General features: G+C 50.3%; 53 protein-coding genes (1 of these 53 running past the window's edge). 29 read left to right on the top strand and 24 right to left on the bottom strand.

Going from position 1 to position 57,671, the window contains the following annotated elements; all coding sequences use genetic code 11:
* The 3 genes in view from rfaC to M2403_RS24090 are tightly spaced (at most 2 nt apart) and all read left to right on the top strand, a layout consistent with a single transcriptional unit that may run on beyond the window.
* A protein-coding gene (rfaC, locus tag M2403_RS24100) for a lipopolysaccharide heptosyltransferase RfaC (RefSeq protein WP_165062011.1) crosses the window boundary here: on the top strand, positions 1-159 show its 3' end. 810 nt of this gene lie to the left of the window's left edge; 159 of the gene's 969 nt are visible here — the last part of the coding sequence; its start codon lies off the left edge, out of view; its stop codon occupies positions 157-159.
* Positions 160-161: 2 nt separating this feature from the next.
* Entirely contained in the window at positions 162-1,079 is a 918-nt protein-coding gene (locus M2403_RS24095) for a sugar glycosyltransferase (RefSeq protein WP_152324995.1), read from the top strand.
* The gene (locus M2403_RS24090) at positions 1,054-2,220 is read left to right on the top strand and encodes an O-antigen ligase (RefSeq protein WP_152324994.1); all 1,167 of its coding nucleotides are present in this window, start codon (positions 1,054-1,056) and stop codon (positions 2,218-2,220) included. Before M2403_RS24095 ends, M2403_RS24090 begins: the two co-directional genes overlap by 26 nt.
* A gap of 51 nt (positions 2,221-2,271) precedes the next feature.
* Here M2403_RS24090 and M2403_RS24085 read toward each other — a convergent pair whose 3' ends face one another.
* Both M2403_RS24085 and M2403_RS24080 read right to left on the bottom strand, forming a co-directional pair.
* Positions 2,272-3,366: a glycosyltransferase family 9 protein gene (locus tag M2403_RS24085; RefSeq protein WP_259231191.1), complete on the bottom strand. Its 1,095-nt coding sequence runs from the start codon at positions 3,364-3,366 to the stop codon at positions 2,272-2,274.
* A 1-nt stretch (position 3,367) separates the two neighbouring features.
* Positions 3,368-4,324, bottom strand: coding sequence for a polysaccharide deacetylase family protein (locus M2403_RS24080; protein ID WP_259231190.1), 957 nt, complete (start codon positions 4,322-4,324; stop codon positions 3,368-3,370).
* A gap of 206 nt (positions 4,325-4,530) precedes the next feature.
* Between M2403_RS24080 and rfaQ the strand changes: the two genes are divergently transcribed.
* The 7 genes from rfaQ to coaD all read left to right on the top strand — a co-directional run bounded on the left by rfaQ (position 4,531) and on the right by coaD (position 11,527).
* The gene (rfaQ, locus tag M2403_RS24075; RefSeq protein ID WP_405047856.1) at positions 4,531-5,613 is read left to right on the top strand and encodes a putative lipopolysaccharide heptosyltransferase III; all 1,083 of its coding nucleotides are present in this window, start codon (positions 4,531-4,533) and stop codon (positions 5,611-5,613) included.
* Entirely contained in the window at positions 5,610-6,740 is a 1,131-nt protein-coding gene (locus tag M2403_RS24070) for a glycosyltransferase family 4 protein (protein ID WP_259231188.1), read from the top strand. The genes rfaQ and M2403_RS24070 overlap by 4 nt, the downstream gene beginning before the upstream one ends.
* Complete coding sequence (locus tag M2403_RS24065; protein ID WP_259231222.1) at positions 6,740-7,831, top strand: glycosyltransferase; 1,092 nt, start codon at positions 6,740-6,742, stop codon at positions 7,829-7,831. The genes M2403_RS24070 and M2403_RS24065 overlap by 1 nt, the downstream gene beginning before the upstream one ends.
* Positions 7,832-7,882: 51 nt before the next feature.
* Positions 7,883-8,869 (top strand): glycosyltransferase, encoded by a 987-nt coding sequence (locus M2403_RS24060; RefSeq protein ID WP_165062005.1) that lies wholly within the window; start codon positions 7,883-7,885, stop codon positions 8,867-8,869.
* Between the two features lie 127 nt (positions 8,870-8,996).
* A complete protein-coding gene (gene waaA / locus M2403_RS24055; protein ID WP_193333112.1) occupies positions 8,997-10,271 on the top strand; it encodes a lipid IV(A) 3-deoxy-D-manno-octulosonic acid transferase in 1,275 nt (424 codons plus the stop codon).
* Positions 10,271-11,038 (top strand): glycosyltransferase family 2 protein, encoded by a 768-nt coding sequence (locus tag M2403_RS24050; RefSeq protein WP_165062003.1) that lies wholly within the window; start codon positions 10,271-10,273, stop codon positions 11,036-11,038. Before waaA ends, M2403_RS24050 begins: the two co-directional genes overlap by 1 nt.
* A gap of 6 nt (positions 11,039-11,044) precedes the next feature.
* The gene (coaD, locus tag M2403_RS24045) at positions 11,045-11,527 is read left to right on the top strand and encodes a pantetheine-phosphate adenylyltransferase (RefSeq protein ID WP_152324982.1); all 483 of its coding nucleotides are present in this window, start codon (positions 11,045-11,047) and stop codon (positions 11,525-11,527) included.
* 7 nt (positions 11,528-11,534) lie between these two features.
* On the opposite strand, the gene mutM is transcribed toward coaD, so the two are convergent.
* The 4 genes from mutM to radC all read right to left on the bottom strand — a co-directional run bounded on the left by mutM (position 11,535) and on the right by radC (position 13,845).
* Positions 11,535-12,344: a bifunctional DNA-formamidopyrimidine glycosylase/DNA-(apurinic or apyrimidinic site) lyase gene (gene mutM, locus M2403_RS24040; protein ID WP_259231185.1), complete on the bottom strand. Its 810-nt coding sequence runs from the start codon at positions 12,342-12,344 to the stop codon at positions 11,535-11,537.
* A 140-nt stretch (positions 12,345-12,484) separates the two neighbouring features.
* Positions 12,485-12,652, bottom strand: a complete 168-nt coding sequence (rpmG, locus tag M2403_RS24035; RefSeq protein ID WP_004392084.1) for a 50S ribosomal protein L33 — start codon at positions 12,650-12,652, stop codon at positions 12,485-12,487.
* Between the two features lie 11 nt (positions 12,653-12,663).
* Positions 12,664-12,900 carry a 50S ribosomal protein L28 gene (gene rpmB / locus M2403_RS24030; protein ID WP_101079928.1) on the bottom strand — a complete coding sequence of 79 codons (237 nt, stop codon included), beginning with the start codon at positions 12,898-12,900 and terminating at the stop codon, positions 12,664-12,666.
* A gap of 264 nt (positions 12,901-13,164) precedes the next feature.
* Entirely contained in the window at positions 13,165-13,845 is a 681-nt protein-coding gene (radC, locus tag M2403_RS24025) for a DNA repair protein RadC (protein WP_152324979.1), read from the bottom strand.
* 183 nt (positions 13,846-14,028) lie between these two features.
* On the opposite strand from radC, the gene coaBC reads away from it, so the two are divergent.
* The 3 genes from coaBC to slmA all read left to right on the top strand — a co-directional run bounded on the left by coaBC (position 14,029) and on the right by slmA (position 16,450).
* Positions 14,029-15,246, top strand: coding sequence for a bifunctional phosphopantothenoylcysteine decarboxylase/phosphopantothenate--cysteine ligase CoaBC (coaBC, locus tag M2403_RS24020; protein ID WP_193333111.1), 1,218 nt, complete (start codon positions 14,029-14,031; stop codon positions 15,244-15,246).
* Positions 15,224-15,682: a dUTP diphosphatase gene (dut, locus tag M2403_RS24015; RefSeq protein ID WP_013577627.1), complete on the top strand. Its 459-nt coding sequence runs from the start codon at positions 15,224-15,226 to the stop codon at positions 15,680-15,682. The genes coaBC and dut overlap by 23 nt, the downstream gene beginning before the upstream one ends.
* Before the next feature lie 171 nt (positions 15,683-15,853).
* Positions 15,854-16,450, top strand: coding sequence for a nucleoid occlusion factor SlmA (gene slmA / locus M2403_RS24010; RefSeq protein ID WP_152324977.1), 597 nt, complete (start codon positions 15,854-15,856; stop codon positions 16,448-16,450).
* 63 nt (positions 16,451-16,513) lie between these two features.
* Here slmA and M2403_RS24005 read toward each other — a convergent pair whose 3' ends face one another.
* The 4 genes from M2403_RS24005 to rph form a co-directional block, all read right to left on the bottom strand.
* On the bottom strand, positions 16,514-17,050 hold the full coding sequence (locus M2403_RS24005) for a GDYXXLXY domain-containing protein (protein WP_259231182.1): 537 nt from the start codon (positions 17,048-17,050) through the stop codon (positions 16,514-16,516).
* Positions 17,037-19,244, bottom strand: a complete 2,208-nt coding sequence (locus tag M2403_RS24000; RefSeq protein WP_259231181.1) for a DUF2157 domain-containing protein — start codon at positions 19,242-19,244, stop codon at positions 17,037-17,039. Before M2403_RS24000 ends, M2403_RS24005 begins: the two co-directional genes overlap by 14 nt.
* Positions 19,245-19,276: 32 nt before the next feature.
* Positions 19,277-19,918: an orotate phosphoribosyltransferase gene (gene pyrE / locus M2403_RS23995; protein ID WP_152324973.1), complete on the bottom strand. Its 642-nt coding sequence runs from the start codon at positions 19,916-19,918 to the stop codon at positions 19,277-19,279.
* A gap of 85 nt (positions 19,919-20,003) precedes the next feature.
* Positions 20,004-20,720 carry a ribonuclease PH gene (gene rph, locus M2403_RS23990; RefSeq protein WP_152324971.1) on the bottom strand — a complete coding sequence of 239 codons (717 nt, stop codon included), beginning with the start codon at positions 20,718-20,720 and terminating at the stop codon, positions 20,004-20,006.
* 126 nt (positions 20,721-20,846) lie between these two features.
* Here rph and M2403_RS23985 point away from each other — a divergent pair, with 126 nt between their 5' ends.
* Positions 20,847-21,710 (top strand): YicC/YloC family endoribonuclease, encoded by an 864-nt coding sequence (locus M2403_RS23985; protein ID WP_152324970.1) that lies wholly within the window; start codon positions 20,847-20,849, stop codon positions 21,708-21,710.
* Between the two features lie 89 nt (positions 21,711-21,799).
* Here the strand turns inward: M2403_RS23985 and fabF are convergent, their stop codons facing one another.
* Positions 21,800-23,074, bottom strand: a complete 1,275-nt coding sequence (fabF, locus tag M2403_RS23980) for a beta-ketoacyl-ACP synthase II (protein ID WP_152324968.1) — start codon at positions 23,072-23,074, stop codon at positions 21,800-21,802.
* 139 nt (positions 23,075-23,213) lie between these two features.
* Positions 23,214-23,834, bottom strand: coding sequence for a TetR/AcrR family transcriptional regulator (locus M2403_RS23975; protein ID WP_152324966.1), 621 nt, complete (start codon positions 23,832-23,834; stop codon positions 23,214-23,216).
* A 344-nt stretch (positions 23,835-24,178) separates the two neighbouring features.
* Here M2403_RS23975 and M2403_RS23970 point away from each other — a divergent pair, with 344 nt between their 5' ends.
* Positions 24,179-24,796 carry a trimeric intracellular cation channel family protein gene (locus M2403_RS23970; protein WP_152324964.1) on the top strand — a complete coding sequence of 206 codons (618 nt, stop codon included), beginning with the start codon at positions 24,179-24,181 and terminating at the stop codon, positions 24,794-24,796.
* A gap of 21 nt (positions 24,797-24,817) precedes the next feature.
* Here M2403_RS23970 and ligB read toward each other — a convergent pair whose 3' ends face one another.
* On the bottom strand, positions 24,818-26,572 hold the full coding sequence (gene ligB / locus M2403_RS23965; RefSeq protein WP_259231180.1) for an NAD-dependent DNA ligase LigB: 1,755 nt from the start codon (positions 26,570-26,572) through the stop codon (positions 24,818-24,820).
* Between the two features lie 221 nt (positions 26,573-26,793).
* On the opposite strand from ligB, the gene gmk reads away from it, so the two are divergent.
* The 8 genes from gmk (at position 26,794) to M2403_RS23925 (ending at position 37,733) form a co-directional block, all read left to right on the top strand.
* On the top strand, positions 26,794-27,417 hold the full coding sequence (gene gmk, locus M2403_RS23960) for a guanylate kinase (protein ID WP_217172246.1): 624 nt from the start codon (positions 26,794-26,796) through the stop codon (positions 27,415-27,417).
* Between the two features lie 54 nt (positions 27,418-27,471).
* Complete coding sequence (gene rpoZ / locus M2403_RS23955) at positions 27,472-27,747, top strand: DNA-directed RNA polymerase subunit omega (RefSeq protein WP_015699238.1); 276 nt, start codon at positions 27,472-27,474, stop codon at positions 27,745-27,747.
* A gap of 19 nt (positions 27,748-27,766) precedes the next feature.
* Entirely contained in the window at positions 27,767-29,875 is a 2,109-nt protein-coding gene (spoT, locus tag M2403_RS23950; protein WP_120509389.1) for a bifunctional GTP diphosphokinase/guanosine-3',5'-bis pyrophosphate 3'-pyrophosphohydrolase, read from the top strand.
* A gap of 5 nt (positions 29,876-29,880) precedes the next feature.
* Positions 29,881-30,579, top strand: a complete 699-nt coding sequence (gene trmH, locus M2403_RS23945) for a tRNA (guanosine(18)-2'-O)-methyltransferase TrmH (RefSeq protein WP_165061994.1) — start codon at positions 29,881-29,883, stop codon at positions 30,577-30,579.
* On the top strand, positions 30,576-32,657 hold the full coding sequence (recG, locus tag M2403_RS23940; protein ID WP_259231177.1) for an ATP-dependent DNA helicase RecG: 2,082 nt from the start codon (positions 30,576-30,578) through the stop codon (positions 32,655-32,657). The genes trmH and recG overlap by 4 nt, the downstream gene beginning before the upstream one ends.
* 246 nt (positions 32,658-32,903) lie before the next feature.
* Positions 32,904-34,229 (top strand): PTS sugar transporter subunit IIC, encoded by a 1,326-nt coding sequence (locus M2403_RS23935; protein WP_152324958.1) that lies wholly within the window; start codon positions 32,904-32,906, stop codon positions 34,227-34,229.
* A 266-nt stretch (positions 34,230-34,495) separates the two neighbouring features.
* The gene (locus tag M2403_RS23930) at positions 34,496-35,887 is read left to right on the top strand and encodes a uracil-xanthine permease family protein (protein ID WP_259231175.1); all 1,392 of its coding nucleotides are present in this window, start codon (positions 34,496-34,498) and stop codon (positions 35,885-35,887) included.
* 154 nt (positions 35,888-36,041) lie between these two features.
* Entirely contained in the window at positions 36,042-37,733 is a 1,692-nt protein-coding gene (locus tag M2403_RS23925; protein ID WP_165061988.1) for an AsmA family protein, read from the top strand.
* Positions 37,734-37,801: 68 nt separating this feature from the next.
* Here the strand turns inward: M2403_RS23925 and fabY are convergent, their stop codons facing one another.
* The 5 genes from fabY to typA form a co-directional block, all read right to left on the bottom strand.
* Entirely contained in the window at positions 37,802-38,734 is a 933-nt protein-coding gene (gene fabY / locus M2403_RS23920; protein ID WP_152324954.1) for a fatty acid biosynthesis protein FabY, read from the bottom strand.
* A gap of 33 nt (positions 38,735-38,767) precedes the next feature.
* Positions 38,768-39,205 (bottom strand): D-aminoacyl-tRNA deacylase, encoded by a 438-nt coding sequence (gene dtd / locus M2403_RS23915; RefSeq protein WP_152324953.1) that lies wholly within the window; start codon positions 39,203-39,205, stop codon positions 38,768-38,770.
* Positions 39,206-39,214: 9 nt separating this feature from the next.
* A complete protein-coding gene (locus M2403_RS23910) occupies positions 39,215-40,093 on the bottom strand; it encodes a virulence factor BrkB family protein (RefSeq protein ID WP_152324951.1) in 879 nt (292 codons plus the stop codon).
* A gap of 11 nt (positions 40,094-40,104) precedes the next feature.
* Positions 40,105-40,692 (bottom strand): glucose-1-phosphatase, encoded by a 588-nt coding sequence (gene yihX, locus M2403_RS23905; RefSeq protein WP_259231173.1) that lies wholly within the window; start codon positions 40,690-40,692, stop codon positions 40,105-40,107.
* Positions 40,693-40,856: 164 nt separating this feature from the next.
* The gene (gene typA / locus M2403_RS23900; protein ID WP_152324949.1) at positions 40,857-42,680 is read right to left on the bottom strand and encodes a ribosome-dependent GTPase TypA; all 1,824 of its coding nucleotides are present in this window, start codon (positions 42,678-42,680) and stop codon (positions 40,857-40,859) included.
* Positions 42,681-43,151: 471 nt separating this feature from the next.
* Between typA and glnA the strand changes: the two genes are divergently transcribed.
* From glnA to glnG, 3 genes are all read left to right on the top strand, one after another.
* A complete protein-coding gene (gene glnA, locus M2403_RS23895; RefSeq protein ID WP_152324947.1) occupies positions 43,152-44,561 on the top strand; it encodes a glutamate--ammonia ligase in 1,410 nt (469 codons plus the stop codon).
* Positions 44,562-44,814: 253 nt separating this feature from the next.
* Entirely contained in the window at positions 44,815-45,864 is a 1,050-nt protein-coding gene (gene glnL / locus M2403_RS23890) for a nitrogen regulation protein NR(II) (RefSeq protein WP_152324945.1), read from the top strand.
* A 7-nt stretch (positions 45,865-45,871) separates the two neighbouring features.
* Positions 45,872-47,284, top strand: coding sequence for a nitrogen regulation protein NR(I) (gene glnG, locus M2403_RS23885; protein ID WP_152324944.1), 1,413 nt, complete (start codon positions 45,872-45,874; stop codon positions 47,282-47,284).
* Positions 47,285-47,346: 62 nt separating this feature from the next.
* On the opposite strand, the gene hemN is transcribed toward glnG, so the two are convergent.
* Positions 47,347-48,720, bottom strand: a complete 1,374-nt coding sequence (hemN, locus tag M2403_RS23880; RefSeq protein WP_259231172.1) for an oxygen-independent coproporphyrinogen III oxidase — start codon at positions 48,718-48,720, stop codon at positions 47,347-47,349.
* Positions 48,721-48,907: 187 nt separating this feature from the next.
* Positions 48,908-49,459 (bottom strand): Der GTPase-activating protein YihI, encoded by a 552-nt coding sequence (yihI, locus tag M2403_RS23875; RefSeq protein ID WP_152324940.1) that lies wholly within the window; start codon positions 49,457-49,459, stop codon positions 48,908-48,910.
* 579 nt (positions 49,460-50,038) lie between these two features.
* Between yihI and yihA the strand changes: the two genes are divergently transcribed.
* Positions 50,039-50,683, top strand: a complete 645-nt coding sequence (gene yihA / locus M2403_RS23870; RefSeq protein ID WP_152324939.1) for a ribosome biogenesis GTP-binding protein YihA/YsxC — start codon at positions 50,039-50,041, stop codon at positions 50,681-50,683.
* Between the two features lie 390 nt (positions 50,684-51,073).
* Here yihA and polA read toward each other — a convergent pair whose 3' ends face one another.
* The 4 genes from polA to M2403_RS23850 all read right to left on the bottom strand — a co-directional run bounded on the left by polA (position 51,074) and on the right by M2403_RS23850 (position 56,285).
* Positions 51,074-53,878: a DNA polymerase I gene (polA, locus tag M2403_RS23865; protein ID WP_259231171.1), complete on the bottom strand. Its 2,805-nt coding sequence runs from the start codon at positions 53,876-53,878 to the stop codon at positions 51,074-51,076.
* Positions 53,879-54,266: 388 nt separating this feature from the next.
* Positions 54,267-54,890 (bottom strand): thiol:disulfide interchange protein DsbA, encoded by a 624-nt coding sequence (dsbA, locus tag M2403_RS23860; RefSeq protein ID WP_101079959.1) that lies wholly within the window; start codon positions 54,888-54,890, stop codon positions 54,267-54,269.
* A 46-nt stretch (positions 54,891-54,936) separates the two neighbouring features.
* Positions 54,937-55,923 (bottom strand): serine/threonine protein kinase, encoded by a 987-nt coding sequence (locus M2403_RS23855; RefSeq protein ID WP_259231170.1) that lies wholly within the window; start codon positions 55,921-55,923, stop codon positions 54,937-54,939.
* A gap of 92 nt (positions 55,924-56,015) precedes the next feature.
* Positions 56,016-56,285, bottom strand: a complete 270-nt coding sequence (locus M2403_RS23850; RefSeq protein ID WP_152324935.1) for a YihD family protein — start codon at positions 56,283-56,285, stop codon at positions 56,016-56,018.
* Positions 56,286-56,438: 153 nt separating this feature from the next.
* Here M2403_RS23850 and mobA point away from each other — a divergent pair, with 153 nt between their 5' ends.
* Together mobA and mobB are read left to right on the top strand one after the other, a co-directional pair.
* Complete coding sequence (mobA, locus tag M2403_RS23845; RefSeq protein WP_259231169.1) at positions 56,439-57,035, top strand: molybdenum cofactor guanylyltransferase MobA; 597 nt, start codon at positions 56,439-56,441, stop codon at positions 57,033-57,035.
* The gene (gene mobB, locus M2403_RS23840; protein ID WP_152324932.1) at positions 57,025-57,555 is read left to right on the top strand and encodes a molybdopterin-guanine dinucleotide biosynthesis protein MobB; all 531 of its coding nucleotides are present in this window, start codon (positions 57,025-57,027) and stop codon (positions 57,553-57,555) included. Before mobA ends, mobB begins: the two co-directional genes overlap by 11 nt.
* Positions 57,556-57,671 lie beyond the last annotated feature (116 nt).

Raw genomic sequence — 57,671 nt, 5'->3', positions numbered from 1 at the left:
CTGGATCGCCCAAATATCACGCTTTACGGCCCGACAGATCCTGGGCTGATCGGGGGATATGGGAAGAATCAGTTTATTTGCCGCCCGCTATCCGGGAATCAAATGGCGGACATTCTTCCTGAACAGGTAAAAACACTGCTCGATAAGGAGGCCGGTTAATCGTGGGATCTTTTTTCAAACAGATTTACCGATACACGCACCCGCGGTCATACAGGCACAATGAAAATTTATGGCCCTATATGAAAATAGGCAGAGCGCGTTCGGGGGAAATAACTAAACTCGAATATCGCGGCCAGTATGTACCCATAGCCGATCTTTCCTCCTTAAAAGGAAAGTTTTCCGGGCCGGTAATGCTGACTGCCACCGGGCCTTCCGTAAAAGAAATTGATTTTACCCAACCCCCTCTCCCGATTCCGGCTTTTGGCGTTAACGGAGCCTGGTCGCTGAGCCAATTTTTTGAATTCTCGTTTTACGTTATCGTTGACATGGGATTCTTCGATAAAAAGCCCGAAATCGTAGCTAACATTATTGCCGCACGTAATTTGACCTTATTTACGACGGCGCATGGCATAGCCAGAATCGTTGATCGCTTCGGATTAAAAAATATTCAGTGTACCTTAGCGCTTATCGAAGATGCTGCTTGTAGAATTTACCAGCCTGCACTCAAACCTCATGAGCTAAAAGGTTTTTATGTTGTTAAAGAGAGCTCAGCTGAGTTTGCTCCGGACCGCGCAGATATCGGTTTTTCAACGGATATCCGGCAGGGGATTTTTGATGCCGGTACCGTGATTTACTGGGCATTACAGATTTCCCTGTATCTTGGTTTTACCGAACTGTTTATCGCAGGCCTGGATATGAACAACTTTGATAAACCCCGGTTTTATGAAAGCCAGAGCGATATGCAACCCACGAACCTTAAAGGTATTTTCACAAACCTTGTTTTACCTGCCTTTCAACATGCCAGCTTATTACTTAAAGATAAGAAAATAAGAGTTGTTAATCTTTCAGTCAATAGTGCTATTCCAGACTACATTTTTGAAAAGGTTTCATATAATGATGCATTTTTTAAGAAGAATTAATGCAGAGCATCTTTATTATTTATTCTTTACATTGTTTCTTTTCTTCAGTGCAATTTTTTGCGGCTATACAAGATCGACAAACCTTTTCCATTTATCGGGAATAGTTTTCCTTTTCCTAATTTTCAGAAACAAAACATTTCGCGATACCCTTCTGCATAAAAAACAGATGCTTTATGGGCTGCTTTTTTGCTCAATTTATCTGTTGTATTTTTCGCTGAGCACCCTTTGGGGAGACATCCCGTCAAACCTTGAGTCAGCGTTAACACACAGTTTATACATTCTGATCTTTGTCGCCATGGTCGCGAAAATATTAAGCAGCGAGAAAAGAGAGATTGCTCTGGCAGCGATAATTTTCGGATTTGTTGCTTTGGCGCTTTTCTTAATTGTTGTTGATTATCAAAATTTACTGACCAACCGACTGATGAGCCCAATATCTCCCGGCCCGAGTAATGTCATCGATGTCGGCGGATACTTTTCAATCGGGATAATTCTCTCATTGCTGGCGTTCAAAGAGAGTAAAAAACCTGTGTTTATCATCACAGCCTCTATACTTTTCATCGCATTATTACTCACTCAAAGCCGCGGGCCCTTTATTGCTCTGGTGATCTCGCTGATCGTCACGTCACACTATAAAATTCTTTCCAGGAAAAACGTTTTAATTGCAGCCATCGCACTTGCCGTTGTCATTACAGCCATGTCATATATTGGCATTACTGAGATGGTCATTGAACGTTTTCAGGAGTTGTCATCGCAGGTTTACTTACGTCTCAGTATCTGGCGACATACGTTTGAAGTGATCTCTCCTGACATAGTTTTCGGTTACGGTTTTGATAAGAGTCTGAATTTCATTAATTACAGTGGCGAACACATCACAACGACACATAGCTTGTATCTTGGGAGCATGCTGAAAGGCGGGTTGGTCGGTGTCATTTCACTTCTGATGCTGCTGGGTTATATCGCTTACAGGGCGTTATGTTACATCAAGGAAGAAAGACGTTTTGAGGCAGCTATCTTCATATTCATGCTGATCTTTTATGTTTCGCAGGGAATGTTCAATATCAGTAATCCCAGCGAAAGCTGGTACTTATTCTGGTTCCCGATAGGTGTTTTGCTGGCCGGAGAAATAAAGAAAGCCCGATAGTAAATGGCGAAACAGAGCAAGGGAAAAATAGCTATTCCCTTGCTCTCACCCTCAGAGCGGTAACAATAATTCAATTCTTTCCATGACATCCTCAGCATTAATGATAGCTAAAGGCTGTATTTTTATATCTGCTGCCAGATTTTTAATATCTGTAGAAACACGCATGACCTGATGCAATTCCATATCCTGATAAGGCCCCGTATGGTCAGGATTTGCTGTCACGAAAAGGCTGACAGTTTTGGTTTTCAGCGCGACGGCAAGATGAAGCGGTCCGGTATCTCCGGTAACGAGCACATCCATGTTTTCTATAATGCCCATCAATTGCTTCAGATCGGTTTTCCCGATATAGCTGGTGACCCGTTTTACTTCATCTTCCGACAATGAATTCAGGAAGAATTTTTCATAGGCCAGTTCTTTTTTTGTCCCAATCAGCACAACTTCATACTCTGGCCCCAATTGGAAAAGTACCTTCGCAAGCTCAGAAAATTTTGATATCGGCCAGCATCTTATTGGTTCAGAGGCGCCCATCTGAAAACCAATAATTTTCTTTCCGGCTTCTTTATTAAGATGCGTGAAATCAACTGGAATAACCATTTCATTATTGGATACATCGCAACCTAACAAACTGCACATATTCAATTTTCGTTGAATCAGATGGCAGCTTAAAAACGATCCTTCATTAACAAGCCACTTTTCCATCCCAATCTTCTTACCGCCGTATATATCCTTGACGATATATTGGGAGCCGGACATCACTGCGCTAAGAATGTCGTAGGGTGCTTTTGAGTGTAAGATTACCGTTAATTCAGGCGGCCGCTCTCTAAGTTGTGTGACCAGTTTTCTGACGTGTTTTACCTTCTCATCCCAATATACTATCCGGTCAAAAAAAAGACTTCCCTCAACGAGGGTTTTATTTTTTTCACTGGAGACCAGTGTAATAAACGCATCCGGGTAGCGTTGTCTTACCGCACGAATGGCTGGCGTATTGAACATTAAATCGCCCAGCGCCGTGGTCGAGTAAATAGCAATACTTTTAAAATTCTCTTCTGCCGAGAATGACTTCCGGCTTTTCAGAGTGGGCTTAATCTTTACATAGCAATGTAAGAAAAGATTAATCCAAAATATTTTCATCCTTTTCTGCGACATCTTAGTCCATCTTCCATTGATAATATTCTGCCAGAGTCATCCCCTGTGCCCGTTCGCTTATCCAGCTAAACAGCTTTTCCAAATCGTCGTAGAGTCTTTCAATGTCTTGTTCGTTTTTGAACGTCGGGCTTCCGCCGGGCATGAACTCTGAAGAGTGCAGCATGAACTCGATATAGTCAGAACCCTGCTTAAGAGTCTGCTCAGCAACCTTTTTCATATTCTCAACATTGCCACCGGATGGGCGCAACCAGAGCGTAGAAGGCGACCGGGTTTTTCCGCGAAGTTTATCGTAGCCGCTCTTAATATGATTGAGCATTCCCGAGTGCTTAAGCTGAATACTCATCGGGACTTCAAGAAGCGGAGAATTGCCCGCTTTTGCAATATCATTGAGGTCAATGAAATAAGCCTCTTTCGGAAAACGGCTGTAATCCGTTCCGCCTGCCCCTTCAGGGTTACCCGGTGAAGATGACCAGTTCACATGCGGTGTCACCGAACAATCAACCAGATATCCCTGCTCAACCAGCAGCGACGCATAAAACTCATTAAACGCCCAACGACCCGCGCGATGGCTGAGCATTTTTGTCTGGAAATTGTCTTCCAGCAGTTTCGTCATAAATGCCACTTTAGCCTTGATTTGGTCTTCCGGGAATTCGATCAGGTAAGGCTTGTGTCGCCAGTCATCATCGGTCAGCGCGATAAGCGGAGGGCTATTCCAGGCATGTAAATGCATGCCAACTTCACCTTGTCCCCGCCGGATCACATCACTGGCAAACTCCACATAAGCAGCATCCTGCGCCATTTCATAATTCGTAAGATAAACCGGCTTAAAGGCGTACTTTTCGCAAAGGCTCTGGAATCGCGGCAGAAAGCGGGTGTTCTCAGTGGAAATGCGCTCATGATTTTGCCAAAGATTGTCACCCTCGGTATCTATGGTGATGATAAATGCGGGTTTTTTCATTGAACTGGCCTAATTTTATCTTATTAATCAAACGTACAGGATGACGGTTACGCGGGCATGCCAATGCAAACATACCGCTATGACAACAATTTATTGGATTGTTTCTATTTTTTGGGATTTTCACCCTCAACGCAAGAACCGTGTTGGGTGTAGCCTGAGGCTTCAGTGTACTTTAGAATCGTGCTTTGATTCCTAAACAGTGATGAATTATGACGACTGCTCAAGCACAAAATCCGGATTCCTCTATCAGGCGTATCCTTATCATCAAACTACGTCATCACGGCGATATGTTGCTGACGACCCCGGTCGTCAATACATTGAAGGCGCGTTATCCTGACGCTGAAATTGATATGCTGATATACCAGGAAACCCGGGATATGCTGGCGGCCAATCCTTCCATTCATCACTTGCATTGCATTGACCGCACCTGGAAAAAACTCGGCGTGTGGTCCCATATGGCTCATGAAATTCGTTTAATGAAACAGGTCATGTCCCGCCATTATGATCTGACGCTCAACTTAAGCGATCAGTGGCGAAGTGCCATTGCCACCCGACTTACGGGCGCGTCTGTCCGCCTGGGTTTCGATTTTCCAAAACGTCAGGGCGCATTTTGGCGTTTTTGCCACACCCAACTGGTCAGTACGAAAAACCATCATGCACTTCATACCGTTGAACAAAACCTCTCCCTGCTGGCCCCCCTTCAGCTTCCTTTGATAATACCGGAAGCCACGATGAGTTATGCTCAGGAAGACGGTGAAAAGGTACAGCATTTATTACAGCAGAATCAGGTTTCTGGCCGTTATATTGTGGTGCAGCCTACCTCTCGATGGTTCTTCAAATGCTGGTCAGAAGAAAAGATGGCCGCCATGCTTACGCAATTGCACGCTGAAGGCTATCCACTGATAGTCACTTCCGGGCCGGACAAACACGAGCTCGCCATGGTCGATCGTATCCTGAAACTTTGTCCTCAGATCAATCTGATTTCTCTGGCCGGCAAATTAACGTTACCCCAGCTTGCCGCCTTGATTGATGGTGCCGCACTATTTATCGGCGTGGATTCTGTCCCGATGCATATGGCGGCGGCTTTGAAAACTCCTCTCGTCGCTCTGTTTGGCCCGTCAAAACTGGTTTTCTGGCGCCCATGGGAAGCCACAGGTGAAGTGATTTGGGCCGGTGATTTCGGGCCACTTCCTGATCCGGACAATATCGATACCAACACGTCCGAACGTTATCTGAATGCCATTCCCGTAGACGTCGTGACTGATGCGGCCAGGAGATTATTAGCATGAAAGCATTCCGGCTTGCTTTAGTTCGCCAGAAATACCGCCCTGACGGAGGCGCCGAACGGTTTGTTTCCCGGGCGCTGGAAGCACTTGAAAACCAAAATATCGAGCTTAATGTCATCACCCGCGAATGGCAGGGTGACATTAACCCCGATTGGAATGTGCATCTGTGCAACCCGTGGAAATTCGGTCGTGTAAGCAGGGAGCGCGGTTTTGCCAACGCGGCCCGGCAAATCTGGCAAAAAGAGAAATTCGATTTGGTGCAAAGCCACGAACGGATACCTGGCTGCGATTTATACCGGGCCGGTGATGGCGTTCATGTCAGATGGCTGGAAGAGCGTTCGCGATTGTTGCCTCAGTACAAAGCAAAAAGACTTTTCACCGACAGGTTTCACCGTTACGTCATGCAAGCCGAAAAGGATATGTATGCTGCGCCAGAGTTGAAAGCGGTTATCTGTAATGCCGAAATGGTTAAAAAGGAAATCATTGAGCGGTTTTCTGTGCCCGCAGAAAAAATTCACGTCATTTATAATTCTGTAAATAACCAACATTTCAAACCGGTGACCGCCCCGCTGCGCGCTCAGCTTCGCCAGCAATATGGTGTGCCGGCGAATGCGACTTGCATGATCTACGTTGGCTCGGGCTTTGAACGTAAAGGCCTGGACGCGGCAATTAAAGCCATTTCAGGAACGTCGCGACATCTTCTGGTTGTCGGCAAAGATAAAAATGAGCCACGGTATCGCGAATTAGCGGCTGCAAGCGGCTGCAAAGATCGGGTGCATTTCTTTGGCGTTCAGCAAAATACGCTGCAGTTCTATCAAATGGCTGACGGGTTGCTACTCCCTACTCTATACGATCCGTTCCCCAACGTGATTCTCGAAGCCATGGCCTGTGGCCTGCCCGTGATCACTACCCCAACCTGTGGTGGAGCCGAGTTTATAGAAAATGGGAGAAACGGATTCGTTTGTGATGCGCTGGATATCAACGACCTGCAGCAAGCGATTATGGCTCTGCCGTCGAATGTGGTAGATTCTCGCGAGTCTCTAAACTCACGGGAAACGGTCATGAACAATACGCCTCAGCACCTTTCAGAGCAGCTTCTTAACCTCTATAAAGAGCTTCTGAACCGATGATAAATATTCTGATTGTTATCGATGGTTTGCCAGGCGGCGGTGCCGAAAAGGTTGTTCTGACATTAGCCGAAGGCTTTCTGCGCGCCGGACACCGTGTTTCGCTATTTTCATTAAGAGACGTTTGTGAGTATCCGCTGCCAGACGGTCTGACTTACCGGGTGATAAAAGATAAATGCCGTGCGCCGTGGCGTAAAATCACTGAGCTTACACGCCGTGCCCGGTTGCTTGATCAGGCCGTACAATCCAGCGACGAATTTGATTTGGTATTATCAAACCTGCACAAAACCGATCGTATCGTTTCCCGCAGCAAATACCTCCCCCGCCATAAAGTCTGGTTCTGTTTACACGGGATGTTCTCAACGTCTTATCTGGGACACCGGACCGGCCTGAGCCGCTGGCTGAAAAAACTCAAGATAAAAAAGGTTTATCAGGACCGGAATATCGTGACTGTTTCACAGGCCGTCGCGGATGATTTAGCCCATTTCGAACTCCGTCCCTCTCAGCTTAAGGTGATCTACAACCCGTTCGATATTGATGCAATCAGACTGGCTGCCGCACAGGAATGTGAGCTTCCTCCGGGATCGTACCTGATCCATGTGGGGCGTTTTCATGAGAATAAGCGTCACGACCGGCTGATTCAGGCTTATGCAGAAAGCTGCATCGAACTCCCTCTGGTTCTGCTGGGCCAGGGTTCAGAAGCGAAAACTGAAAAGCTGAAAACATTAGCTCAGGATCTCGGCGTAGAAGACAGGGTTCTGTTTCCCGGATTCAGGCCTAACCCTTATCCTTTCATTCGAAATGCAGCAATGCTGGTACTGAGTTCGGACAGCGAAGGGTTTGGGAATGTATTGGTTGAAGCCCTGCTTCTGGGCACCCCGGTCGTCAGCACACATTGTCCGGGCGGCCCTGCTGAAATCCTGCAAGGTGAACTTGCCCGCGGGCTGGCTCAGTTGAACAGCCATCATTTAGCGCAAGTGATGGTGGATATTTACCAGAATCCCCCGGAAATCAATCAGGAAACATTATCGGGCTTTGGCATTGCACATATTTGCGAACAATATTGCTCGCTGGCAAAAAATGCTGAGAGCTAAATAAGAATTCATTCTGAGCACCCGCTGCTCTACGTTTATTCCAGGATAATTATGCTGCAGACCCCTTCACTGAGTATTATCGTTGCCGTTTATAACGGGGAGCAATTTCTCTCCCAATTTTTCGACAATATCATCCAGCAGGCATTAACCGATTTTGAGATGATTATTGTTAACGACGGTTCAACGGATAAAAGTGCAGAAATTATTGAATCCTATCGGACATCTTTTGAGGCGTACAAGGTATTCACGATTGAAAACCAGGGCGTTTCTATCGCACGTAATCACGGTTTGTCACAAGCCACCGGCCAGTATCTGGCATTTCCGGACATCGATGACAATATTCATCCCGGAATGTACCAGAAACTGCTGGAGATGGCTGAAAAGAACTCGCTGGATGTGGCAACCTGTAATGGGCGCTATGTCTATGAAAATAGCGAAAAAAACAAAATAATCTTCCCACCAGAACGCTTATCTTCGACAGGCGTTATTTCGGGTGACGTCTGGCTGAAACAGGCACTCAACTCCCGCAAGTTTCTGCATGTGACCTGGCTGAACATCTACAATCATGATTTTATTAAACGTCATCACTTTTCTTTCGAGCCAGGACTCAGACATCAGGATATTCCGTGGACGACTGAGATTCTGCTGGCGGCAGAACGTGTTCAATATACCAGCGATATTTTCTACGATTATTTAATCCATTCGAATTCGGTTTCACATAGAACAGACGGTGACGCAACTGAAGTCCGCTCTGCACATCATTACATGAAGATTCTTCGTATGCTGGATGATATTAATCATCGGTATCAGGAAAAAGTCGCTAAAATTCCAGCGTGTAAATGGCAAATAGCAAAAGAAGGTCTGGGCATTCTTCATACTGTCGACAAAATAAAAGACCCGGCATTGAAGAAAAAGCTGGTTGAGGAAATTTTCCAGCAAGGTGTCTGGAACCTGATGTGGCGAAACGCCAATACTTTCCGCCTCCGCTGGCGGCTGGGGCGTCGGTATTTCAAATTGCGAAAATTAATCAGTGGATAGATCCCGTAACGGTCGGTAACCGCATCTTGATGCGTGAGCCGCCCAGCCTCTGGCGTTAAAAGTATTAGCTTTGATTTGGCTAAAAACTTAGAATTCCAACCCTACTCGAGACTTCACGGATATTATGTTGCAAACGCTGTATACAGTTCTTCTATACCTCATCCAGCCTCTTATCTGGATCCGTTTGCTGGTACGTGGCCGGAAGTCACCGGCATACCGCAAACGCTGGGCTGAACGTTATGGCTTCTGCAAAGGGAAGGTGGTTTCTGGCGGCATCATGCTGCATTCCGTCTCAGTGGGCGAAACTCTGGCGGCAATTCCTTTAGTCCGCGCCCTGCGCCATCGTTATCCTTCATTGCCCATTACAGTCACCACGATGACCCCAACGGGCTCCGAGCGTGTTCAGTCCGCTTTCGGTGCTGGTGTTCATCACGTTTATCTACCTTATGACCTGCCTGGATCGCTGAACCGTTTTCTCAATGAAGTGAACCCCAAGTTGGTTATCATTATGGAAACCGAGCTGTGGCCAAACCTCATCAGCGCCCTGCATCGCCGTAAAATTCCCTTAGTGATTGCTAATGCACGCCTTTCTGAGCGTTCGGCTAAAGGCTACCAAAAGCTGGGCAAATTTATCCGCACTGTTTTACAACGCATCACGCTGATTGCCGCGCAAAATCAGGAAGATGGCGATCGTTTCCTTTCACTGGGATTAAAACGTAATCAGCTCGCGGTTACCGGCAGCCTGAAATTTGATATTTCCGTGACGCCGGAGCTGGCCGCTAAAGCCATCGCGCTGCGCAGTCAGTGGGCATCACGCCGCCAGGTGTGGATTGCGACCAGTACGCATGAAGGGGAAGAAACCTTGCTGTTGGAAGCGCATAAAGAATTGCTGAAAGCTCATCCGACGCTGTTGCTGATCCTTGTGCCGCGCCATCCGGAACGTTTCCCCGTTGCCTGTGAACTGACACGCAAAGCGGGTCTGACCTTCACACAACGCAGTACGGGGGAAGTGCCTTCGTCGGGAACGCAGGTCGTGATCGGCGATACGATGGGTGAGTTAATGCTGCTGTACGGAATTGCCGATCTGGCGTTTGTTGGTGGCAGTCTGGTCGAACGCGGAGGTCATAATCCTCTGGAAGCCGCAGCACACGCCATTCCAGTCCTGATGGGTCCGCATACGTTTAACTTCAAAGATATCTGCGCCAAGCTCACGCAGGACGATGGGTTGATCACCGTGACAGATACACCGTCGCTGGTCAAAGAAATCTCCACGTTGCTGACAGATGAAGATTATCGTCTGTATTACGGGCGTCACGCGGTAGAAGTTTTGCATCAAAATCAGGGAGCGCTACAACGCCTGCTGCATTTACTGGAGCCTTATCTGCCCGTGCGGGGTCATTAATGGCCGATAAAAAACGTTTATCCGTCGTGCTGATTGCACGCAATGAAGCAGATCTGCTGCCCGAATGCCTTGAGTCTGTGGCCTGGGCAGATGAAATCATCCTGCTTGATTCAGGCAGTGAAGATGCCACGCCGGACGTTGCCCGTCAGTTCGGCGCCAAAGTTTTCACCAACGAGCAATGGCCGGGTTTTGGCAAGCAGCGCCAGTTAGCGCAAAGCTATGCGACTGGCGATTATATTTTGATGATCGATGCGGACGAACGGGTTTCCCCGGAACTGCGTCAGTCGGTGGAAAACGTTCTGAATAATTCTCAGGAAAACACGGTTTACAGTTTTGGCCGCAGTAATTTATTCCTCGGAAAATTTATGCGCCACAGCGGCTGGTATCCCGATCGTGTCAACCGCTTATATCCTTCAGCCTTCCGCTATAACGACGATTTAGTTCACGAATCGCTGAACACGGGCAATGCCGCCGTTATCCCTTTGCAAGGCGATTTGCTGCACCTGACTTGTCGGGATTTCTTTGCTTTTCAGCGTAAACAGCTTAGTTATGCCGAAGCATGGGCCCGTCAGCGCCATCAGCAAGGCCGCCGTTGCAGCTTTTTCTCTGTCATTTCACACACATCAGGCGCATTCATAAAAACCTGGATCCTGCGGGCGGGTTTTCTGGATGGGAAACAGGGTTTGATTCTGGCAGGCGTCAATGCACAGTATACTTTCAATAAATATGCCGCCCTGTGGGCACTCAGCCATCAACTGCAAAAGTGAGCTTGTATGAGCACTAAGGCAATTTATCCCGGTACTTTCGACCCGCTGACTAACGGACATCTTGATATCGTGACGCGTGCTGCGTTGATGTTCGATCATGTCATTCTGGCGATTGCCGCCAGCCCGAGCAAAAAACCGATGTTTACTCTGGATGAGCGTGTGGCGCTGGCCACGCAGGTCACTTCTCATCTGAAAAATGTTGAAGTGATTGGCTTTAGCGATCTGATGGCGAACTTTGCCAAAGCGCAGGGCGCGAATGTGCTGGTGCGTGGCTTGCGTGCGGTGTCTGACTTTGAATATGAGATGCAGCTGGCAAACATGAACCGGCATTTGCTGCCGACGCTGGAAAGCGTATTTATGATGCCATCAAAAGAGTGGTCGTTTATTTCATCATCTCTGGTGAAGGAAGTGGCCCGCCACGGTGGCGATATCACGCCGTTCCTGCCTCAAAAAATCACTCAGGCTCTGATGGATAAGATCAGCGCCTGAGTCTGTTCTACCGCTGGCAGTTAGGGCAAAAAAACGTGGTACGCTGAGCGTGTTTCTTACTCTCGACAGGCGTACCGCATATCCTGCAAGGCTCGCCAGCGCGGCCATAAACCTGTAACTCCTGCGCGAAATACCCCGGTTTGCCATCCGACTGAAGGAAATCTTTCAGCGTGGTTCCACCCTGCTCAATGGAACGCAATAACACCGCTTTAATGGTTCTGACCAGTAACTCGGCCTCATCGAGTTTGAGCGAATGCGCCAGCCTGTCAGGTGAAATACCCGCAACAAACAGCGATTCGCTGGCGTAGATGTTGCCTACCCCGACCACCAGTTTGTTGTCCATCAGCCACGGCTTGATGGGGGATTTTTTTGTGCGCGACTTCTCCAGCAGATAACCGGCGGTAAAATCCGTACTTAAAGGCTCCGGCCCGAGGTGCGCTAAAACATTGCTGGCCGCCAGATCTGAAGACCATAACCAGGCTCCAAAACGCCGCGGATCGGTATAACGCAACACAAAACCGGTATCCATCACCAGATCGACATGGTCATGTTTACCCGGTTCGGTTTCTTCCGACAGAATCCGCAAACTGCCAGACATGCCCAGATGAATGATGATCCAGCCCGTCTTAAGCTCAACCAGCAGATACTTTGCACGACGTTGAACGCTCAGCACCAGTTGGTCACTGAGCGACAGAATCTCTGTAGAAACAGGCCAGCGCAGACGCGGATTACGCACGATAGCGTGCATGATCGTGTGGCCTTTCAGATAGGGTTCAATCCCTCTGCGGCTGGTTTCAACCTCAGGTAATTCCGGCATAATTTCTCCCTTAGCAGAATGATTCTCAGAGTGTGTCGCAGACATCAGCATCAGGCAAACAAAAGTCGCTCTGAGCGGAAATGGCCAAATTCAGACAATAAAAAACCCGGCCGGAGCCGGGTTTTATTAATCCACTAAAATTATTTAATTTTAGCTTCTTTATAGATCACGTGTTGACGGACAACTGGATCGAATTTCTTCAGTTCCAATTTTTCCGGCTTAGTACGCTTGTTCTTCGTGGTGGTATAGAAGTGACCAGTACCAGCAGAAGAAACCAGCTTGATCTTCTCGCGAACACCTTTAGCCATGATGCAGTTCCTTAATACTTCTCACCGCGGGCACGCAGATCGGCCAAGACCGTCTCAATACCCTTCTTATCAATAACACGCATACCTTTAGCAGATACACGCAGAGTTACAAAGCGCTTCTCAGCCTCAACCCAAAAACGGTGGGAGTGCAGGTTCGGCAGAAAACGGCGTTTGGTCGCGTTCAGTGCGTGGGAACGGTTGTTACCGCTCACCGGGCGCTTGCCAGTAACTTGGCAGACTCGGGACATGTCTATTCTCCAAAAATCAAATCAGCTCGAGCTTCGTATAGGGTATGGCCGCCTCGTCAGGCTTTAGAGCCCATCTCAGCAAACTCCACTGAGAACCGACTCACTGTCGTCGGGTAAAAACCAATTCATCAGGTTAGAAACCTGCTGAGATAGGCTCTTAACGCCAAACCCAAGATTCTCAAAGGTGGCGTAGTATACGCTCTGTAGCGTAAGTGCTCAAGTCCCGAACAGCTAAAGATCCCTAAGGATCTTCAAAAAACGACGCTAAATCCAACCGCGTTCAGCAAAAGAGACTGTTTCTCCGTGGCCTACAACCAAATGGTCAAGGACGCGAATTTCCAGCAGTTGGCACGCTCGAATAATCTGTTCAGTCACTTTCCGGTCCATCAGGCTGGGCTCAGCCCGACCGGATGGGTGATTATGCGCCAGAATTAGGGCTGCCGCATTAACCTTCATCGCACCGCGAACAATTTCGCGGGGATACACTTCTACGTGCCCAATAGTACCAGCAAACATCTCCTCATGGCGAATAACGCGATGCTGGTTGTCGAGAAAAAGTACCAGAAAGACCTCTCTTTCCCGAAAAACCAGCAAATTCTGCAGATATTCCCGCATGACCTCCGGGCTGAGCATCGCATTCTCCGCATTGAGGTGACGTAAATATGACCGGCGCGACAGTTCTGAAACTGCAACCAACTGTGCAAATTTCGCGACGCCCATCCCTTTAATGCCCGCCATTGAATCAAAATCAGCCATCAGCAACTGATGCAGAGAACCGAATTTTTCCAGAAGATTCTTCGCCAGCGCCATGACGTGCATTCCCTGGCAACCGGTACGCAGATAGATCGCCAGCAGCTCCTGATCGGTCAGCCCTTTTGCGCCCTGTTGCAGTAATTTTTCCCGTGGAGGCAATTCACCCGGCCAGCTTTCCTGTACTTTCGTCATCCTGACTCCTTTTAGGCGCCGATTCTGGCACAGAGCCCTGCTCGTCGGGGTTTCCGGTTTAAAAGCCTGCGAGGCGTTACGCAGAATTTTTATTCATCCGCTTAAGAGCATCGCCAATAGCTGTCATCATTCCGCGTTATGCTAAAATGTCGCTTCTTTCGGCTTACAACCAATCGGACAATGATGATGACGGGACTTTCCGGCAAACATATTGTGCTCGGTATCAGCGGTGGTATCGCTGCCTATAAAGCACCAGAACTGGTACGTCGCTTACGTGAAAGAGGCGCAGAAGTCCGCGTGGTCATGACACAAGCGGCGAAATCCTTTGTGACCCCCCTGAGCCTGCAGGCCGTTTCTGGCTATCCGGTCTCTGATGACCTGCTTGATCCTGCTGCCGAAGCGGCAATGGGGCATATCGAGTTGGGCAAATGGGCTGACTTAGTTCTGATTGCTCCCGCCACGGCTGATTTACTGGCACGAATGAACGCAGGTATGGCGAATGACCTGCTGACGACTGTCTGTCTGGCAACCGCCGCGCCCGTCGCTGTTCTGCCGGCTATGAACCAGCAAATGTATCGCGCTGCCGTCACTCAGGAGAACCTGGAAAAACTGGCCGCACGTGGCACGTTAATCTGGGGCCCCGACAGCGGAAGCCAGGCTTGTGGCGATATCGGCCCTGGCCGGATGCTCGATCCGCTGGTGATAGTCGATTTAGCCAATACCCATTTTTCTGCTCATAAAGATCTGGCGCATCTGAATATTATGGTGACTGCAGGCCCGACCCGAGAACCTCTGGATCCGGTGCGTTTCATCAGCAATCACAGTTCCGGGAAAATGGGGTTTGCGATTGCCAAAGCCGCCGCTGAACGCGGTGCGCAGGTCACGCTGATTGCCGGACCGGTCGTGCAACCGACACCTCTGAACGTTCGCCGGATTGATGTGGAAAGTGCGCTGGAGATGGAGAAAGCAGTGCAAGCTTTTGCAGCCTCCCAGCAAATTTTTATTTCCTGCGCTGCCGTGGCCGATTACCGCGCTGAAATCATTGCTGATGAGAAAATCAAAAAGCAAGGCGATGAAATCACTATAAAAATGGTGAAAAACCCCGACATTGTCGCGGGCGTCGCTGCCATGACGGAAAACCGTCCCTACGTCGTGGGGTTTGCCGCTGAAACCCAGAATGTGGAAGAATACGCGCGGCAAAAAAGGATCCGCAAGAATCTTGATCTGATTTGCGCCAACGACGTTTCACTTGCCGGACATGGTTTCAATACTGATACCAATGCCTTGCATCTTTTTTGGCAGGACGGGGATAAAATCTTACCGCTCAGCGATAAGTCCCTGCTTGGTCAACGTTTATTAGAAGAGATTGTCAGCCGTTATGATGAAAAAAATCGACATTAAAATTCTCGACCCGCGCATCGGTTCGACTTTCCCTTTACCTGCCTACGCAACGCCGGGATCCGCAGGTCTGGATTTGCGCGCCTGTCTGGACGCGTCGGTAGAACTGAAACCGGGCGAAACGACGTTGCTGCCAACAGGTCTTGCTATCCATATCGGTGATGCAAATCTGGCGGCGGTTATCCTGCCACGTTCAGGTTTAGGCCATAAACACGGCGTCGTTCTGGGCAACCTGGTCGGTCTTATCGATTCCGATTATCAGGGTCAGCTGATGGTTTCCGTCTGGAATCGTGGTCAGACTACATTTGTTATCGAACCGGGCGAGCGCATTGCTCAGATGGTATTTGTGCCTGTCGTTCAGGCAGAATTCAATCTGGTGGAAGATTTTGACGCCAGTGAACGCGGCGAAGGTGGTTTCGGCCATTCAGGTCGCCAATAAGAACCTGTTCAGCACCGCAGATTTTGACGCGATATTGAACAGATCCTTATCACTATCAGACCGTAACAACACCAAGGGAACGAAATAAGCCGCAGGATCACAGCGATTCATGCGGCAGTTGTGCGGTTTCTCCATGATTTTAGCCGTTTTTTAGCAAGGGTCTATTCAGACATGGCAGAGAAAGAAACGACAAAAAGGAACCGGCGCGAAGAGATTTTGCAGGCGTTAGCGCAAATGCTTCAGTCCAGCGATGGCAGCCAGCGGATCACCACCGCGAAACTCGCCGCCAGCGTAGGCGTTTCAGAAGCAGCTCTTTACCGTCATTTTCCCAGTAAGACGCGGATGTTTGACAGCTTAATCGAGTTTATCGAAGACAGTCTGATTACGCGTATCAATCTCATCCTGCAGGATGAAAAAGATACATTGAACAGAATCCGTCTGATTTTGCTGCTGATTTTAGGTTTTGCCGAACGCAATCCGGGGCTCACCCGCATTATGACCGGTCACGCACTGATGTTCGAACAGGATCGCCTGCAGGGTCGCATCAACCAGCTTTTTGAGCGAATTGAAGCGCAGTTGCGTCAGGTTTTACGGGAAAAGAAAATGCGTGAAGGCAGCGGGTTTATCAGTGATGAAACCCTGCTTGCCAGCCAGTTACTGGCATTTTGCGAAGGGATGCTGTCGCGGTTTGTGCGTTCTGAATTCAAGTATCGTCCGACTCAGGACTTTGATACACGCTGGCCACTGATTTCTGCTCAGCTGCAATAACGTCATTTTCCAGCACAGGTTACAGATGCAAAAAAGGGCCGAAAGGCCCTTTTGTTTTTGGCCCTACGGCTGGATCATTTTTCCATGTTCATCCAGCATCGCAGTCAGCAAGGCCGTACCGTTTTGCCCTACCCGAAATGCACCATAACGCGCGCTGGCGAAACGCTCACCGTGACCTTCCTGGAAAAAGTAAGCATTCGTTCCCACCGTCAGCATTCCGGCATTCATATGATACTTCACCCGTAACTCCCCTGGCTTCAGCGGCTCGCCGCTATCAAACCTCGCCTGAGTGACCTGCCGCTGCTCATTGACTGTCACAATAATTTTGCCACTGACTGGCAGGCAAGGCGTCTGTGGAACCGAATCACACACCTGACGTTGCCGGGATAACTCCTGCTGCAAAGCCTGCGTTATGGCATAACTGAGAGCCATATAATCCCCCTGCATGAGAGAACGCGGATCAACCGGTGCAAGCGGCAATATCATCACCGCCCCCTGTTTAAGTATCTGTTCTTTTTGCCAGATACCGGCATTCACGGCGATCAGCGCCAGCAGTATCACTAATCCCGCCAGCCATTTTCTCAAATTAGTGGTTTGCATACGCTTCCTCCTTCCGCGCCGGTATCAGTTTTTTGGCGGCAAATGCCAGCGCCAGCAGCGCCACGCCAGTGACAAACATCAGAAGGGATTTCTGCAATAAACTGACACCGAGGAAGTAATACCAGTCAATAACATAAAGCGCGAGGAAACAGCCGCTGGCGGCCAAAACCCCCTGACTTCCCTGATAACGCGCCATCAGTAATAACCACAGGCCCAGGCCGATTCCCGGTGCATAATAAGCAGCGAAACCGCACAACAAAGCAGCAACCAGAAGCAGCGGCGCTGATGACGTCTTTTTCACCACCGTCTGATACAAACACCCGATGATTAAACCTGCGGCAATACCTGCGCCGGTTCCCGTCGAAAGCGTGAAATACCCTGCTGGCCGCCAGAAAAAATCAAAGAAAAGTGAGGAATTAATACCGGAAAAACACTGCAATATCAGGCCGGACGGGATCCCCCAGAGGAGAGGGGAAACAGCCTCAGCGCCTGCAGTGGCTGTTAAGTTAATTTGTTCCCTGATAATCCACAGCCAGAAAATCACAATGACAGCAATCAGCGCTGAAACCACACAAAAACTGACGACTGGCGGTAAATACATCCCGGCCAGCAAATTGCCGGAAAGTATCAGTAAAAAAGTCGCCGCTGTTACCGCCATAAAGCGGAATGTACGATCTGCCATCGCCAGCGCCATCACTGCGAGAACCGGCAATGAACAAAGTGAGCCCACCAGAAAATACATATCCCAACTGGCTTCAAAGAGCATACAGAAGCCAAAGCACAGGCCACAGGTTGCCGCTATCGCCCATGCCAGTCCGATATGATGTTTGCTCACACCCTGCGCGCGAAGAAATCCGCCCGCGACCAAGGCAAGGATCAGCGAAGGGATAATCACAGTGGCAGCATTAGGGTCATTGAGCAGGCCGGCAACATAGAGCACCAGTATCAGCAGGAACAGAATGATCATGGCCGCCACCCAGCCACCGACACCCAGCGTCAGCCGCAGATACCAGGGGAGATGAGACGAGTGATCGTATTGCTGAATCTCTTCAATTTGCGTCTGATTAAGCAAATTATGTCGGCGTAACTGTTCGGTCAGCAATGCCACTTTCGTGAAGGAAACCTCGACCGGCTGGTTCTCATAGAGTTTACGCCGCCAGTGGAGCATCAAAGCGCCACATCCCGCCAGCCATAGAGCCATCAGACAGCCCAGCATAAACAGCCCCCCCACATCGTAAGAACTGTCGAACATCTGCATGATCAACACGCACCCGATGGCCGCTCCACTGGCCGTCCCCAGCGTCAGCATACACAGGTCAGGATGGCGGTAGCGGTAGAAGAAGTAGCCCGCCAGTAAAACGAGCAGCCATAACGCCGTCGCAAAGTGATGAGGGGGATCGTAACGCCAGCCGGATACATTTCCGGCAACGATGGAAGTCAGCATTAACAGGAGAAAACCGGCCATCACACGGGAGAACCAGCGACTGGCGAGCCACGACTTAGGATTGTGTTTAATTGCCCGCAGGGCAAGCACTTCCCGCGTAACCAGACACAACACCTGCACAATCAAGTAACTATAAAGTGCGGTGGAGGGAAAATAGTCGAGACCATCAAATGCCGCGCTGTCCATCAGGGACATAGACACCGTGACGTAATAGAGCTGAAAGGTAAGATTGGCAAGCAACCAGGAGCAGAACCACAAACTGTTCTGTCGGGCGATGAGGGCTAAAGGCAGGAAAACAAACAGCCAGGCTCTGAACAACTCCCAGCTGTCGGCCCCCGTCTGATAAATCTGCCCATAGAGGGCAAACAGCGCGCCAAAACTGAGAGCGGCCGCCAGTAAGGCACTACGCGCAAGTCCGTCATACCAGCTCCACCAGACCACGACGGTAAGCGCAACGACCAACAACTCTGCCAGCGCAAACTTTGCCATCTTCGGCATATCTGCCCAGTTCCAGGCGACAAAAAAGACGGCAGCCGCGACCAGCGATAACAATCCCAGCAGCGAGAGTAACGGCACCAGAAATCTTCGCCATTGCGGAAAATCAGGCCGGACACCGCAGAAATCATAAATACGCTGGCATTCTGCGGGTGTCAGGCTTTTGCCTTTAACCAGCCGCTCCGTCTGGCGACAGAGAAACTCTGCTGCCCGCGAAGGCATCCATTCTTTGCTGCCTGCTTCAGTTTGTGTCATGACATCCCTGCCTTATAAAGTTTTACCCGAGATTAAACGCCATACTCCTGCCGGTAAGCCCGCACAGCAGCCAGATGGTCAGCCATTTCCGCTTTTTCTTCCAGATACTCAATCAGGTCGGCCAGCGTAATAATTGAAATCACTTTACAATGATAGTCGCGTTCAACTTCCTGAATCGCAGAGATATCCGCGCGGCCACGTTCCTGACGATCCAGAGAAATCAGAACGCCCGCTAGCGTTGCATTGTGAGCATTGATGATTTCCATGGACTCACGGATAGCTGTACCGGCGGTAATCACATCATCAACCAGCATGACGCGGCCCTGAAGAGGGCTGCCCACCAATAAACCACCTTCACCGTGATCTTTGGCTTCTTTGCGGTTGAAACAATACGGCACATCGCGTTCATGATGCTCAGCCAGCGCGACGGCAGTGGTGGTTGCAATCGGAATCCCTTTATAGGCCGGGCCGAAAACTAAATCGAAATCAATTTTTGAATCCATCAATGCTTCAGCGTAAAAACGTCCCAGTAACGCCAGATCACGGCCAGTGTTAAACAAACCGGCATTGAAGAAGTAAGGACTTATGCGCCCGGACTTCAGGGTAAACTCGCCGAATTTCAAAACCTGTTTGTTCAGTGCAAACTCAATAAACTGGCGCTGATAGGCTTTCATTGATGGTCTCCTCGATAATGTCTTATATCTGCAATTGTCAGCCCGCAGGCCATAAAAAAGGCGACTTCTCAGTCGCCTTAAAAAATTATTCCGCCAGCGCCGCTTTCTGCGCCTGGAAGATAGTGTCGATGCCCCCTCTGGCGAGGGCCAGTAAACTGAGCAACTCCTCATGACTGAACGGCTCGCCTTCTGCGGTGCCCTGCACTTCAATCATGCGGCCATCTTCCATCATCACGACGTTCATATCCGTTTCAGCGGCCGAATCTTCGACATACTCAAGGTCGCAAAGCGCTTCGCCTTTAACAATACCCACAGAGACGGCGGCAACCATCCCTTTCATCGGATTGGCTTTCAGTTTACCCGCTGCTACCAGCGCGTTCAGTGCATCTGCCAGCGCCACACAGGCACCGGAAATGGACGCAGTACGCGTGCCGCCGTCAGCCTGCAAAACATCGCAGTCCAGCGTGATGGTGAATTCACCCAGTTTTTTGAGATCCACTGCCGCACGCAATGAGCGGGCAATCAGACGCTGAATTTCAAGGGTACGACCGCCTTGTTTGCCTTTCGCGGCTTCACGCGCATTACGGCTGTGCGTGGAGCGTGGCAGCATACCGTATTCAGCCGTGATCCAACCTTGTCCCTGACCTTTCAGGAAACGCGGAACGCCTTCTTCGACCGTCGCGGTACACAGCACTTTGGTATCACCAAACTCCACCAGCACGGAACCTTCAGCGTGTTTAGTGTAATGGCGGGTCAGTGTTACGGGGCGTACTTGTTGTGCATTTCTGCCTGCTGGACGCATGGATAGTTCTCCGGGTCGCGAATCGTGTTTGGCTGCGCATTATACGGACTTCGCGAGGTAATGCCTATCATGACCCGCTTACCGGGGCTATAATCGCTGCATCTTTACATTAACAGGTACGCATACATGATCCGTAGTATGACCGCTTATGCCCGACGCGAAATTAAGGGTGACTGGGGCAGCGCCGCGTGGGAACTTCGCTCGGTAAACCAACGTTATCTCGAAACTTACATCCGTCTGCCAGAGCAATTTCGCAGCCTGGAGCCGGTTATTCGCGAGCGCATTCGTGCCCGGCTGACCCGCGGTAAAGTCGAATGTAATCTGCGTTTTGATCTCGATCCGGGCGCGCAAAGCACTCTGCAACTGAATGAAAAACTGGCGAAACAGCTGGTTGAAGCGGCGCAATGGGTAAAAATGCAAAGCGACGAAGGCGAGATTAATCCGCTGGAAGTTCTGCGCTGGCCGGGTGTCATGCTGGCCGAAGAGCAGGATCTGGATGCAATCAGCACTGAACTGCTGCTCGCGCTGGAAACAGCTCTCGATGATTTCATCGCTGCCCGCGAAAGCGAAGGCGCCGCACTGAAAACAATGATCGAACAACGCCTTGATGGCGTTAGCGCAGAAGTCATCAAAGTCCGTGCCCAGATGCCCAATATCCTGCAATGGCAGCGCGAGCGTCTGGTCAGCAAGCTGGAAGACGCGCAGGTACAGCTGGAAAATACCCGTCTGGAGCAGGAACTGGTTCTGATGGCGCAGCGTGTTGATGTTGCAGAAGAGCTGGACCGTCTGGAAGCGCACGTTAAAGAAACGCATAAAATCATGAAGAAAGATGAGGCGGTCGGCCGTCGTCTTGATTTCATGATGCAGGAATTTAACCGCGAGTCGAACACGCTGGCATCCAAATCGATCAATGCCGATGTCACAACATCCGCCATCGAGCTGAAAGTCCTTATCGAACAAATGCGCGAACAGATCCAGAACATTGAGTAAATCATCTGATCTGATGCAATAAAAAACGCCTCCCGTCAGCCTGACCGGAGGCGTTTTTTTATGCTTTAGCTCTGAAATTCAGAAAGAAATTAATCTTCCCAACGTTTCAGCAGTACACAAGCATTCACACCGCCAAAACCAAAGCCGTTGGACAGCGCGTAAGTAATGCCGTGCTTCTGTGCCGTATTGCCGACGATGTTCAGGCCTGCAGCCGCTTCATCTTTGTTTTCCAGATTCAGCGTTGGCGGAACAATCTGGTCGCGAACGGCCAGAATAGTGAAGATGGTTTCCAGACCACCCGCCGCGCCCAGCAAATGCCCGGTAGCAGATTTGGTGGACGTCACCGCCAGCTTACCGTCGGTGCCGAACAGGGTTTTAATCGCATTGATTTCACCCAGGTCGCCCACCGGCGTAGAGGTCGCATGCGCATTCAAATGCTGCACGTCTGAAGGCTGAATCCCCGCCTGACGCAAAGCAATTTTCATCGCACGACCGGCACCGTTGCCGTCTTCCGCACCGGAAGTCATGTGATAAGCGTCGCCGCTGGTACCGTAACCGACGATCTCAGCGAGAATTTTTGCACCACGCGCTTTCGCATGTTCCAGTTCTTCGATAACCAGCATGCCTGCACCTTCGCCCATCACAAAGCCGTCGCGGGCGCTGTCAAATGGACGGGATGCTTTTTCCGGATGATCTTCGTGGCCGGTAGACATCGCTTTTGCCGCCGCGAAACCACCCAGGCTCACGGTATCGATAGCCGCTTCAGCGCCACCACACAGTGCAACATCCGCTTCATCATTGCGAATCAAACGAACCGCATCACCGATTGCCTGAACACCCGCCGCACATGCGGTAACCGGCGCACCGATTGGACCTTTGAACTGGTGTTTTATGGAAACCTGGCCAGATGCCAGATTCACCAGGAATGAAGGAATGGTGAACGGGGATAAACGCTTAGCACCGCGGCTGTCGTTGGTGCGCACAGCATGTGCAATCGCCGGGAAACCACCGATACCAGAACCGATGACGGTTGCAGTACGTTCCTGCTGTTCAGCGGTTTCCGCTTTCCAGCCTGAATTCGCAATCGCCATATCGGCAGCTGCCATGGCGAAAAGAATGAAACGGTCCATTTTCTTCTGGTCTTTCGGCACAACAAACAGGTCAGGATCGAAACCTGATTCAGGATCCTGTTCTTTAGTTTGTACCTGACCGCCAATTTTCACGGACAGTGTTTCAACAATTTCTTCCGGCAAAACGCGGATACCAGACTGACCGGCCAGCAGGCGCTTCCAGATAGTTTCGATATCACAGCCCAGAGGACTCACAGCCCCCATGCCGGTAATAACCACTCGACGATGAGTCATAAAACTTTCCTCTCTGTCTGTTGAAGACATAAGTTTCTGCTGAAACTTCCACCAGCGGGCAGAAACGATTTAATTAAAGGCTGACAGTATGTGACGAATTACGATTTTGTAAACCCGTAACTCGAAATTTTTGTCGTGACTATTTTGCCAGACTGCGCAGAACCAGACCGGTAATGGCCTGAACGCGTTCTTCCAGTTGCTCCGGCGTTTTTTGTTCCAGTAACAGCGGGTGAGAGAACGGAGTCGTTACGCTGGTGATGGCCATACAGACTTCATCCAATGGCGTTTTACGTTCAAATTCGCCAGACTCACGCCCGTCGCTGACTATTTTTTCAACGATGGCATACATCATAGCCCGGTGATTTCGCGTGGATTTCCACTGCTGCGCAGAAGCTGTCGCAGCCAGGTCGTGTAACTTTCGATCCTGAAAGAAGAGATCCAGACTACGTGTTAACAACGTTTTAAAAATTGAACGCAGGCGCAGAGTTGCACTTTGGTCACTCTGGGCAATCAGCAGCAAAGCCTGATCAATCTGACCGACACGCTGGGAACAGATGGCTTCACCAATCGCCTGTTTTGACTCAAAAAATTTATAAATATAAGCACTTGAAACACCGATCGATTTCGCCAGATCCGCCACAGACGTTTTGGCATAACCATACAGACGAAAGTGCTCAAATGCCGCATCAATAATTTGTTCGCGCCGTTCGTGTTCAGCTGGTCCACGCTGAGTTAACGCAACCGGAATTTCGGGCTTCATACACTCCTCCGGACAGATAAAATCATTGGGTCTTGCGTCTTTTAGTGACGATTTTAAATAATCGTAACTTAAAAATAGACACTTTTCACCTTTATGGGAGAGACACTTCAGGTAGAAAACGAAAGAAGGATGAACAAACTGGCATGCGATAACTGTTTTTCTAATCTAAAATAAGCCAGAATCCTTCCCGAGCCTTTTGTTTAGCCTGACTGATGCGTAAATAACATTAGTTTTAATAATCTGAAATAAGATGCAAAAGAAAAATTCAATCGAGAGTTTATGAAAAGCTCATTACTCTACGCGGCTCCTGCTTTCTCACTTACTGATTTGTCCGGCGAACATTCATGTTACTCACAGTTCTTTATATTATTGGGATCACCGCAGAAGCCATGACGGGAGCTCTGGCGGCCGGGCGTCGTAAAATGGACTCCTTTGGCGTCATTATTATCGCAGCGGCGACTGCTATTGGTGGCGGCTCTGTTCGTGACATGTTGCTCGGACACTATCCTTTAGGTTGGGTTAAGCATCCGGAATACATCGTCATTGTTGCCGTTGCTGCCATTATGACGACCTGGCTGGCCCCACTGATGCAACATCTTCGCCGGCTATTTCTTGTGCTTGATGCCGTAGGCCTGGTGGTGTTTTCAATCATCGGGACGCAGGTTGCGCTTGATATGGGTCACGGCGCAATTATTGCTTCAGTCTGTGCAGTGATTACTGGCGTTTTCGGCGGCGTACTGAGGGATATGATGTGTAATCAGATCCCGCTGGTTTTCCAGAAAGAAATCTACGCAGGGATCTCTTTCGCCTCCGCCTGGGTTTATATCGGCCTGCAATACCTCGCGTTACCGCACAATCTGGTGGTGATCATCACCCTGCTTGTCGGTTTTATCGCACGTCTTATCGCGCTGCGCTTTCGTCTCGGCCTGCCGGTTTTCAACTACCCGCACTCAGACCATTAAGTTATCGGCTGGCTTTGTACACTACTGAAAAGCAGGCAGTTCTGCCTGCTTTAGCCGCTCGGCCAGCGCCATAACCTGCGGGTGATGAATAAAGCCGTAAACCTGACGGGCCCGTTTTTGCCCAACTCCGGCCTTTGTTTCCCAATCACCGGAAGTCAGTTGTTCCAGCTGACCCCAGTTTTGCCTTTGCTCCGCAAACTTCAGGGCAAAGGTAGGAAAACCCAATGCTGACAGCCAGTGTCTGAAACCTTTATCCCGTGCCAACTGGATTTGCGCCGCCAGCTTCTGCGCCTGCTTAACACTAATCCCCGGCACAGCCGCCATGTCCTTCTCATTCAGATTTAACCACGCCACCAGTGAATCAGCCGAAATCCTCTCGAACAGCTTTTGCCACGTCGCACCACCAAACCCGGCCATATCTAGTCCTTCAGGACCGCTTAGCCAGACAAGGCGCGAGAGAAACTGCTGCGCGCAACCGGGCTCCGGCGTGAAGCAAGAAAGCGCATCATATTGTTGTGGATCAGGAAGGTTTATTTCGGGGCGTTCGCTCACGCGCCACGTGACATCATCAAGCCGCGGGATCCCCTGACCGGCCAGACTGATAGCCACCTGATCACCGGGCAACACATCCCATGATTTAAAGCGGGCAACCGAGCCTACACTGACTTTACTCACCGATTTATCGTCCAGTTTCAGCGTCTTCAGGTTCAGAATTACGGTGACTTTTCCACTTCGCCCCGTGGTTGTTGTAATACCGGAGACTTCTGTGAGTTGTCTTGCGGGCGGGTATTTCCACGCAACTGCCCATGTAGCGGGTTTATTCATCCAGTATTTTCCGGATGGCTCTTCTTGCTGGCGGATCACCACGCCGTCGGTCGCAAAAGGCAGCGGCTGGAGAAACCAGGTATCCCGCCATTTCGATACATCTTCCACAGAGTTAACTGCAAGTGTGAATTGAGAAACTTCAGGGAAACCTAAAGCACTAAGTTTTTGGAGGTGTTCCTGCATATCGGCAGGCCCGTCAGGCCAAGACCAGATGAAGATGCCAAACTCACTGAGCTGATCGGATATCGAATTTCGCATCATGGCGCCCGCCACTTTCGATCTCGCATTCATGCCACCTTCAACACTTTGTTGATGACCGGTCATCTTCAAATACAGCTCGCCCTGCAATACCAGTTCCGGGCTTTTGTCGGCAATATTGAGTGGAATTGACGGAATGGAAGCCGCTTTAACCGTCCAGTTCTGGCCTTTAACACCATCGCCCCGGCTTAGCAGGGCCGCCAGTTTGCCATGCCGGTAAATCACCGAAACGGCCACACCGTCGACTTTAGGCTGCACCCAGAGATTTTTACGGCCGCGCATCCAGTCTGATACGCCCTGTTTATCGCGTAATTTATTGAGCCCGGTATGTGCTACGGGGTGAGCAATGGTGGCATCATCGCCACCCGGCACCGTAAGCTCAGGCAATGGCAATCCGGCGCACTGCAACCACTTACTCTGTTTCTGTCGCAGGTTATCGTAAACAGAATCTTCGATCGGGCTGCTTCCTGATTCATGGTACGCCTTGTCCCATTGAGCCAGTTGCTCCGAAAGCTTATGTGTTTCCCGGTTCAGCTGGGCCGCTGACCATGCAGGACAATCTTGCGGGAATATCTCACCGGCAACCGTTGGGAAAATAAAACAGAACACACTGATAAAAAGAATGAAACGGCGCATAAGCACCTCCTTGTGGGTGCCAGTAAACGCTGTCGATATTTTATCTGCCAGTGCCAATGTTCGTTCTTACGAGATGCTTTCCTGGTTATTTCATTCGTTGCTGTAATACAAAGAAATTTTGGAATACAGCGCGTAATTCCACAAAGTGGGGCTGTTTTCCCGGGCTTAGTTACGATGAAATACGTCGGAACGCTGCACCGAATGCGGCGAGCGTGTATACTGTGCGAGAGATCACTCTTCGCATACTTCCTATCAACCCATTCAGTTGAAACGTCATCATGGTTCAAGGCACGCTATATATTGTCTCCGCCCCTAGTGGAGCAGGTAAATCAAGTCTTATTCAGGCTTTACTTAAAACACAACCGCTCTACGACACACAGGTTTCTATTTCTCATACAACCCGTTCAATGCGACCGGGCGAGAAACACAGCGAACATTACTTCTTTGTCTCAAAAGAAGAGTTTCGCGAGATGATTGAACGTGATGCCTTTTTAGAACACGCAGAGGTTTTCGGTAATTACTACGGGACTTCACGTGAAACCATTGAGCAGGTTTTGGCGTCTGGCGTTGACGTTTTCCTGGATATCGACTGGCAAGGCGCTCAGCAAATCCGGAAAAAAATGCCTCAGGCACGCAGTATCTTTGTATTGCCGCCATCAAAAGATGAGCTTGATCGCCGCCTGCGTGGCCGTGGTCAGGATAGCGAAGAAGTTATCGCAAAACGTATGGCGCAGGCCGTTGCAGAAATGACGCACTTTGCCGAATACGACTATTTAATTGTGAACGATGATTTTGATCTGGCGTTATCGGATTTAAAAACCATTATTCGCGCCGAACGTCTGCGTCTGAGCCGTCAGCGGCTCCGTCATGACGGATTAATCACCAAACTATTGGCAGACTGAAGTCACTTTCAGTATTATGCCCAGTCTTTCGTCACCCTGTGGAGTAGCACATATATGGCACGCGTAACTGTTCAAGACGCTGTTGAGAAAATTGGTAACCGTTTTGACCTGGTGTTGGTGGCTGCTCGTCGCGCACGCCAGCTGCAATCTGGTGGTAAAGATCCACTGGTCGCTGAAGAAAACGATAAATTCACCGTTATTGCCCTGCGCGAAATCGAAGAAGGCCTGATCACCAATCAGATCCTCGACGTTCGTGACCGTCAGGAGCAACAAGAGCAGGAAGCCGCAGAGATTCAGGCAGTGACTGCCATCGCTGAAGGCCGTCGTTAATTAACGAAACGGATCTCACTTGTATATCTTTGAAAGCCTGAATCAACTGATTCAAAAATACCTGCCGGAGGAGCAAATTAAGCGCCTCGTGCAGGCTTACCTCGTGGCGCGGGATGCGCACGAGGGGCAGACACGCTCCAGCGGTGAGCCTTATATTACTCACCCGGTAGCCGTGGCCTGTATTTTGGCTGAAATGAGGCTCGATCATGAGACTCTGATGGCGGCGTTATTACACGACGTTATCGAAGACACGCCTGCAACTTACCAGGATATGGAACAACTGTTTGGCAAAAGCGTTGCTGAGCTGGTTGAAGGCGTTTCAAAGTTAGACAAGCTGAAATTCCGCGATAAGAAAGAAGCGCAGGCGGAAAACTTCCGCAAAATGGTCATGGCGATGGTGCAAGACATCCGCGTCATCTTGATCAAGCTCGCTGACCGTACCCATAACATGCGCACGCTGGGCTCTTTGCGCCCGGATAAACGTCGCCGCATTGCCCGCGAAACGCTGGAAATTTACAGCCCGCTGGCACACCGTTTGGGTATTCACCATCTGAAAACCGAGCTTGAAGAGCTGGGCTTCGAAGCACTCTATCCAAACCGTTATCGCGTTATCAAAGAAGTGGTGAAAGCTGCGCGGGGTAACCGTAAAGAGATGATCCAAAAAATCCTCTCTGAGATAGAAGGCCGTTTAACCGAAGCCGGTATTCAGTGCCGTGTAAGTGGTCGCGAAAAACACCTGTATTCGATCTATTGCAAAATGCACCTCAAGGAACAGCGTTTCCATTCCATTATGGATATTTACGCCTTCCGGGTGATCGTTAAAGACCTTGATACCTGTTATCGCGTATTAGGCCAGGCTCACAGCCTGTACAAACCGCGTCCGGGTCGGGTTAAAGATTACATCGCCATCCCCAAAGCCAACGGCTATCAATCCCTGCATACCTCTTTAATCGGCCCGCACGGTGTTCCGGTTGAGGTACAAATCCGGACCGAAGATATGGATCAGATGGCAGAGATGGGGGTTGCGGCACACTGGGCTTATAAAGAGAACAGTGAAACCAGCACGACGGCGCAGATTCGTGCGCAACGCTGGTTGCAAAGTCTGCTAGAACTGCAACAGAGCGCGGGTAACTCATTTGAATTTATCGAGAGCGTTAAATCGGATCTGTTCCCCGACGAGATTTACGTCTTCACGCCGGAAGGCCGTATTGTCGAATTGCCTGCGGGCGCGACACCGGTCGACTTTGCTTATGCCGTGCATACCGATATCGGCCATGCCTGTGTGGGTGCACGTGTCGATCGCCAGCCTTATCCGCTCTCGCAGCCGCTGACCAGCGGTCAGACAATCGAAATCATTACCGCGCCGGGCGCCCGTCCGAATGCAGCATGGCTCAACTTTGTCGTCAGCTCACGCGCTCGCGCCAAAATTCGTCAGATGCTCAAGAACCTGAAACGTGATGATTCCGTTTCGCTCGGCCGACGTCTGCTGAACCATGCGCTGGGTGCCGGTAAGAAATTGTCAGACATTCCGCCAGAGAATATCAAAAACGAACTCGACCGCATGAAGCTCGCGGCGATGGACGATTTGCTGGCTGAAATTGGTCTCGGCAACGCCATGAGCGTCGTCGTGGCTAAAAACCTGATGGGTGATCAGTCTTCAATGGCAACATCGGGCACACGTAATCTGCCAATTAAAGGCGCAGACGGCGTGCTGATTACCTTCGCGAAATGCTGCCGCCCTATTCCGGGCGACCCGATTATTGCTCACGTGAGTCCGGGTAAAGGACTGGTTATTCATCACGAGTCTTGTCGTAACATTCGCGGTTATCAGAAAGAACCTGAGAAATTCATGGCCGTTGACTGGGACGATCACCAGGAAACCGATCAGGAATTTATTGCGGAAATCAAAGTCGACATGTTCAACCATCAGGGCGCTCTGGCAAATCTGACCGCTGCGATTAACGCCGCGCAGTCAAATATCCAGAGCCTGAGCACTGAAGAAAAAGACGGCCGCGTATACAGTGCCTTTATCCGCCTGACGACCCGCGACCGCGTTCATCTGGCGAATATCATGCGTAAAATTCGTATCATGCCGGACGTCATCAAAGTTACCCGCAACCGAAACTGATTGTTATGACCCCAGAACGTTATGCGCGTATCCGTGAAATGCTTGCGGCCCGACAGCCAGACCTGACGGTCTGCATGGAACAGGTGCATAAACCGCATAACGTTTCTGCTGTCATCCGGACCGCCGACGCCGTCGGCGTTCACCAAATCCACGCGGTCTGGCCAACGACCCGAATGAAGACGTTAGTGTCTTCCGCTGCAGGCAGCAACAGCTGGGTTCAGGTCAAAACACACAAAACAATTCAGGATGCCGTCGCACAAATGAAGGCGCAAGGTATGCAAATTCTTGCGACCAACCTGTCTGAAAAAGCCGTCGATTTCCGCGCGATTGATTACACCCGCCCGACCTGCATTTTGCTGGGGCAGGAAAAAACCGGTATTACTCCCGAAGCGCTGGCTCTTGCAGACAGCGATATTATTATACCGATGATCGGGATGGTACAGTCGCTGAATGTGTCTGTGGCCTCCGCTTTAATCCTGTACGAAGCTCAGCGTCAGCGTGAAAATGCCGGAATGTATACTCGCGATAAAAGCGTTTTAAGTGAGAAAGAACAGCAACGTCTGCTCTTTGAAGGTGGCTATCCGGTCTTATCTCATGTGGCACAACGTAAGAAATTACCGCGCCCGTTCATTGATGAGAAAGGTCAAATTATTGCTGATGATGAATGGTGGTCAGCGATGCAAATGACGGTGAAAAAAAGATGAAAGGCCGCCTGCTCGACGCCATCCCGCTGACGTCGCTTTCCGGCGTCGGAGCCAGTCAGGCAGACAAACTCGCTAAACTCGGTCTTGAAACTATTCAGGATTTATTGCTACATCTCCCTTTACGTTATGAAGACCGTACCCGCCTCTACACCATCAATGATTTACAGCCCGGCATTTTCGCGACTATAGAAGGCGAAGTGCTGCGCAGTGATATCAGTTTTGGCCGCCGCAGAATGCTGACCTGTCAGATAAGTGACGGCACCGGCATGGTGACATTACGCTTCTTCAATTTTAACGCCGCGATGAAAAACAGTCTGGCTGCAGGCCGTCGTGTCACCGCGTATGGTGAAATTAAACGCGGCACAATTGGCGCCGAAATTATTCATCCGGAATATCGTATTCAGGGTGAAAACAGCGAAGTGGTTTTGCAGGAATCGCTGACGCCAGTTTATCCGACAACGGAAGGCATCCGTCAGGCCACACTGCGTAAACTGACCGATCAGGCGCTGGAATTACTCGATACCGTGCCCATCGCTGAACTGTTGCCGGAAGAACTGAGCCGCTCGTTAATTCCGCTTCCACAGGCGCTGCATTTACTGCACCGGCCGCCACCAGATATTCAGCTGGCCGATCTGGAGAAAGGACATCACCCGGCACAACGACGTCTGATTATGGAAGAGTTGCTGGCGCACAATCTCAGCATGCTGGCCGTTCGCGCCGGCACGCAAAGCTATAAAGCCATGCCGCTGCATCATGACGATCGCCTGAAAAATCAGTTTCTTGCCTTGTTGCCGTTCAGCCCGACCGGCGCACAACAGCGCGTGGTGGCTGAAATCGAACAGGATTTGGCAAAAAACTATCCGATGATGCGTCTGGTTCAGGGCGACGTCGGTTCAGGTAAAACGCTGGTAGCGGCACTTGCCGCGCTTTGTGCGATTGCGCAGGGTCAGCAGGTCGGGCTGATGGCGCCCACAGAATTACTCGCCGAGCAGCATGCTAATAATTTCCGTCAGTGGTTCGAACCGCTGGGTATTCAGGTCGGATGGCTGGCCGGAAAACAAAAAGGCAAAGCCAGACTGGCGCAGCAGGATGCGATTGCCAGTGGTCAGGTTTCGATGGTCGTCGGGACTCACGCGATCTTTCAGGAACAGGTTCTGTTCTCCTCATTATCGCTGGTGATCATTGATGAACAACACCGCTTTGGCGTTCATCAGCGGCTGGCACTATGGGAGAAAGGTCTGCAACAGGGATTCCATCCGCATCAGCTGATCATGACCGCAACGCCAATCCCGAGAACGCTGGCGATGACCGCTTACGCCGATTTGGATACGTCTGTAATCGATGAACTTCCACCTGGCAGAACGCCGGTAACGACGGTTGCGATCCCTGATACTCGCCGCAGCGATATCATCAGCCGCGTGAAAAGCGCCTGTGAGCAGGAAAACCGCCAGGCTTACTGGGTTTGTACGCTGATTGAAGAATCCGAAATGCTGGAAGCTCAGGCAGCGGAAGCCACATGGGAAGGGCTGAAAGAAGCGCTGCCTGCGCTGAATATCGGGCTGGTTCATGGCCGGATGAAAGCGCAGGAAAAACAAGCCGTTATGCAGGCGTTCAAAAAGGGCGAGGTGCAGCTTCTGGTGGCGACAACCGTCATCGAAGTGGGCGTCGACGTGCCCAACGCCAGCCTGATGATCATCGAAAACCCGGAGCGCCTCGGGCTGGCGCAGTTACACCAGCTACGTGGCCGCGTCGGGCGTGGTGCTGTCGCATCCCACTGCGTGTTGTTATACAAAACACCGCTCAGCAAAACAGCGCAGAAGCGCTTGCAGGTTTTACGCGACAGCAACGATGGTTTTGTCATTGCTCAGCAGGATTTAGAAATCCGCGGGCCGGGTGAATTACTGGGCACGCGCCAGACAGGTAGCGCTGAATTTAAAGTGGCTGACTTGCTGCGCGATCAGGCTATGATCCCCGACGTACAGCGCATTGCACGATATCTCCAGCAGCAGTTCCCCGATCATGCCAAAGCGCTAATTGAGCGCTGGCTGCCGGAAAGAGTGCGTTATACCAACGCATAATTCTTATGCTTTTCGACTTTTCTTTTTCTATCTGAAACGCCAAAACATTATTGAAAATGATATTTTGGCTTCAATGTATTAACTCAACTTTTGCTCATTTCTGCCTCAAAACCATCAAGCCTTCTGGTTATTTGATGACCTTCACAGACTGGGGTAAAGTCGGTAACCGGTTTCACACCCCGCCACTACACTGATGATAATTAAGGTAAGCCTGTCAGTTCCCCTCACCATAAGGCCAAAATCATCATGAGTATCAGCCAGTCCCTCTTTGATTTTATAGAACAGAAAATCAGCCCGTTTGCGGCCCGGTTATCTTCCCAGCGCCATGTCATGGCGGTGCGTGACGGGTTTATTTCAGCAATGCCGTTTATGATTGTTGGGTCCTTTTTGCTGGTTTTTGTACATCCACCTTTCTCTCCTGAATCCTCATGGGGATTTGCCCGAAGCTGGCTGGAATTGTCGGCAAAATATGAAGTACAGATTCTGACGCCATTTAATATGACGATGGGGATTATGTCGATCTACATCGCTGCGGCCATTGCCTACAATCTGGCGCGAAGCTACAAGCTTGACCCGTTTATGACCGCGATGCTGTCGCTGATGTCTTTTCTGCTGGTGGCTGCGCCTCAGATTGATGAAAAAATGTCTACAGCCGCACTGGGCGGCGTAGGGATTTTCACCGCAATTCTGGTGGCGATTTATGTGACCGAACTGACACGCTTGCTGAAAAAATACAATATTGGCATACGTTTACCCGAGCAGGTTCCTTCCAACATCAAGCATTCGTTTGATTTGCTGATCCCGATTATTGCGGTGGTGGTGACTCTTTTCCCGCTGAGTTTGCTGGTGCAGTCGGGCTTCGACATGCTGTTACCGCAGGCAATTATGGCGCTGTTCGAGCCGTTGATTTCCGCCGCTGACTCCCTGCCCGCCGTACTTCTGGCGGTACTGATTTGCCATCTGCTGTGGTTCGCCGGTATTCATGGTTCGGCTATCGTGTCAGGAATGTTGCAGGCTTTCTGGCTAACCAATCTGGGGTTGAACCAAACGGATCTCGCCGCAGGTTTGCCGATGACGCACATCATGACCGAAGCGTTCTGGAACTTCCTGATCGTCATCGGCGGCTCCGGCGCGACAATGGGACTGGTGCTGCTGTTTTGCCGCAGTAAGTCCGCGCATCTGCGTACAATGGGGAAACTCAGCCTGGTTCCCAGCTGCTTTAACATCAATGAGCCGGTGATTTTCGGCACGCCGATTGTCATGAATCCGGTATTTTTCATTCCCTTCCTGCTGGCACCGATGGTGAATGCCGTTATTGCCTACACCGCTGTCTCAACCGATCTTCTGCCGCATATGATTTCGCTGGTTCCCTGGACGTCCCCTGCGCCGATAGGTGCTGCCTGGGCAATGGGTTGGGACTTTAAAGTGTCACTTCTGGTCATCATGCTGATGGCGCTTTCGATGGTGATTTACTATCCGTTCTTCAAGGTTTATGAGAAGCAGTTGCTGACGCAGGAAAAAGCAGCGGAAGCTGAAGCCGTGTTTACGGAAAAAGCAGAGGCTACTCAGTAAGCGATAAGTGAAGAAACAGAAAGCCTGAAACAGGCGCCGTAGCTTTTATCCCGGCGCCTGTTTTTCTTCAGTCTCCCACCGGAATTACCCGATTTCCCGTACAAAACGGAACAAGACCTTCTCAGAAAAAACCTCAGCCGGGCAAACAGTTCACAAAAGATTTTTTAACGAAGATTTCACAGTTTAAATTGTCGTTAGCAAACGTTTGCTTTTGTCGCGTATTTCAATAAAAATGCCCGCTTTGCCGCTTATTGGAATGCCATAACATGAGTTCGCAAACCACAGAACAAGACTCTCAGCAACCAGACCTTTCCCCCCAGCCAAAAAGTGAACTGATTTACCGGCTCGAAGACCGTCCGCCAATACCTCAGACTCTCTTTGCCGCCTGTCAGCATTTACTGGCGATGTTTGTCGCGGTGATCACCCCCGCATTACTGATTTGTCAGGCGCTGGGATTACCTGCGCAGGACACTCAGCACATTATCAGCATGTCGCTATTTGCTTCGGGCCTGGCTTCCATTCTGCAAATTAAAACCTGGGGTCCCGTCGGTTCCGGACTGCTTTCAATTCAGGGCACCAGCTTTAACTTTGTCTCGCCGCTGATTATGGGCGGTCTGGCACTGAAAAACGGCGGCGCTGACGTTCCGACAATGATGGCCGCGCTCTTCGGCACATTGATGCTGGCGTCCTGCACCGAAATCGTTTTGTCGCGTTTCCTGCACCTTGCACGCCGCGTCATCACCCCGCTGGTTTCCGGCATCGTCGTCATGATTATCGGTCTTTCGCTGATTCAGGTCGGGCTGACGTCAATTGGTGGCGGCTATGCGGCGATGAGTAATCATACTTTTGGCGCGCCTAAAAACCTGATTCTGGCCGCCGTCGTTCTGATGGTTATCATTCTGCTCAACCGCCAGCGTAATCCGTATATGCGTGTCGCTTCTCTGGTTATCGCCATGGCGGTAGGGTATCTGGCGGCCTGGATGATGGGCATGTTGCCTGACGTGGCACCAGCCGCGCAGAGCAACTGGATTACGTTACCGACGCCGTTGTATTACGGCCTTGGCTTCGACTGGAATCTGCTCATCCCGCTGATGCTTATCTTTATGGTGACGTCGCTGGAAACCATCGGTGATATCACTGCGACATCTGACGTTTCCGAGCAGCCGGTCAGTGGCCCTCTGTACATGAAGCGCATCAAAGGCGGCGTGCTGGCTAACGGCCTGAACTCAATGCTCTCTGCCGTATTCAATACCTTCCCTAACTCCTGTTTCGGCCAGAACAACGGCGTGATTCAGCTGACCGGCGTAGCCAGCCGTTATGTTGGCTTCGTGGTTGCGCTGATGCTGATCGTACTGGGGCTTTTCCCTGCGGTTGCCGGGTTTGTGCAGCACATTCCTGAGCCCGTTTTAGGCGGCGCAACCATCGTGATGTTCGGTACGATTGCCGCTTCCGGCGTGCGTATTGTTTCCCGCGAGCGCCTGAACCGCCGCGCGATTATGATCATGGCGCTTTCACTGGCCGTCGGCATGGGCGTTTCCCAGCAGCCGCTGATCCTGCAATTCGCGCCAGACTGGATTAAAACGCTGCTGTCATCCGGCATCGCGGCGGGCGGGATTACTGCGATAGTTCTGAATCTGGTTTTCCCTCACGAAAAGTAATCACGGGATGTAATCCACGTGCAACAGCGGCAGCGGGTCTGGAACCCCTGCCGCTTTTTATTGTCTCCCTTCTGCTAACCTGTTGAGAAAAGTCGCTGTTTGCGGCATAAACAAAGAATCTTTTTTCCTTTTTCCCGTTACAGGGCTCCAGACGATGAGATTTATCGGTAAAATTTTGCTGACGTTCGCCTTACTTCTGGTGCTGGCGATCGTACTGGTGTACGTCCTATTACAAACCCGCTGGGCTGCCGGCTGGGTCAGCCGCTGGATAAGCGACAACAGCGAGTACCGGCTCTCGGTAGAAAAGCTGGATCACAACTGGTCAATGCCTGGCCGCATCACGCTGACGAATGTCATCTTCGGGCAAAAAAATCAGCCTGAAATTCTGAACGCCGGAGAAGTGGATCTCGATTTGAGCTGGCGTCAGATTACTGACCCTTACTTTTTCGATCACGTTGTTCTGGCCAATGGCCGCCTGAACGTGAGCCCTTCAGCCATCAAGCTGCCCTTACAGGCCAATACGCTGCAACTGAGCAAGATGGCACTGACCGGCAATACCGCAGGCCTCGATATTCAGGGGCAGCAAATTAATGCCGGTATTTCGCCGTGGCAACCGAAACCGAATCAGCTTTTGGGTGATAAAGCCGATTTCCAGCTGAGCGCATTGAGCCTGACCGTAAACGGGCTTCCGGCTGAAAACGTGCTGATTCAGGGCAATATCAACAACAAGAATCTGACACTGAGTAATTTTGGTGGCGATCTGGCGCGCGGTCAGCTGACCGGTAAAGCGACGCAGGACGCCGACGGCAGCTGGAATATCGAGAATCTGCGTCTGAGCAATGTCCGCCTGCAAACGTCAAAATCGCTTTCTGCATTCTTTGATGATTTCCAGACATTGCCGAAAGTGACGATTCAGCGCCTGGATCTGATCGACGCCCGGCTGCAAGGCACTGACTGGGCTTTCAGTGATGTCGACCTTTCCGTGCAAGACCTGACGCTGGAGAAAGGCGACTGGCAAAGCGATGACGGCGAAATCACGCTGAACGCGACGGACATGATTGACGGTAATCTGCATATTCAGGATCCAATCATCAGCCTCGACCTTTCCCCGCAGGGAATTTCCATCAAACAGGCCACCGCACGCTGGGAGCGTAGCTTGCTGAGAACGACCGGTAACTGGCTGCGTGCGAACAAACGTCTGCAGCTGGATGAGCTTTCCGTTGCCGGGCTGGAATACACGCTGCCTCAGAACTGGAAACAACTCTGGCTTCAGGCGTTGCCGGCTCCGCTGGCCGAAATTTCTGTCAGCCGGTTCATCGCTAACCGTAACCTGATTATCGATATCAACCCGCAATTCCCGTTCCAAATCACAGCGCTTGATGGTTTGGGCAGTAATTTGTTGCTGGCGCGCGACCATCAGTGGGGAGTCTGGGGCGGGAAGCTGAATCTCAACGCCAGTGAAGCGACGTTCAACCGTAATGATGTTCGCCGCCCTTCCATAACGCTGGATGCGAACGACAGTCAGGTGAATATTTCCGAGCTGAGCGCCTTCACCAAAGAAGGATTACTGGAAGCGACGGCAACGGTAGATCAGCAACCACAGCGCCATTTCTCCGTGAAAATGACAGGACGTGCGGTGCCGGCAAATGAGCTGGAAAACTGGGGATGGCCGCACCTGGCGCTGGACGGTAATGCCAATATGCAGCTCAATTTGCAAGGTCAAATGCCCGCCAATGTCGATTTCAAACCGACACTCAGAGGCACTTTGCAGGTTACCGGCAGCAACGGACAGACTTTGAATCAGCAAATGGTTAACGGGCTGGTTTCAGGCGCTGCGCCGGAATAATCAATTCCGCATCTGAACGTAAAAAGGCACCGTTTGCACGGTGCCTTTTTGTTTTTACGGAAAGCGAATCAGTTGATTTCAGGTTCCAGCGGCGCGCCGGGAGCGGCGGGAAGAACAAGATAAGTGCCTTCAAACACGGCGCCGTCAGTCTCGTCGCCGTATAAATTAACTTCAAGCTGCACGCGCGCTTTGCGTCCGCGGGCCAGCCGGTCAAGGTCGCCCCGGACAGAGCCCAAATCGGCGATGGCACGCGGTCTGCCGGTCACCGGCGTGCTGTAACGGATATGCGCATCGGCCAGCACGATAGTGCCGCCCAGATGGCGCTCACGCAGCAATAACCAGATGAGTCCCCAGCCGGTCAGTGTGGCCAGCGAGAATAAGCTACCCGCAAACAAGGTGTGATGAGGATTCTGATTGCCCGTTTCCGGCATCGTGGTTACGAATCTCTGGCCGGTGTACTGGCTGATACGCACACCCATTTTTTCACTCAACGGGATGTGATCGTACCAGGCCTGCTGCAACTGACCGCACCAGTCTGGGCGGTGTAAAATATCGTCCAGCGTTTCAATGGGTTTAATCATCAGGAAATGGCGAACCGGTGTCGTTTGTGGCGTGGTGATTTCGCCCTGATTCACAAAACCCAGCTTGGCGAAGAATTCCACGGCATCTTCACGCGCGCTACACACCACACGCTTCACGCCTTCCTGCCGGGCGACAGACTCCAGCGTCATCGCCACCAGCGTCCCCAGTCCTTTGTCCTGTACATTCGGATCAACGGCCAGAAAACGGATTGAAGCCTCGTTATCGGCATTAATATATAAACGACCGACCGCAACCGGATCGCCGTTTTCATCCACAACCATCTGGTGATGCGCAATCGAATCGTAGGCATCACGTTCTGAACCTTCCGGTTGATGCAACGGCTTGCGCAGCATTTCCCAGCGGAATCGGTAATAGGCGGCCAGCTCTTTTTCGGTCGTCGGTACTCTCAGGTGATACATAGATGCTTTCTCTCCGGCATTATGCCTTATCGATCAGACTTGTAGCCAGAAGGTCACCGGCCCGTCATTCACCAGTGCCACTTTCATATCCGCGGCGAAACGGCCCGTTTCGGTAGCAATACCTTTCTCACGGCATTGCCCGCAAAAATACTGATACAACCGGTCGGCTTCCTGCGGCTCTGCGCCCTGTGAGAACCCCGGACGCATGCCTTTTTGAGTGTCCGCCGCCAGCGTAAACTGCGAAACCACCAGCAAACTGCCACCAGCCTGCTGGACGTTCAGGTTCATTTTGTCATTCTCGTCACCGAATATCCGGTACCCGATCACCCGTTCACAAAGACGTTTGGCTTTTTGTTCGTCATCGCCCCGCTCAACCCCCAGCAAAACCAGCAACCCTGGCCCGATTTCACCACAGACGCTTCCGTCGATGGTCACGCTGGCATTCAATACCCGCTGAATTAACGCAATCATACAAATCCTTCAGACTGATTTTTCTGCTGCTACTTGCTGAGCAGACTGCAATTTTCTCAGGGAACGAAACTCGCCAAGCGTAACGGTGATTTCCGCGCCAAGAAGCACGATACACCAGCTGACATAGACCCAAAGAAATAAAATTGGAATCACCGCCAGTACACCGTAAATCAACTGATACGATGGGAAAAGCTGAATATACAGAGTGAAGATTTTTTTACTCAGTTCAAATAAGGCACCGGAAACCAGGGCGCCTACCAGCGCATCTTTGGCCGGCACCCTGACCGTGGGCACGACCTGATATAAGAGCCAGAACGTCACCCAGGAAATCAGCAAAGGCAGGATCCGCAGCGCATGATCGATAAGGGAATGCACGCCACTCAGGTTAAGCCAGTTCAGCGAAAGCAGATAAGAACTGACCGCAACGCTGGCTACCAGCAGAATCGGGCCGAGCGTTAATACCATCCAGTACACTGCAAAGGAGAACACAATCGGGCGCTTGGTTTTGCTGTCCCAGATTTTATTCAGCACGCTGTCTACAGAAGCTATCAGAAGCAACGCAGTGACGATTAATCCACAAGTGCCCACCGCGGTCATTTTACTGGAGTTGGCCACAAACTGTTCAAGATAGCGCTGGATGGTATTGCCCGTTGCCGGCATGAAGTTAGAAAAGATGAAGGTTTTCAGTTGCGCACTGATTTCCGAAAAAACCGGGAATAATGCAAACAGCGAAAATACCACGGCGATCAGCGGAACCAGTGAAAGCAAAGAGACATAGGCTAAATGGCCCGCGAGAAGCGTCAGGCCATCTTTATCTGAACGCTTTAAGAGCAGGACTGTGAATTTCCATAATGATTTTGGGTAGTGCCTCAATGCCCTTTTGTGCATCCTTACATCCTTCAGGAAAAGTATTTCGGTACTGTCTGGTTATCTTCCACCCACACAGCCTCAATGCCTGCCGCACGGGCGGCTTCTATATTCTCAGCAACATCATCAAAGAACACTGCCTGACTGGCAGAAAATCCTTCTTTCTCAAGTACATGCTGGAAAATTTCCGGTTCAGGTTTACGCATGCCCAGATTTTGCGAAAGATACATCGTATCGGTATTGGCTTCAATTTCCGGGTAATGCTGAGGCCAGAAATCCAGATGTAAGCGGTTAGTATTCGACAGCACGACAACGCGATGGCCTTCTTCGCGCAGTTTCTTGAATACCGTGATCACCTCAGGCCTCAACCCGACAAATATGGCTTGCCAGCCCGCACTGAACTGCTCGAAACTGAGCGCAATGCCCATTTCATGACATAAGTCGGCGGCAAACTGTTCATCGCTGATTTCGCCACGCTCGTGCTTCTGGAATACCTCGCCCATCGAGAATCGCTCCATCAGCGTAGCCAATGGCGTACCGCTCAGATGGCTCCACACGCCAAGAACACGTTTGAAATCAATATCAATAATGACGTTTCCCATATCAAAAATGTACAGCATTGCATGCTCCTGATTTCAAAGATGACTTTTAACTTTAGCGGTAAAACGTACAGGTGAACAGTGACAGATGCGTGGGGTTAAGCGCAGGTTTGGAAAAAAAACACAAAAAAAACAGGGTACCCAAAGGCACCCTGTTTCTGTGTAACGGTATGCGTAAAAGAAGATTAACCTTCTTTTGGACCACGCATTGCACGTTTACGGTCGTTCTCGGTCAGGTGACGTTTACGGATACGCACAGACTGAGGAGTCACTTCGACCAGTTCGTCATCATCGATGAATTCCAGAGCTTGCTCCAGAGACATTTTGATAGCAGGAACCAGAGTCGTTGCTTCGTCAGTACCGGACGCACGCATGTTGGTCAGTTTCTTACCGGTCAGGCAGTTCACGGTCAGGTCGTTAGAACGTGAGTGAATACCGATGATCTGGCCTTCATACACTTCTGCGCCGTGGCCCAGGAACAATTTACCGCGGTCTTGCAGGCTGAACAGTGCGAATGCAACTGCTTTACCCTGACCGTTGGAAATCAGAACGCCATTCTGACGCTGACCGATTTCGCCCTGACGGACGTCGTCGTAGTGGCTGAACGTGGAGTACAGCAGACCGGTACCTGAAGTCATGGTCATGAATTCAGTACGGAAGCCGATCAGGCCACGTGCTGGGATCAGGTAATCAAGACGGATACGACCTTTGCCGTCTGGGATCATGTCTTTGACATCGCCTTTACGCTCACCCATGGCCTGCATGACAGAACCCTGGTGTTGCTCTTCGATATCCAGTGTCACGTTCTCGAATGGCTCTTGCATGCGGCCATCGATTTTACGGTTGATTACTTTAGGACGGGAAACCGCCAGCTCGAAACCTTCACGACGCATGTTTTCGATCAGAACCGACAGGTGAAGTTCACCACGGCCTGAAACGCGGAATGCATCAGCATCTTCAGTTTCTTCAACACGCAATGCTACGTTGTGCACCAGTTCTTTGTTCAGACGGTCAAGGATCTGACGTGAAGTCACATACTTACCTTCTTTACCACAGAACGGAGAGGTGTTAACGCAGAAGTACATGGTAACGGTTGGTTCATCAACGCTCAGCGCTGGCAGAGCTTCAACATTTGCCGGGTCACAGATAGTGTCGGAAATGTTCAGCTCACCCAAACCGGTGATCGCGATGATATCGCCAGCTTCAGCAACGGTCGCTTCGATACGCTCAAGACCCATGTGGGTCAGAACTTTACCGACTTTACCGTTACGGGTTTTACCTTCGCTGTCGATCACAGTGATCTGCTGGTTAGGTTTAACAGTACCGCGTTTGATACGACCGATGCCGATGACGCCAACATAGTTGTTGTAGTCCAGCTGAGAGATTTGCATCTGGAAAGGTGCTTCCATCTCAACTTGTGGCGGAGATACGTGGTCAACAATCGCCTGGTACAGCGGGGTCATGTCTTCGGCCATATCGTTATGGTCGTTACCCGCGATACCCATCAGTGCAGATGCATAGATGATTGGGAAATCGAGTTGTTCGTCAGTTGCGTCCAGGTTTACGAACAGGTCAAAGACCTGATCAACAACCCAGTCAGGACGCGCGCCAGGGCGGTCAACTTTGTTGATTACCACGATCGGCTTCAGACCATTAGCGAATGCTTTTTTGGTCACGAAACGGGTTTGCGGCATTGGGCCATCCATTGCATCCACAACCAGCAGCACCGAGTCGACCATTGACATCACACGCTCTACCTCACCGCCGAAGTCGGCGTGTCCTGGGGTATCCACGATGTTGATGCGGTAGTCTTTCCAATTAATGGCGGTGTTTTTTGCGAGGATGGTAATCCCACGCTCTTTCTCCAAATCGTTGGAGTCCATTACGCGTTCGGTAGCTTCTACACGTTCTCCGAAAGTACCGGATTGTTGCAGCAGCTTGTCGACCAGGGTGGTTTTACCATGGTCAACGTGGGCAATAATGGCGATGTTACGCAAATTTTCGATCACAGCTTTGCCTCAGGCATTAGAAATAGCGCGCTATTGTACACGTATTAAGCGAGGTTCTAAACAAGATCACAAGGATCTTGTTGAAACAACTTGTGGATGGCTACTTTGTGATCCCTTTCACGGTGCAAAAGAACCCCTGAACCATTATGACGCACCTTTTTGGTGCCTTGCATCTCACGATTAGCACCATTGTAGTGCAGAAATTCCGTTATGGTGCATACTTATCGAGTGCAAAAGCCCTGTAAAATGGCGTTGTTTGCATTTTCTCAAAGTTGGCACACTTTTCGCTAATAGTTTTTAGAGTAAAAATTTTTTAGGGTAAAAAGTTTTTACTGGGTGAAAGAGTCTGACCAGACAAATAATAGTGCTGTTTAGGCCACACGCCAGTTCAAGTAAAGCTGTTATTTCCAACTAAAGACCAAAAATGGTTATTCGTTCCACGACGATAATGAGAAATTCGGGAGAACTAGTATGTCCGCTGAACACGTTTTGACGATGCTGAATGAGCATGAAGTGAAATTCGTAGATTTACGTTTCACAGATACCAAAGGCAAAGAACAGCACGTCACCATTCCTGCACACCAGGTTAGCGCTGACTTCTTCGAAGAAGGCAAAATGTTTGATGGCTCTTCAATCGGTGGCTGGAAAGGCATTAACGAATCTGACATGGTTTTGATGCCAGATGCGAGCACTGCTGTTCTTGACCCGTTCTACGAAGAAACCACGCTGATCATTCGTTGCGACATCCTTGAGCCAACTACGCTGCAAGGTTATGACCGCGACCCTCGTTCTACTGCAAAACGTGCAGAAGATTTCCTGCGCTCTTCTGGTATCGCGGACACCGTTCTGTTCGGGCCAGAGCCAGAGTTCTTCCTGTTTGATGATGTGCGCTTCGGCAGCAGCATCTCCGGTTCCCACGTTGCTATCGATGATATCGAAGGCGCATGGAACTCAAGCACCAAATACGAAGGTGGCAACAAAGGTCACCGTCCTGCTGTGAAAGGCGGTTACTTCCCGGTTCCTCCGGTCGACTCCTCCCAGGATCTGCGTTCAACCATGTGTCTGACCATGGAAGAAATGGGTCTGGTTGTTGAAGCTCACCACCACGAAGTAGCAACTGCTGGCCAGAACGAAGTGGCAACCCGCTTCAACACGCTGACCAAAAAAGCTGACGAAATCCAAATCTACAAATACGTGGTTCACAACGTGGCTCACGCATTTGGAAAAACTGCGACCTTCATGCCAAAACCAATGTTTGGCGATAACGGTTCCGGTATGCACTGCCACATGTCTCTGTCCAAGAACGGTAACAACCTGTTCGCTGGCGACAAATACGGCGGCCTGTCTGAAATGGCACTGTTCTACATCGGCGGTATCATCAAGCACGCTAAAGCAATCAATGCCTACGCTAACCCGACAACCAACTCCTACAAGCGTTTGGTTCCGGGCTACGAAGCACCCGTGATGCTGGCGTATTCTGCGCGTAACCGTTCTGCCTCTATCCGTATTCCACACGTATCCAGCCCTAAAGCCATGCGTATCGAAGCACGCTTCCCTGATCCAGCGGCTAACCCATACCTGGCGTTTGCTGCACTGATGATGGCCGGCCTGGACGGTATCATCAACAAGATCCACCCTGGCGACGCGATGGATAAAAACCTGTATGACCTGCCACCGGAAGAAGAAGCAGAAATTCCAAAAGTTGCAGGTTCACTGGAAGAAGCTCTGAACGCACTGAACGAAGACCGCGAGTTCCTGACCCGTGGCGGCGTGTTCACTGATGACGCTATCGATGCTTACATCGGTCTGCGTAAAGAAGAAATGGATCGTGTGCGTATGACTCCGCACCCTGTTGAGTTCGAACTGTACTACAGCGTTTAATTTCTGATTAAACCCTGAACTCAGCGCCAGCTGTTGATCTGGCGCTGAGCGTAATACCCGACTGATGGCCTGGTTGTAACAAAGCCTTTAGCGTCAAAATTAAGTAAGACGATTTTATTTGTTGCCGTGGAAACTTTCAGCCCATCTCCGGATGGGCTTTTTTCTCCACACTCTTTCCTGCTTAACCCCTCTGGCCCGTGATTTCGCCGGGTAGCGAGATAAAATGCACCAATCAGGTGCGGGAGACTGCGGTATGGCAACTGGCAAGCTGCCCGATGCTGGGCAGATCCTGAATTCCTTAATCAACAGCGTTCTGTTATTGGACGACGAATTGGCTGTGCATTACGCCAATCCAGCCGCTCAGCAGTTACTGGCGCAAAGTTCCCGCAAACTCTTTGGTACCCCTTTGCCGGAACTGGTGGGATATTTTTCGCTCAATATCGACTTAATGCGTGAAAGTCTGACAGCCGGACAGGGCTTTACAGACAGCGAAGTGACTCTGGTTGTCGATGGCCGCGCGCACGTACTATCACTGACTGCGCAGATGCTACCGGAAGGTTTTATTCTGGTCGAACTGGCGCCGATGGATAATCAGCGACGCCTCAGTCAGGAACAATTGCAGCATGCTCAACAGGTTGCAGCACGGGATTTGATCCGCGGCCTGGCCCATGAAATCAAAAACCCGCTTGGCGGGCTGCGTGGTGCCGCCCAGTTATTATCCAGAGCACTGCCCGATCCGGCTCTGCTGGAATACACCAAAGTCATTATTGAGCAGGCCGACCGTCTGCGTAATCTGGTTGATCGCCTGCTGGGGCCACAACGCCCAAGCCAGCACGTCACACAAAGCATTCATCAGGTTGCCGAACGTGTTTGCCAGCTGGTGTCGATGGAAAAACCGGATAACGTTCAGCTGGTCAGAGACTATGACCCGAGCCTGCCAGAACTGGCGCACGATCCGGATCAGATAGAACAGATTTTGCTGAACATCACCCGCAACGCATTGCAGGCGCTCGGGGACGAAGGCGGCACAATTACTTTGCGCACACGCACGGCTTTCCAGATTACGTTACACGGCGTGCGTTATCGTCTGGTGGCCCGTATCGATATTGAAGATGACGGCCCTGGCGTACCGGCGCATTTGCAGGACACCCTTTTTTACCCCATGGTCAGTGGCCGCGAAGGGGGCACCGGTTTGGGCCTCTCCATCGCGCGCAGTTTGATTGATCAGCATTCGGGTAAAGTTGAATTTAACAGTTGGCCAGGACACACCGAATTCTCGGTTTTCCTGCCTATTCGCCAGTGAGGTTATTATGCAACGAGGGATAGTCTGGATCGTCGATGACGATAGCTCCATCCGCTGGGTACTTGAACGCGCGCTCACTGGAGCCGGTTTAACCTGCACCACGTTTGACAGCGGCAATGAAGTGCTTGATGCCATTGCGACTCAAACCCCTGACGTTTTGTTATCAGATATCCGTATGCCCGGCATGGACGGTTTAGCGCTGTTAAAACAGATTAAACAGCGCCATCCGATGCTTCCGGTCATCATAATGACAGCGCATTCCGATCTGGATGCCGCGGTCAGCGCCTATCAGCAAGGTGCGTTTGATTATCTGCCAAAACCGTTCGATATCGACGAAGCCGTTGCGCTTGTCGAGCGTGCGATCAGTCATTATCAGGAACAACAACAACCCGCGCGCAGCCAGCCCGCCAGTGGCCCGACAGCTGATATTATTGGTGAAGCGCCAGCCATGCAGGACGTGTTCCGTATCATCGGCCGTTTATCACGCTCTTCAATCAGCGTGCTGATAAACGGGGAATCCGGAACCGGTAAAGAGCTGGTCGCCCATGCTTTGCATCGTCACAGCCCGCGCGCCAAAGCACCGTTTATCGCTCTGAATATGGCAGCAATCCCGAAAGACCTGATTGAGTCCGAATTATTTGGCCACGAAAAAGGCGCATTTACCGGGGCGAATACCATCCGCCAGGGACGTTTTGAGCAGGCCGATAACGGCACGCTGTTCCTCGATGAAATCGGTGATATGCCGCTCGACGTGCAAACCCGTCTTCTGCGCGTGCTGGCAGACGGGCAGTTCTATCGGGTCGGCGGCTATGCGCCGGTAAAAGTGGATGTCAGGATTATCGCGGCTACCCACCAGAATCTGGAGTTACGGGTTCAGGAAGGCAAATTCCGTGAGGACTTATTCCACCGTCTGAACGTGATCCGCGTCCATCTGCCTCCGCTGCGTGAACGTCGTGAAGATATCCCGCGTCTGGCGCGTTATTTCCTGCAAGTTGCGGCGAAAGAACTGGGCGTTGAAGCAAAAAACCTGCATCCGGAAACAGAAACCGCGCTCACCCGTCTGCCGTGGCAAGGCAACGTGCGCCAGCTGGAAAATACCTGTCGCTGGTTAACTGTCATGGCCGCCGGTCAGGAAGTGCTGATTCAGGATTTACCGAGTGAATTGTTTGAAACGGCAGCGCCAGAGACGGGTGGGCAAAGCCTGCCGGACAGTTGGGCAACGTTGCTGGCACAATGGGCCGATCGCGCCCTGCGTTCCGGTCATCAAAACCTGTTGTCAGAAGCACAGCCGGAGATGGAGCGTACGCTGCTGACTACGGCGCTGCGCCATACTCAGGGGCACAAACAGGAAGCGGCACGTTTACTGGGCTGGGGACGAAATACCCTGACCCGTAAACTTAAAGAACTGGGTATGGAATAAAAGGCAGATGCCTGAAAGCAAAACAGCCGCAAATGCGGCTGTTTTTGTTTATGCGGCGAGCGTCAGATAACCCGGGAAAATTGCTGCTGGCGAACCTGGCGGCGCAGGTAAATATCAAAACACATGCAAATATTGCGGATCAGCAGACGGCCGCGCGGCGTGACCTGAATATGCGTATCACTCATCTCAACCAGCCCGTCTTCGGTCAGCGGTTTGAGCAGCGCCAGATCGTCGGCAAAATAATCATTAAAGCGGATGCCATAACGTTGTTCGATATCCGCGAAATTCAGCTCGAAATGGCAGATCAGCGATTTAATGACATCGCGGCGCAGGCAGTCATCATCGGTCATTTCCAGACCGCGCCATAAGGCATTCCCCTGATCTTCCACTCTGGTGTAATACGTTTTAAGGTCTTTCTCGTTCTGTGCATAGGTATCGCCCAGCATACTGATGGCTGACACCCCCATTCCCAGTAAATCGCTGTCGCCCTGCGTGGTATATCCCTGGAAATTGCGGTGCAGTTTGCCTTCGCGCTGGGCTATCGCCAGTTCGTCGTCAGGACGGGCAAAATGATCCATCCCGATAAAGCGGTAACCGGACGCCGTCAGTGAGGCGATGGTTTCCTGCAGAATCTTCAGTTTCTCTTCTGCGCCCGGCAAATCGGCGTCTTTGATTTTGCGCTGAGCGGCAAACAATTTTGGCATGTGGGCGTAATTGAACACGCTAAGACGATCCGGGTTCAGCTCTGCCACGCGTTGCAGCGTATAAGCAAAGCTTTCCGCCGTTTGTTTCGGCAGGCCGTAAATCAGGTCGATATTGGTGGAGTTGAAACCCAGAGCACGTGCGCGTTCAATCAGCGCAAAGATGAAGTCTTCATCCTGCTCGCGATTCACCAGACGCTGCACTTCTTTGTTGAAATCCTGCACACCCATACTGAGACGATTAAAGCCTTCGCTGCGCAGATGATCGAGTACATCCAGCTCAATTTCGCGCGGATCCACCTCCAGTGACATTTCTGCATCGGGCAGGATATCAAAGTGTGCCCGCAGAAGGCCCATCAGGCGGCTTATCTGCGCTTTATTAAGGTAAGTCGGAGTGCCACCGCCCCAGTGCAGCTGGTTGACCTGACGGCCTTTAAAGAGCGGCGCACGGTGGCTGATCTCTTTCTCTAGGACGTTAAGGTATTCTTCGGCTTTATGCTGTTGGCGGGTCACCAGTTTATTGCAGCCGCAGAAATAGCAGAGCTTATGACAGAAAGGAATGTGCACATACAGCGAAAGGGAACGCTCTGGATAACGCGCAGCCGCTTTTTTAAAGGCCGCATCATCATAGTTTTCGCTGAATTCGAGCGCAGTTGGATAGGATGTGTATCGCGGACCTGAATAGTTGTACTTCTGGATCAGCGCTAAATCCCAGACGGTGGTCTGTTCTGACATGGGTAACTTACTCCTTCCGGCGTCGGATGCTGCCGGTTTCCCTTACAGGCAGGCTTTTGGCCTGCCTGACAAAGGTCGCTCTGCGCAAACGTGCTTTGGTTTTCGATAACCGCCGTAGTTTACCGAATAACCAAAGCATATAACATGCAAAGAGTAAGGCTATTGCCGGGATGACCCAGCGCACGGCTTAGAAACCGTCTTTTGGATTTCCGCGCTTAAGCAACTGCATCATGTCTTCGTTCTTCTCTTCTTCTTCGTCATCTTCATCGTCGCCGAGTTCAATGCCGAGGATTTCCATCAGAACATCAATACGATCCAGCGTCTGATCAACGTAAGCCTGATCTTCTGCGCTCAGTGCTTTGCCATCATCGATAAGGTCCAGGAGTGAATCCAGCCGCTCATCATTTTCCAGCAACGTCAGTTCTTCTTCCGGCGTCATTTTTGGTTTTGCATCTTGCTTCGGCTGCGCGGCTTTTTTAGCTTTCGCCGCATTGTTCGTTACTGTCTCAACGATTAATGGCACTGCTTTCTTGCTGCCGATGCGCGGATCGGCTTTCTTAGCGCCAGAACCGTTTTGATTCTGAGCCGCATCCGGATTGGCACGTGAGCCTGCTTTATGGCCACGGCGCTTGTTATCACGCTTGCGTTCGCGCGCTTCGATATCAAGCTCTACACGACTTTTCTTCTTCGTTTTAGCTGTCGCGGTTTTGGCGCGTGGTGCTTTCGCTGGCTGTTTCATGGCATCTGCTCTTAGGTGTGTACATTTAGTATAGATTTGCGGCGGAATCTAGCAGAAAGCGAACAAAGAAAAAAGGCAGCAAGTTAACCTTGCTGCCTTTTTCTTTCCTTCAACAGAAGGACATTCCTCAAACACTTTCCCTGTATAGCGTCAACGTCCCGGTTTTTCCTTTGCCTTTCAGAGCCTCCGGCCCCGTTCGTCCTTAAATCGCAATGCATTTCCCGTGATCCGTGAATGCAGAACTCATCCGTGTTTCCCTACTTGCCTTCATCGCGTAAGAATTACTTTACCCGACTGGCGCAAAGGCTCAAGATACCCGCCAGCCGCCAGTGAAGTTTCGGAAACACTCAAATTTTATCTTGTTGATTACGATAAGAATTAAAAAATACGGCGATAAAACAAGCGAAATAACCCGCATCATGAATAGCAAATGTCTTACATCATGAAGGCAATTTCCCCCGCCTTCATCTCTGTGGTCCCTTCGCCTCATCATTCGGATTTCAAAAACACGAACACATCTCGGCTCTGTTGCAGTTATAATCGCCAGCCAGATACTCATGCCTCACGGAGACGCACGTTTTGACCAGCCAAACTTACAACTATCATATGACCCATTTCGTCATGAGCGCCCCGGATATCCGGCACCTGCCAGCTGACGAAGGCATTGAAGTCGCATTTGCTGGTCGTTCAAACGCCGGCAAATCCAGTGCGCTGAATACGCTGACGCAGCAAAAAAGTCTCGCACGTACCAGTAAAACGCCGGGACGTACTCAGCTGATCAACCTGTTCGAAGTCAAACCCGGCATCCGTCTGGTCGACTTGCCGGGTTATGGCTATGCAGAAGTACCGGAAGAAATGAAACGCAAATGGCAGCGCGCACTGGGCGAATATTTGCAAATGCGTAACTCGCTGAAAGGTCTGGTTGTGCTGATGGATATCCGTCATCCGCTTAAAGATCTTGATCAGCAGATGATTCAGTGGGCAGTGGATGTTGGTACGCCGGTAATGTTGCTGCTGACCAAGGCCGACAAACTGGCTTCCGGTGCGCGTCAGGCGCAAATCAAGATGGTCCGTGAAGCGGTAAAAGAATTCATGGGCGATATTCAGGTTGAAGCGTTCTCTTCCCCGAAGAAAATGGGCGTGGATAAACTGAGCGATAAGCTGAACAACTGGTTCAACGAGATCCCACCGGAAGTGCTGGAAGAAGAATTGTCCGGCGAATAACGTTACCGGCCATTATAAAGGCACGTGTAAGTAAAGAACATCATCAGGGTGACCAGCAGGTCGCCCTTTTTTATGGATAGCGTTTGAGGGTAGCCTTCGCAACGCCATGAAAAGCACAATAAAAAACGCCCCAGACATAAATGCCTGGGGCGGCTAAAATATTCAGCCAAATCCGATTACGTGAAGTAAAAGGTCTGAAAGATAGAACATCTTACCTCTGTACCCTACGAGAGAAACTTTACCCTATTTCCTGACGGGGAAAAAGAACTTTTTGTAGTTTACTTACACAAAAATCGCGGATTATGCGATCACCTTCAAGGTCTGAGCACATAATCCTGTAGCTTAATTACAAAAAAAGCTTAATTACTATCCACTTAGTCAAATGACCACTTAGTGAGCCTGGTCCCAGTTTTCACCCGTTCCGACATCCACTTTGAGCGGAACAGCGAGCTCCATGCTCGACTCCATCAAATTACGAATTTTCTCACTTGCTGCATCGACATCATCCTTATGCACCTCGAACACCAGTTCATCGTGTACCTGCATGATAATGCGGGCACGAGGAGCATCGGATTGCTTGAGCCAATCAGCAACGCAGATCATCGCGCGTTTGATAATGTCCGCTGCCGTTCCCTGCATCGGGGCGTTGATTGCGGCACGCTCGGCGCCTTTACGACGCATGGCGTTACTGGATTTTATATCCGGCAGATACAGACGGCGGCCATCAAGCGTTTCAACATAACCCTGCTCAGAAGCCTGAGTACGTGTACGTTCCATGTATTCAAGTACGCCCGGATAGCGCTCAAAATACAGATCCATATAACGCTGAGATTCTTTACGGGGAATGTTCAGCTGACGGGATAATCCAAAAGCGCTCATACCATAAATCAGACCAAAGTTAATCGCCTTAGCGCTACGACGTTGTTCACCGGTGACGCTTTCCAGTGGCGTACCAAAGACTTCTGCCGCGGTTGCACGGTGGATATCTTTACCTTCAGCAAACGCTTTCAGTAAACCTTCATCTTTGGATAAATGCGCCATGATACGCAGTTCAATTTGCGAATAGTCGGCAGCCAGAATGATGTAATCTTTTGGCGCAATAAAAGCCTGACGAATACGACGCCCTTCGTCATTACGCACAGGAATGTTTTGCAGGTTTGGATCGCTGGATGACAGACGACCGGTAGCGGTTACCGCCTGATGGTAAGAGGTATGAACCCTGCCAGACTGCGGGTTGATCATCAGAGGCAACTTATCGGTATACGTTGACTTCAGCTTTGCCAGACCACGATATTCCAGAATCACTTTTGGCAGTGGATAATCCAGTGCCAGCTCAGCCAGAACTTCTTCATTCGTTGATGGAGCCCCGCCTGGCGTTTTCTTCAGAATTGGCAATTTCTGTTTTTCATACAAAATAGCCTGGAGTTGCTTGGTCGAAGAAAGGTTGAAAGGTTCTTCCGCCAGCTCGTGCGCTTTGTTTTCCAGCTCGTTCAGGCGGATGGCCAGCTCTTTGGAATGAGCGGCCAAAATATTCTGATCAATCAAAACACCGGTGCGCTCGATATGAGACAAAACTGGCACCAGTGGCATTTCAATTTCAGTGAAAACTTTCTTCAGTGATTCACTTTCCTGAATACGTGGCCAAAGCGCCTGATGCAATTGGAGCGTAACATCAGCGTCTTCCGCTGCATACGGCGCGGCTTGCTCCAAAGCGATCTGGTTGAAAGTCAGCTGATTTTTGCCTTTCCCGGCTATCTCTTCGAAACCTACAGTTTTATGGCCGAGGTAACGATCTGCAAGGCTGTCCATATCATGGCGGCCAGATACGCTATCGAGAACGTAGGATTCAAGCATCGTGTCGTAGGCAATGCCTTTCATTTCGATGTCATAGCGCAATAAGATGCCCCGATCGAATTTCAGGTTCTGCCCGACCTTCAGTTGCTTCTCATCTTCCAGCAGCGGTTTAAGTTGCTTAAGCACTTCATCGCGATCAAGTTGTACCGGCGCGTCCAGATAATCATGAGCAACGGGCAGATAAGCGGCTTTGCCTGCTTCTGTCGCGAAAGACAGACCAATCAGGTTGGCCGTGAGCGTATCCAGACCATCGGTTTCTGTATCGAATGCAAAAACATCAGCGGCTTTCAGATAACCGACCCACTCATCGAGCGTTGCCTGATCCAGAATAGTAACGTAGCCCTCTTGCGAAAGCTGGTTAGGTTCGACAGCAGATGTTGAAGTCGTTTCTTCATTCTGCGCAGCTTTCTTAGCTGCTGCTGGCGCTTTTCCTGCCGATTTTTTAGCGCTCAGCCAGGTACCGGATTCGACGTCCGCCAGCCAGCGCTTAAATTCATAGCGGCCAAACAGTTTGTGGAGTTCATCGGCATCAGGCTCAGAAACCGTCAGTTCGGCACAAGTCAGATCCAGCTTAACGTCGGTTTTAATGGTCGCCAGCTGATAAGAGAGGTAAGCAACCTCTTTATTATCCGCCAGTTTTGCAGCCATGGTTTTTGAACCCCGGAAGCTTAATGTCGATACTTTATCCAGATCTTCATACAACGCATCAAGGCCACCAATGCCCTGTAACAGAGCTTGCGCTGTTTTCTCTCCAACGCCCGGCACGCCCGGAATGTTATCCGAAGAATCGCCCATCAAAGCCAGGAAATCGATAATCAGTTCAGGCGGTACACCATATTTCTCAACGACTTCTTCAGGCCCGAGAATCGCATTATTCATGGTGTTAATCAGCGTCACGCCCGGCGTCACCAGCTGCGCCATATCTTTATCGCCGGTACTAATGAGAACCGCATGACCTGCCTTTTCCGCTTCCAGTGCCAGAGTACCGATCACGTCGTCAGCTTCTACGCCGGAAACCACCAGCAGGGGCAAGCCCATGGCTTTAACCATCTGGTGCAAAGGTTCAATCTGCGAGCGCAGATCATCAGGCATTGGAGGACGATGGGATTTGTACTGTTCAAAAAGTTCGTCACGGAAGGTTTTGCCTTTCGCGTCGAAAACCACAGCGACATGGCTTGGTGTGTATTGCAGCAATAAACTGCGCAACATGTTAAGCACACCGTACATCGCGCCTGTCGGTTCACCCGCAGAGTTCGTCAGCGGCGGGAACGCATGATAAGCGCGATAGAGGTAAGACGAACCGTCCACCAGGATTAAGGGGGTTTCTGCTATCTGGGCCATAACTCTTCTTTATTCGTGATCAGACATGCTCTAAGGATGCCATAGCCAGCCGGAAAGACGAACCTCAGGAGGAAAAATCATTGCGAACTTGCGAGGGATCTCGAAGGATCTTCCTGTGGATAAGTTTGTGAATAGTTTCCAAAGGGGATTATTATCTGAAATGTACTGGAAAATATTACAGAATTTTAACTACTGGTTTCATCAGGTTATAGAAAGTAGGCGGGGGATTTTCGTGTAATAGAAACTTAATAGCTTTTGTGGATAGTTATATTTATTAAAAACAATTCCCGGCAGAAGACATTTATATTTTCGTCAGTAATCATTTCTGATTTTTAATTTTATAAAAATAGAACGCCAGCCCTAAGGCTGGCGCTGGGATCAAAACGTCTTATTTTTTGGTCGATAAGAAGTTAATCACATCAGAATATTGTTTGACGTAACTGTCCATTGAGCTGGTATCAAGTCCGTCATTTTTAACCATATATTTGCCGTTCACAAATACAGAAGGTACGCCTTGCAGACCCAGATCGGCAGCGGCTTTTTCCTGTTGAACAACCAGTGATTTCACTACAAAGCTGTTAAGCGCAGCATCGTAGTCTTCGCCTTTCACACCGGCCTGAATAAACACCTTACGGATATCATCAGCATTCTGAACAGACTGTTGTTTCTGAACGGCATCAAACATCAGCGGGCTGACTTTATCCTCAACACCCAGAGCAATAGCAACAGCCCATGCCTGAGTTAATTGTTTACCCAAAGGCCCCAGGAATTCCACGTGGTATTTGGTGTATTTCACATCTTTTGGCAGGTTCTTACGGATGCTGTCTGATACATGCCAGACTTGTTCGAACTGATAGCAGTGCGGGCAATAAAATGAGAAGAACTCGAGTACCTGTGGTTCATTAGCAACGGTTTTATCTAAAGTAACGTACTGTGCACCATCAGAAAACTGTGCTGCAGATACACTGAAGGCCATAACCATACCAACCAGTGCCAGGAATATCTTTTTCATATAAAGCCTATCTCCATTTAATTAAACTTCGAACATTAATCGTGACTCAGTACATTGGCATCAGCTGTAAAGGAGGTGCCTGTAATTTCTTAATTTGCTCGGTGAAAGCGGATATCTGACCACGCCAAAAATCTTCGTCCTGCATCCACGGGAAGCTTTTTGGAAACGCAGGATCACCCCAGCGCTTCGCGACCCAGGCCAGATAATAGACCATGCGCATAGCACGCAGCGGCTCAATTAACGCCAGCTCGCTGGAATCAAAATCGGCGAATTCCTCATAAGCTTCCAGCAAGATATCTAACTGAATTCGTTGTTCACTTTGCTCGCCATGTAACAACATCCACATATCCTGAACGGCCGGGCCGGTGCGGGCATCATCCATATCGACAAACAGCGGACCATCACGCCAGAGAATATTTCCCGGATGGCAATCACCGTGTAAACGTATCGACTGCCAGTCCGTATGCCAGAATTCCCGCGTTGTACGGATCAGGTTATCAGTAGCGGATAAGAAAGGTTCGCGCAGGCTGGCGGGTATCAGGGAACATTGCGCGAGAACTTCGCGCGGCTGCGTCAGATACTCATCCAATCCTATCGTCGGACGAACTTTGAACGGGCTCTGACTACCAACCTGATGAATGCGGCCGAGGAAACGGCCCACCCATTCCAGCTGGTCCAGATTATCGATTTCATACTGACGACCGCCCACGCTGGGAAACACTGTGAACAGGTAACCCTGATGGCGATGGAGGGTATCTTTATCGATTGAAAGCGGAGCGACAGCCGGTATTTCAGCATCAGCCATATCAAGCGAGAAACGATGCTCTTCGTAAATTTGCTCTTCGCTCCAGCGTTCCGGGCGGTAGAATTTCACGACGTAACGTTTTCGGTCTTCACCAAGAAATTGGTAAACCCGGTTCTCGTAGCTGTTCAATGCAGTGAGGCCGGACTCAGCAATAAGACCGACACTCTCTAACGCATCAAGGATAAGATCCGGCGACAATGCCTGAAAATTAAATGCTGAATTGTTCATGACTTCATTCGGATTGGCCGCACAGAAAAATGACAATGGGAAATAGTATCATCTATTTTTAGCGGCACGCATGAAGTTCACATAAGTTTACATCAATCTTTAATCACGCCACGGGCACGTAAAAGAGCGGTTTTAAAGTCATCCTCATAGTCTTTCTTAAGCCCCGGGATTTCAGCTGTGCTGTCGGTACCACGCATTTTAAGGTGATAAATCAAGGTATCATCGCTCAGTTCACCCAACTGTCCCTGATAACCACATTCCGTTGCCAGTTTCTGAATAAACTCCATCAGGTTCAGATCACAGTCTTCTTTCCATGCCGGGTGCAGTAGTTCGATCAACTCGTTTACGCGATGCTCTTTCATGATATTCCTTCTCCACTTGTTTTCAGACCTTAAAAATAACAGGGTTATTTCATCAGGGAAAGTACAAGCTCACCGCAGAAAAGTTTAACCTGCGCGCGGCCAAATTATGGCGTTACAATAACTGCAATAATGAGGTTTTAACGGGCAAATATTATGGATCGTAGTAGCATCACTGGCGTTATTTTAGCCGGCGGTCGGTCGAGCAGGATGGGTGAAGATAAAGGACTGATTGATATTCATGGTCAGCCTTTATTTGAACATATCGCTCAAAGATTACGCCCGCAAGTCGGAGATATTCTGATCAGCTGTAATCTGAACTCTGAGCGGTACGGAAGGGATTTCCAGACAGTTCCGGATATCAAACAGGATTTCTCAGGCCCTCTTGCCGGTATGCTTGCAGCGTTATCGGTGAGCAAAACCGAATGGGTACTCTTTGTTCCCTGCGACGTTCCGGCTTTCCCTGTCGATCTCAGTGAAATGTTATCTGCCGGGCTTTCAGGACAGAAAGCGACTTATGCTCGTGACACAGAGCGTGAGCATCCAACACTTTGCCTGTTAAACAGGAGCCTGATACCAGCACTCACGACGTATCTTAAAAACGGTGACAGGAAGCTCATGATTTTTCTTCATAGTATTGGAGCAAAATCGGTGCTGTTCAGTGATTCTGCCGCCTTTTCCAATCTCAACACGCCGGAAGATGTGGCTAACTGGAAAACCCACAACCCAGATCTCTCTCAAGATGATAAATAAAAAAACGCCTTTGCTTGGGATCGTCGCTTATAGCGGAACCGGAAAAACAACCTTGCTGAAACAGCTCATTCCCTATCTGCGACAGCGTGGCGTACGGACCGGTCTCATTAAACACACCCATCATGATGTGGATGTGGATACGCCGGGGAAAGATAGCTTTGTGCTACGTAAAGCGGGCGCAGACCAGACTATGGTTGCCAGCAGCAGCCGGTGGGCGCTGATGACTGAAACGCCGGAACAAGACGAGCCGAATCTTGAATATCTGGCAGCGCGTTTCGACAGTAATAATCTGGATATGATTTTAGTAGAAGGATTTAAGCATGAAGAAATTGATAAAATAATGCTGTACAGAAAAGAAACAGGGAAATCGCTGGAGAGTCTGATAGATCTGCATGTTATTGCTGTCGCAAGTGATGATCTGTTCATACCGGTTTCACAGGCAATCAGCATTCTGAATATAAATGAGGTAGATAAAGTAGGAGAATTTGTACTTCAGTGGCTGAAAAATAAGCAAAACTAGGGTATCTCTTCTTTTGTTTCTCCAAATTTCCCATAGCAAAAAGCCCTGTACGTCAGTACAGGGCTTTCCACTTATTTGATGCCTGGCAGTTCCCTACTCTCGCATGGGGAGACCCC

This window comes from Rahnella sp. BIGb0603 (assembly GCF_024808755.1).
Lineage (GTDB): Bacteria > Pseudomonadota > Gammaproteobacteria > Enterobacterales > Enterobacteriaceae > Rahnella > Rahnella contaminans.
The sequence above is the reverse complement of the archived record's forward strand: the minus strand, read 5'-3'. Positions and strand labels throughout refer to the sequence as shown.

What these genes read in the sequence shown, in the direction of transcription:
- M2403_RS24090 (WP_152324994.1), top strand. Translation starts at nt 1,054, where the DNA reads ATGATGCATTTTTTAAGAAGAATTAATGCAGAGCATCTTTATTATTTA.
- M2403_RS24085 (WP_259231191.1), bottom strand. Translation starts at nt 3,366, where the DNA reads ATGTCGCAGAAAAGGATGAAAATATTTTGGATTAATCTTTTCTTACAT.
- M2403_RS24080 (WP_259231190.1), bottom strand. Translation starts at nt 4,324, where the DNA reads ATGAAAAAACCCGCATTTATCATCACCATAGATACCGAGGGTGACAAT.
- M2403_RS24070 (WP_259231188.1), top strand. Translation starts at nt 5,610, where the DNA reads ATGAAAGCATTCCGGCTTGCTTTAGTTCGCCAGAAATACCGCCCTGAC.
- M2403_RS24060 (WP_165062005.1), top strand. Translation starts at nt 7,883, where the DNA reads ATGCTGCAGACCCCTTCACTGAGTATTATCGTTGCCGTTTATAACGGG.
- M2403_RS24050 (WP_165062003.1), top strand. Translation starts at nt 10,271, where the DNA reads ATGGCCGATAAAAAACGTTTATCCGTCGTGCTGATTGCACGCAATGAA.
- coaD (WP_152324982.1), top strand. Translation starts at nt 11,045, where the DNA reads ATGAGCACTAAGGCAATTTATCCCGGTACTTTCGACCCGCTGACTAAC.
- mutM (WP_259231185.1), bottom strand. Translation starts at nt 12,344, where the DNA reads ATGCCGGAATTACCTGAGGTTGAAACCAGCCGCAGAGGGATTGAACCC.
- rpmG (WP_004392084.1), bottom strand. Translation starts at nt 12,652, where the DNA reads ATGGCTAAAGGTGTTCGCGAGAAGATCAAGCTGGTTTCTTCTGCTGGT.
- rpmB (WP_101079928.1), bottom strand. Translation starts at nt 12,900, where the DNA reads ATGTCCCGAGTCTGCCAAGTTACTGGCAAGCGCCCGGTGAGCGGTAAC.
- radC (WP_152324979.1), bottom strand. Translation starts at nt 13,845, where the DNA reads ATGACGAAAGTACAGGAAAGCTGGCCGGGTGAATTGCCTCCACGGGAA.
- coaBC (WP_193333111.1), top strand. Translation starts at nt 14,029, where the DNA reads ATGATGACGGGACTTTCCGGCAAACATATTGTGCTCGGTATCAGCGGT.
- dut (WP_013577627.1), top strand. Translation starts at nt 15,224, where the DNA reads ATGATGAAAAAAATCGACATTAAAATTCTCGACCCGCGCATCGGTTCG.
- slmA (WP_152324977.1), top strand. Translation starts at nt 15,854, where the DNA reads ATGGCAGAGAAAGAAACGACAAAAAGGAACCGGCGCGAAGAGATTTTG.
- M2403_RS24005 (WP_259231182.1), bottom strand. Translation starts at nt 17,050, where the DNA reads ATGCAAACCACTAATTTGAGAAAATGGCTGGCGGGATTAGTGATACTG.
- M2403_RS24000 (WP_259231181.1), bottom strand. Translation starts at nt 19,244, where the DNA reads ATGACACAAACTGAAGCAGGCAGCAAAGAATGGATGCCTTCGCGGGCA.
- pyrE (WP_152324973.1), bottom strand. Translation starts at nt 19,918, where the DNA reads ATGAAAGCCTATCAGCGCCAGTTTATTGAGTTTGCACTGAACAAACAG.
- rph (WP_152324971.1), bottom strand. Translation starts at nt 20,720, where the DNA reads ATGCGTCCAGCAGGCAGAAATGCACAACAAGTACGCCCCGTAACACTG.
- M2403_RS23985 (WP_152324970.1), top strand. Translation starts at nt 20,847, where the DNA reads ATGATCCGTAGTATGACCGCTTATGCCCGACGCGAAATTAAGGGTGAC.
- fabF (WP_152324968.1), bottom strand. Translation starts at nt 23,074, where the DNA reads ATGACTCATCGTCGAGTGGTTATTACCGGCATGGGGGCTGTGAGTCCT.
- M2403_RS23975 (WP_152324966.1), bottom strand. Translation starts at nt 23,834, where the DNA reads ATGAAGCCCGAAATTCCGGTTGCGTTAACTCAGCGTGGACCAGCTGAA.
- M2403_RS23970 (WP_152324964.1), top strand. Translation starts at nt 24,179, where the DNA reads ATGTTACTCACAGTTCTTTATATTATTGGGATCACCGCAGAAGCCATG.
- gmk (WP_217172246.1), top strand. Translation starts at nt 26,794, where the DNA reads ATGGTTCAAGGCACGCTATATATTGTCTCCGCCCCTAGTGGAGCAGGT.
- rpoZ (WP_015699238.1), top strand. Translation starts at nt 27,472, where the DNA reads ATGGCACGCGTAACTGTTCAAGACGCTGTTGAGAAAATTGGTAACCGT.
- trmH (WP_165061994.1), top strand. Translation starts at nt 29,881, where the DNA reads ATGACCCCAGAACGTTATGCGCGTATCCGTGAAATGCTTGCGGCCCGA.
- recG (WP_259231177.1), top strand. Translation starts at nt 30,576, where the DNA reads ATGAAAGGCCGCCTGCTCGACGCCATCCCGCTGACGTCGCTTTCCGGC.
- M2403_RS23935 (WP_152324958.1), top strand. Translation starts at nt 32,904, where the DNA reads ATGAGTATCAGCCAGTCCCTCTTTGATTTTATAGAACAGAAAATCAGC.
- M2403_RS23930 (WP_259231175.1), top strand. Translation starts at nt 34,496, where the DNA reads ATGAGTTCGCAAACCACAGAACAAGACTCTCAGCAACCAGACCTTTCC.
- M2403_RS23925 (WP_165061988.1), top strand. Translation starts at nt 36,042, where the DNA reads ATGAGATTTATCGGTAAAATTTTGCTGACGTTCGCCTTACTTCTGGTG.
- fabY (WP_152324954.1), bottom strand. Translation starts at nt 38,734, where the DNA reads ATGTATCACCTGAGAGTACCGACGACCGAAAAAGAGCTGGCCGCCTAT.
- dtd (WP_152324953.1), bottom strand. Translation starts at nt 39,205, where the DNA reads ATGATTGCGTTAATTCAGCGGGTATTGAATGCCAGCGTGACCATCGAC.
- M2403_RS23910 (WP_152324951.1), bottom strand. Translation starts at nt 40,093, where the DNA reads ATGCACAAAAGGGCATTGAGGCACTACCCAAAATCATTATGGAAATTC.
- yihX (WP_259231173.1), bottom strand. Translation starts at nt 40,692, where the DNA reads ATGCTGTACATTTTTGATATGGGAAACGTCATTATTGATATTGATTTC.
- glnA (WP_152324947.1), top strand. Translation starts at nt 43,152, where the DNA reads ATGTCCGCTGAACACGTTTTGACGATGCTGAATGAGCATGAAGTGAAA.
- glnL (WP_152324945.1), top strand. Translation starts at nt 44,815, where the DNA reads ATGGCAACTGGCAAGCTGCCCGATGCTGGGCAGATCCTGAATTCCTTA.
- glnG (WP_152324944.1), top strand. Translation starts at nt 45,872, where the DNA reads ATGCAACGAGGGATAGTCTGGATCGTCGATGACGATAGCTCCATCCGC.
- hemN (WP_259231172.1), bottom strand. Translation starts at nt 48,720, where the DNA reads ATGTCAGAACAGACCACCGTCTGGGATTTAGCGCTGATCCAGAAGTAC.
- yihI (WP_152324940.1), bottom strand. Translation starts at nt 49,459, where the DNA reads ATGAAACAGCCAGCGAAAGCACCACGCGCCAAAACCGCGACAGCTAAA.
- polA (WP_259231171.1), bottom strand. Translation starts at nt 53,878, where the DNA reads ATGGCCCAGATAGCAGAAACCCCCTTAATCCTGGTGGACGGTTCGTCT.
- dsbA (WP_101079959.1), bottom strand. Translation starts at nt 54,890, where the DNA reads ATGAAAAAGATATTCCTGGCACTGGTTGGTATGGTTATGGCCTTCAGT.
- M2403_RS23855 (WP_259231170.1), bottom strand. Translation starts at nt 55,923, where the DNA reads ATGAACAATTCAGCATTTAATTTTCAGGCATTGTCGCCGGATCTTATC.
- M2403_RS23850 (WP_152324935.1), bottom strand. Translation starts at nt 56,285, where the DNA reads ATGAAAGAGCATCGCGTAAACGAGTTGATCGAACTACTGCACCCGGCA.
- mobA (WP_259231169.1), top strand. Translation starts at nt 56,439, where the DNA reads ATGGATCGTAGTAGCATCACTGGCGTTATTTTAGCCGGCGGTCGGTCG.
- mobB (WP_152324932.1), top strand. Translation starts at nt 57,025, where the DNA reads ATGATAAATAAAAAAACGCCTTTGCTTGGGATCGTCGCTTATAGCGGA.